Origin of the sequence: Chitinophaga sp. RAB17, from assembly GCF_052114225.1 — a bacterium.
Lineage (GTDB): Bacteria > Bacteroidota > Bacteroidia > Chitinophagales > Chitinophagaceae > Chitinophaga.
Genome location: NZ_JBFREI010000019.1, coordinates 57,672 through 101,866 on the forward strand (window position 1 = coordinate 57,672; position 44,195 = coordinate 101,866).

Annotated in this window: 36 protein-coding genes (1 of these 36 only partly in view); 17 read left to right on the forward strand and 19 right to left on the reverse strand. The window is 44.6% G+C overall.

What is annotated here, in order from left to right; all coding sequences use genetic code 11:
- The 5 genes from AB4Z08_RS33930 to AB4Z08_RS33950 form a co-directional block, all read right to left on the reverse strand.
- On the reverse strand, window positions 1-641 hold the 5' portion of the coding sequence (locus tag AB4Z08_RS33930; RefSeq protein WP_441578230.1) for a fumarate reductase/succinate dehydrogenase flavoprotein subunit. It extends 1,270 nt beyond the left edge of the window; the window shows 641 of its 1,911 coding nt (coding positions 1-641); it begins with the start codon at window positions 639-641; its stop codon lies beyond the left edge, outside the window.
- Window positions 642-647: 6 nt separating this feature from the next.
- On the reverse strand, window positions 648-1,316 hold the full coding sequence (locus tag AB4Z08_RS33935) for a succinate dehydrogenase cytochrome b subunit (RefSeq protein WP_441578231.1): 669 nt from the start codon (window positions 1,314-1,316) through the stop codon (window positions 648-650).
- Between the two features lie 22 nt (window positions 1,317-1,338).
- The gene (locus AB4Z08_RS33940) at window positions 1,339-2,769 is read right to left on the reverse strand and encodes an anion permease (protein WP_441578232.1); all 1,431 of its coding nucleotides are present in this window, start codon (window positions 2,767-2,769) and stop codon (window positions 1,339-1,341) included.
- Between the two features lie 14 nt (window positions 2,770-2,783).
- Window positions 2,784-3,959: a porin gene (locus AB4Z08_RS33945; protein ID WP_441578233.1), complete on the reverse strand. Its 1,176-nt coding sequence runs from the start codon at window positions 3,957-3,959 to the stop codon at window positions 2,784-2,786.
- A 162-nt stretch (window positions 3,960-4,121) separates the two neighbouring features.
- Entirely contained in the window at window positions 4,122-6,284 is a 2,163-nt protein-coding gene (locus tag AB4Z08_RS33950) for a S46 family peptidase (protein WP_441578234.1), read from the reverse strand.
- Window positions 6,285-6,489: 205 nt separating this feature from the next.
- Here AB4Z08_RS33950 and AB4Z08_RS33955 point away from each other — a divergent pair, with 205 nt between their 5' ends.
- From AB4Z08_RS33955 to recA, 5 genes are all read left to right on the forward strand, one after another.
- Window positions 6,490-6,927 (forward strand): hypothetical protein, encoded by a 438-nt coding sequence (locus AB4Z08_RS33955; protein ID WP_441578235.1) that lies wholly within the window; start codon window positions 6,490-6,492, stop codon window positions 6,925-6,927.
- A gap of 89 nt (window positions 6,928-7,016) precedes the next feature.
- Entirely contained in the window at window positions 7,017-7,616 is a 600-nt protein-coding gene (locus AB4Z08_RS33960) for a ribonuclease HII (protein WP_441578236.1), read from the forward strand.
- Between the two features lie 148 nt (window positions 7,617-7,764).
- Window positions 7,765-9,252 (forward strand): RNA polymerase factor sigma-54, encoded by a 1,488-nt coding sequence (gene rpoN, locus AB4Z08_RS33965; protein WP_441578237.1) that lies wholly within the window; start codon window positions 7,765-7,767, stop codon window positions 9,250-9,252.
- 11 nt (window positions 9,253-9,263) lie between these two features.
- A complete protein-coding gene (locus tag AB4Z08_RS33970) occupies window positions 9,264-9,959 on the forward strand; it encodes a hypothetical protein (protein ID WP_441578238.1) in 696 nt (231 codons plus the stop codon).
- A 590-nt stretch (window positions 9,960-10,549) separates the two neighbouring features.
- Window positions 10,550-11,560 (forward strand): recombinase RecA, encoded by a 1,011-nt coding sequence (gene recA / locus AB4Z08_RS33975; protein ID WP_441578239.1) that lies wholly within the window; start codon window positions 10,550-10,552, stop codon window positions 11,558-11,560.
- A 222-nt stretch (window positions 11,561-11,782) separates the two neighbouring features.
- Here recA and typA read toward each other — a convergent pair whose 3' ends face one another.
- The gene (gene typA / locus AB4Z08_RS33980; RefSeq protein WP_331965205.1) at window positions 11,783-13,591 is read right to left on the reverse strand and encodes a translational GTPase TypA; all 1,809 of its coding nucleotides are present in this window, start codon (window positions 13,589-13,591) and stop codon (window positions 11,783-11,785) included.
- Between the two features lie 261 nt (window positions 13,592-13,852).
- Here typA and AB4Z08_RS33985 point away from each other — a divergent pair, with 261 nt between their 5' ends.
- Window positions 13,853-14,854 carry an alpha/beta fold hydrolase gene (locus tag AB4Z08_RS33985; RefSeq protein ID WP_441578240.1) on the forward strand — a complete coding sequence of 334 codons (1,002 nt, stop codon included), beginning with the start codon at window positions 13,853-13,855 and terminating at the stop codon, window positions 14,852-14,854.
- Between the two features lie 2 nt (window positions 14,855-14,856).
- Here AB4Z08_RS33985 and AB4Z08_RS33990 read toward each other — a convergent pair whose 3' ends face one another.
- Both AB4Z08_RS33990 and AB4Z08_RS33995 read right to left on the reverse strand, forming a co-directional pair.
- The gene (locus AB4Z08_RS33990; RefSeq protein WP_441578241.1) at window positions 14,857-17,091 is read right to left on the reverse strand and encodes a patatin-like phospholipase family protein; all 2,235 of its coding nucleotides are present in this window, start codon (window positions 17,089-17,091) and stop codon (window positions 14,857-14,859) included.
- Window positions 17,092-17,267: 176 nt separating this feature from the next.
- On the reverse strand, window positions 17,268-18,314 hold the full coding sequence (locus AB4Z08_RS33995) for a COX15/CtaA family protein (RefSeq protein ID WP_441578242.1): 1,047 nt from the start codon (window positions 18,312-18,314) through the stop codon (window positions 17,268-17,270).
- Window positions 18,315-18,498: 184 nt separating this feature from the next.
- Here AB4Z08_RS33995 and AB4Z08_RS34000 point away from each other — a divergent pair, with 184 nt between their 5' ends.
- Window positions 18,499-18,957: a hypothetical protein gene (locus AB4Z08_RS34000; protein ID WP_441578243.1), complete on the forward strand. Its 459-nt coding sequence runs from the start codon at window positions 18,499-18,501 to the stop codon at window positions 18,955-18,957.
- 93 nt (window positions 18,958-19,050) lie between these two features.
- Here the strand turns inward: AB4Z08_RS34000 and AB4Z08_RS34005 are convergent, their stop codons facing one another.
- Window positions 19,051-22,035, reverse strand: coding sequence for a glycoside hydrolase family 3 N-terminal domain-containing protein (locus AB4Z08_RS34005; RefSeq protein ID WP_441578244.1), 2,985 nt, complete (start codon window positions 22,033-22,035; stop codon window positions 19,051-19,053).
- 281 nt (window positions 22,036-22,316) lie between these two features.
- Here AB4Z08_RS34005 and AB4Z08_RS34010 point away from each other — a divergent pair, with 281 nt between their 5' ends.
- The 5 genes from AB4Z08_RS34010 (at window position 22,317) to AB4Z08_RS34030 (ending at window position 26,363) form a co-directional block, all read left to right on the forward strand.
- Window positions 22,317-22,904, forward strand: coding sequence for an adenylate kinase (locus AB4Z08_RS34010; RefSeq protein WP_441578245.1), 588 nt, complete (start codon window positions 22,317-22,319; stop codon window positions 22,902-22,904).
- A 171-nt stretch (window positions 22,905-23,075) separates the two neighbouring features.
- The gene (obgE, locus tag AB4Z08_RS34015; RefSeq protein WP_441578246.1) at window positions 23,076-24,110 is read left to right on the forward strand and encodes a GTPase ObgE; all 1,035 of its coding nucleotides are present in this window, start codon (window positions 23,076-23,078) and stop codon (window positions 24,108-24,110) included.
- Window positions 24,111-24,175: 65 nt separating this feature from the next.
- Complete coding sequence (locus AB4Z08_RS34020; RefSeq protein ID WP_441578247.1) at window positions 24,176-24,883, forward strand: hypothetical protein; 708 nt, start codon at window positions 24,176-24,178, stop codon at window positions 24,881-24,883.
- A gap of 30 nt (window positions 24,884-24,913) precedes the next feature.
- The gene (locus AB4Z08_RS34025; RefSeq protein ID WP_441578248.1) at window positions 24,914-25,678 is read left to right on the forward strand and encodes a hypothetical protein; all 765 of its coding nucleotides are present in this window, start codon (window positions 24,914-24,916) and stop codon (window positions 25,676-25,678) included.
- A gap of 1 nt (window position 25,679) precedes the next feature.
- Entirely contained in the window at window positions 25,680-26,363 is a 684-nt protein-coding gene (locus tag AB4Z08_RS34030; RefSeq protein WP_441578249.1) for a DUF2306 domain-containing protein, read from the forward strand.
- 6 nt (window positions 26,364-26,369) lie between these two features.
- Here the strand turns inward: AB4Z08_RS34030 and AB4Z08_RS34035 are convergent, their stop codons facing one another.
- The 5 genes from AB4Z08_RS34035 to AB4Z08_RS34055 form a co-directional block, all read right to left on the reverse strand.
- Window positions 26,370-27,497, reverse strand: coding sequence for a TPR end-of-group domain-containing protein (locus tag AB4Z08_RS34035; RefSeq protein WP_441578250.1), 1,128 nt, complete (start codon window positions 27,495-27,497; stop codon window positions 26,370-26,372).
- A 143-nt stretch (window positions 27,498-27,640) separates the two neighbouring features.
- Window positions 27,641-28,183 carry an N-acetyltransferase gene (locus AB4Z08_RS34040; protein ID WP_441578251.1) on the reverse strand — a complete coding sequence of 181 codons (543 nt, stop codon included), beginning with the start codon at window positions 28,181-28,183 and terminating at the stop codon, window positions 27,641-27,643.
- Complete coding sequence (locus tag AB4Z08_RS34045; protein WP_441578252.1) at window positions 28,170-28,535, reverse strand: DUF7674 family protein; 366 nt, start codon at window positions 28,533-28,535, stop codon at window positions 28,170-28,172. The genes AB4Z08_RS34040 and AB4Z08_RS34045 overlap by 14 nt, the downstream gene beginning before the upstream one ends.
- 441 nt (window positions 28,536-28,976) lie before the next feature.
- Entirely contained in the window at window positions 28,977-30,251 is a 1,275-nt protein-coding gene (locus tag AB4Z08_RS34050; protein WP_441578253.1) for a PepSY-associated TM helix domain-containing protein, read from the reverse strand.
- A gap of 218 nt (window positions 30,252-30,469) precedes the next feature.
- Window positions 30,470-30,772 carry a YbaB/EbfC family nucleoid-associated protein gene (locus AB4Z08_RS34055; RefSeq protein ID WP_441578254.1) on the reverse strand — a complete coding sequence of 101 codons (303 nt, stop codon included), beginning with the start codon at window positions 30,770-30,772 and terminating at the stop codon, window positions 30,470-30,472.
- A gap of 171 nt (window positions 30,773-30,943) precedes the next feature.
- Here AB4Z08_RS34055 and AB4Z08_RS34060 point away from each other — a divergent pair, with 171 nt between their 5' ends.
- The 3 genes from AB4Z08_RS34060 to AB4Z08_RS34070 all read left to right on the forward strand — a co-directional run bounded on the left by AB4Z08_RS34060 (window position 30,944) and on the right by AB4Z08_RS34070 (window position 35,916).
- Window positions 30,944-32,179 (forward strand): NAD(P)/FAD-dependent oxidoreductase, encoded by a 1,236-nt coding sequence (locus tag AB4Z08_RS34060; protein ID WP_441578255.1) that lies wholly within the window; start codon window positions 30,944-30,946, stop codon window positions 32,177-32,179.
- 13 nt (window positions 32,180-32,192) lie between these two features.
- A complete protein-coding gene (locus AB4Z08_RS34065; RefSeq protein ID WP_441578256.1) occupies window positions 32,193-33,281 on the forward strand; it encodes a DUF2891 domain-containing protein in 1,089 nt (362 codons plus the stop codon).
- 76 nt (window positions 33,282-33,357) lie between these two features.
- Window positions 33,358-35,916 (forward strand): DUF3857 domain-containing protein, encoded by a 2,559-nt coding sequence (locus AB4Z08_RS34070; protein ID WP_441578257.1) that lies wholly within the window; start codon window positions 33,358-33,360, stop codon window positions 35,914-35,916.
- Here AB4Z08_RS34070 and AB4Z08_RS34075 read toward each other — a convergent pair.
- From AB4Z08_RS34075 to AB4Z08_RS34085, 3 genes are all read right to left on the reverse strand, one after another.
- The gene (locus tag AB4Z08_RS34075) at window positions 35,913-37,106 is read right to left on the reverse strand and encodes an FtsX-like permease family protein (protein ID WP_441578258.1); all 1,194 of its coding nucleotides are present in this window, start codon (window positions 37,104-37,106) and stop codon (window positions 35,913-35,915) included. The two genes, AB4Z08_RS34070 and AB4Z08_RS34075, sit on opposite strands and share 4 nt — an antisense overlap.
- Window positions 37,107-37,115: 9 nt before the next feature.
- Entirely contained in the window at window positions 37,116-37,766 is a 651-nt protein-coding gene (locus tag AB4Z08_RS34080; protein ID WP_441578259.1) for an ATP-binding cassette domain-containing protein, read from the reverse strand.
- A 117-nt stretch (window positions 37,767-37,883) separates the two neighbouring features.
- Entirely contained in the window at window positions 37,884-39,659 is a 1,776-nt protein-coding gene (locus AB4Z08_RS34085; RefSeq protein WP_441578260.1) for a hypothetical protein, read from the reverse strand.
- 225 nt (window positions 39,660-39,884) lie between these two features.
- Here AB4Z08_RS34085 and AB4Z08_RS34090 point away from each other — a divergent pair, with 225 nt between their 5' ends.
- On the forward strand, window positions 39,885-40,151 hold the full coding sequence (locus tag AB4Z08_RS34090) for a YciI family protein (RefSeq protein WP_441578261.1): 267 nt from the start codon (window positions 39,885-39,887) through the stop codon (window positions 40,149-40,151).
- A gap of 55 nt (window positions 40,152-40,206) precedes the next feature.
- Here the strand turns inward: AB4Z08_RS34090 and AB4Z08_RS34095 are convergent, their stop codons facing one another.
- On the reverse strand, window positions 40,207-41,223 hold the full coding sequence (locus tag AB4Z08_RS34095) for an SRPBCC family protein (RefSeq protein ID WP_441578262.1): 1,017 nt from the start codon (window positions 41,221-41,223) through the stop codon (window positions 40,207-40,209).
- Between the two features lie 87 nt (window positions 41,224-41,310).
- The gene (gene msrB, locus AB4Z08_RS34100; protein ID WP_441578263.1) at window positions 41,311-41,802 is read right to left on the reverse strand and encodes a peptide-methionine (R)-S-oxide reductase MsrB; all 492 of its coding nucleotides are present in this window, start codon (window positions 41,800-41,802) and stop codon (window positions 41,311-41,313) included.
- 324 nt (window positions 41,803-42,126) lie between these two features.
- Here msrB and mutL point away from each other — a divergent pair, with 324 nt between their 5' ends.
- Window positions 42,127-44,025, forward strand: coding sequence for a DNA mismatch repair endonuclease MutL (mutL, locus tag AB4Z08_RS34105; protein WP_441578264.1), 1,899 nt, complete (start codon window positions 42,127-42,129; stop codon window positions 44,023-44,025).
- Window positions 44,026-44,195 lie beyond the last annotated feature (170 nt).

Below are 44,195 nucleotides of genomic sequence, written 5' to 3' on the forward strand. Positions count from 1 at the left end.
TCCAGTTTACCGGTATCCATGTTGCGCACAATCACCCCTTTTGCCTTACCATCTATTACCACGAGATCCAGCATTTCATGGCGGGCAAACAGCTGCAAAGTGCCGGCGCCTACCTGTCGCATAAGCGCCTGGTAGGCCCCTAACAACAATTGTTGCCCCGTTTGTCCCCGTGCATAAAAAGTTCGGGATACCTGCACCCCTCCAAAAGAACGGTTATTCAGATAGCCTCCGTACTCGCGCCCGAAAGGCACGCCCTGCGCCACCGCCTGATCAATCAGGTTGGCACTGCACTCTGCCAGCCGGTATACATTGCTCTCACGGGCCCGAAAATCACCACCTTTAATGGTGTCATAAAACATGCGGTATACACTGTCACCATCATTTTTATAATTCTTACAGGCATTCACACCTCCCTGCGCGGCCACAGAATGCGCACGCCGGGGCGTATCCTGGAAGCAAAAACTTTTCACACTATATCCCATCTCCCCCAGCGAAGCAGCGATAGAACTGCCTGCCAACCCTGTTCCTATCACTATTACTTCCAGCTTCTTCCTGTTGGCCGGATTCACCAGCTTTGCATGTGCTTTGTAATGACTCCACTTTTCTTCCAGTGGTCCGTCCGGTATTCTTGCGTCCAGCATAACCAGCTATTTTAAGAAATGAACATACACGGGCATTGCCGCAAATCCTGCACTGATCACAATACTGTATACCCAACCAATTATTCTGACCCAACGCGCATAACGCGGATGATAAAGCCCCAACGTTCTGGCAGCACTGAAAAAGCCATGCAGCAGATGATAACACAGTGCTATCATACAAATCACATACAGCACCACATACCACAATTCACTGTATACACTCACCACCAGGATATACAAATCCTTATGCCCATTGGCATCCAGCGGGAGCTGACCATATTTATACACATACCAGAAATCCTTCAGATGGATCACCAGGAAAATAAAAATGATAGTACCCAGCAACCCCATATTACGGCTATACCACTTGCTCACCGCCCCTCTGCGGTCATAGTGATACTTTATCTTTCTTGCCCGATGGTTGGCAAGCGTAATAATGATCGCGTATACCACATGCCCGATAATACTGGCAAAGAGAATATAAGAAATGATCTGTATGATGATGTTACCGGAAAGTATGTGTGAATACAGATTAAACTGCGTATGCGCCCTTTCTGCCGGCAGAAATAACTGTAGGTTACCCAACAGGTGGATCACCAGGTAAAGACAGAGGAATAGCCCCGTAAATGCCATCCAGTTTTTCCTGGATAATGTTTGTTGCTTCCATTGACCCATAAAAATATTTTTAGCGATACGTTTACCAGATGCCCAACACCTTCCACCACACCCCACCAAGGCCCATCCAGATGATGATCAATGCGATACTTAACACAAACCCGCACTTCCACCAGTCTTTCAGATCTACATAAGTACTTCCAAAAAATACCGGTGCCGGCCCATGACCATAATGCGTGAGTGTGCCGAATATCCCACCACAGAAACCCAGCACCAGCGCCAGCAATGTGCCTGGTATGCCCACAGAAATCCCTACTCCCAGGAACGCCGAATACATGGCCGCCACATGCGCCGTAGCACTGGCAAAAATGTAATGACTATAAAAATACACCAGCACTATAATGGGAAAAGCGATCGTCCATTTCATTCCTCCTACCTGCTGCCTGATCAAATCACTGAACCAGGGAATAAACCCCAGCGTATTTAAGAAACTAGCCATCATTACCAGCGCAGAAAACCATACGATCGTATCCCAGGCGCCCTTTTCTGATTTCACATCTTCCCATGTCAGTACCTGTGATATAAGCAGGAATACCAGTCCTATTAACGCCGTAGTGGTAGCATCTATCCCAAACAAATCCCCCGTAATCCACAGGAATAAAAGAATGAAGAATGCCAGTAGCATCAGCCATTCGTTTCTCTGCACCGGTCCCATTTCCTTCAGCTTCTCAGATGCCATGGCAGGTGCATCCCCGGTGGATTTCAGCTCGGGCGGATATATCTTATACAGGATCCACGGCACTGCTATAATGGACACGATGGCTGGCACTATTGCAGCCGTAAACCATGACATCCATGAAATATCAATTCCCAGATTCTTCGCAAACTTCTGACACATTGGATTACTGGCGGTACCTGTTAAAAACATCGAAGATGTAATAAGGTTCATGTTATAACTGTTCAATGTGAGATACCCTCCCAGTTTGCGGTGTGTAGCAGGATCGTCTGGCATAGAACCAAAGTTCATGGCCATGGACTTCATAATAGGATAAATAATCCCTCCACCCCTGGCAGTATTGCTGGGCACCGCCGGCGCCAGCACCAAGTCGGCCAAACCAAGTCCATAAGCCAGCCCAAGTGAGCTGCGGCCAAACACCCGGATAAAAAGGTAGGCGATTCGTTTACCCAACCCCGTTTTAATAAACCCACGGGCTATGAAAAAAGAAATACCAATGAGCCATATTACTTTGTCGCCAAAACTGCTGAGCGCCAATGCAATGGATTTAGCCGGATCTCCCGGAGCCAGCACGCCGGTAAGTGCTACCAGCGTAATGGCGATCATCGACATCGTGCCCATACTGGCAGCTTTCATAATAATGCCGGCAATAGTAGCCAGGAAAATAGCCAGCAGATGCCAGGCCTCAGGCTTCACTCCTTCCGGAGCCGGAATAAACCAGATCAGCAGGCCAAAAGCCAGTGTAATTAACAGTTGTGGATACTTAATCTCTTTCATATAGATAGCCTTTATTAAAATCTACATTGTACCTGTGCAATCAATAGATTGCTGTTATGTGTTTTAGTCCCCGGAATATCTTTATTGTATTGATCGATCTGCATTCCTAACTGTATGCGGCCACCATAGTCTTTCAGGAAAGCAAGGCTCACCATAGGGATATAAGACTGGCGTACATTTCCCGTATGTTTCTCGTCTTCATTAAAATATTCATACCGCATAGAAAACTCTATGGAAGTTAGTTTGTGGTAATTAATTTTATATCGGAAATTGGGGAGTACATATATCCCATTCATGATATAATTACCTACCGATCCTTTGCGCAGACTGTCTGGTAAGGCATAATACAGCTGATGATTATTGCCCTGCTTGTATTCTGATTGCAGTTGCAGGTCCCATTTAGGCGCCAAAGGAATGACGCCGCTCACATCTATCCCCAATGCATAAACGCTTTGTTTTTTCACTGCACCGTAGCCACCGTTCAGTCCCATCGATAATTTGTTCATATCACCAAACTCCAGTCGGGCTGTGCCCAATTTGCCATTGTCATTATCTGATGCCTGGTTGCGGTTATTACCATTTACCACCGAGAGGGCATATTTCATGGGCACTTTACTGTCTTTATTAAAGGCGCCAAACATGGAAACGCCTATCTGGAAGCTCTGCCAGCCGTTGCTTCCAAAAGCATAATACTGATTGGAGAAATCCATGGATTGAATAATATCTACCGGATAGAGATCTTCCAAACCAAAGGAAGGTCTGAACTGGCCGATGGTGAAGTTGAGCGCATCATTCCAACGGTAAGAGACGTACGCATTTTCCAGCACCTTCCCTTTTGTATCGCCGGAAAACTCTGCGAGGTTTACCAGTACTGCGGCGGTGAAGCGGTCGCTCACCTGGGCTTTTGCCTGTAAACGTGCGCGTTTTATGCTAAAGCTATTCCGCACTACTTCTTCGGCATTTGGCTGATGTACACCATTTACATCCACATCTTTCATCAATGAGCCGGTATACCTGGCCTGGAAAACCCCACCAAAGGAAATCTTCTTAATAAAGCCAATCACCTTCTGTACAGAAGAGTCTCTCGCAGTGCTATCCTGCTTTGCAGGGGCAGATTGCCAGGCATAAGTGTTGCCGGTAATGCAACAGAGCAGTATTAAAGTGGCAAAGCGTAAAATTCGTTTATGCATGCACGGTTGTTATACCGGGATAACAACCCTATATTAAAAAAGGTTCAGCGTAAAGCAGAAGGCATAAAGCAAAAAGCTATTGTGCAGAAGACATCAGCGAATGATCTACGCTTTTATCTTCTGCACAATAGCTTTTTGCTTTATGCCTTCTGCTTTACGCTCTTATTTCACCAGTTTCAGCTCATTGATAATATTTTTCGCTCCACCCAGTTTTTCGATGCACCATAATACATAACGTACATCTACACAGATAGTACGATTGTATTCGGAGTCGAACTGAATTTTATGGCTCAGTGCTTCGTAGTTACCATCGAAAGCCAGGCCGATCAGTTCTCCGTTTGCATTGATAACAGGAGATCCGGAGTTCCCGCCGGTGATATCGTTGGTGGTAATGAAACCTACTACGATATCATTGCGTTTAGCATCTTTATACTGACCGAAGTCTTTTTTATTGTACAGGTCCACATAGTTTGCGGGCAGATCAAATTCATAATCGCCTGGTACATATTTCTCGATCACGCCTTTCATGGTAGTTACATAATCGTAATGTACCGCATCACGTGGAGAGTATGGTTTTACCTGGCCGTAAGACAGGCGCATCGTAAAGTTGGCGTCAGGATATCTGTTGGCGTTAGGCGTCATCTGCATTACACCTTTCAGGTAAGCGCGGCCCAGATCGGTATTCTTCGCATTAAACTGTGTGTATAATGGCAGATATTTACCTACATAGTTTTTGATAAACGTGCTGGCGTACGCAAATGCCGGATCATTCTGCAGGGTTACTGCATCAGGATTAGACACAAATGCTTTCCATTTAGCATCATCAAAAATGAAGGTGTTATTCATTAATGCAGCAGCCCAGGTGCGGTAGGTATTGTCTTCATCGAGGCTACCGTATTTTGCTTTCAGTCCATCATAAAAACCAACTGGCTGCTGATCTTTAGAGATGTCTGTGTAATACATATGACAGGTAGCTGCGAGAATTTTCTGATCGCTGGGTTTATTTTCGCCTTCCAGGAAAGCGGTGCGTGCTTTATCAGCTGCTTCTATTGCCTGTTTCACTGCGTCTTTAGGGGCGCCTGCTGTTACCAATGCTTTTTCCACGCCCATTAAGGAGGCGGCAAAAGCTGCTACCGGAGAGCCGAGGATGCCTTCGTTCAGGTAAACGCGTTGTTTGGCGTATGGTGTCCATGCTTTATATGCGGCTTCATAATCACGCAGAATACCGGAGAATTCTGGTTTATCCTGTGCCCATTTAGCAAAAGCAGCTTCCTGCTTTTGTTTGTCGGCCAGTACACCGTGTTTTTCCAGCTGTTTGGTTTCGCCGTCAAAGAATTTCCAGTAGTTGGCAATACCGGCATAAGAAGAAGCCAACTGCAGTTTTACCGCGGGGTCTTTCTTCATTTGCTCAAACATCGCTTTCAGTCTTACATCTCTCAGGTTAACCAGGAAGGGGTTTTCTACAGTTGTTTTCAGTTGAACACCGTAAGAAGTTTCATAACGGTTGGTACCACCAGGGTAACCAAAGATCATGGCATAATCATTTTCCTTTACACCTTTGAGTGATACCGGCAGGAAGTGCTTAGGTTTCAAGGGCACGTTGTCGGCAGCATATGGTGCTGGTTTGCCATCTTTACCGGTATAAACCCGGAAAATAGAGAAATCACCGGTATGACGGGGCCATTCCCAGTTATCTGTGTCACCGCCAAATTTACCCACGCTTTCAGGAGGAGCTCCTACCAGGCGGATATCTTTATAGCGCTCGTATACAAACATCAGGTATTGGTTGCCCTTGAACATCGGTACTACTTTCGCTTCGTAGCCGGTATTGGCAATGGCTTTAGCGATTACTTCGCCATATACCTGTTGCTCTTTCTTGGCTCTTTCAGCGCCGTCCAAACCTTTCAGGGCTTCTTCCACCTGTTTGGTCACGTCTTCCACTTTTACGAGGAATTGTACGGACAACTGGGAAGAAGTTATTTCCTCCTGTTTATTTTTTGCATAGAACCCGTTTTTCAGGTAGTTGTGTTCTACAGAGCTGGCGGAGGCAATAGCGCCATAGCCACAGTGGTGATTGGTAAAGATGAGTCCTTCGTTACTTACAATTTCTCCAGTGCAGCCACCACCGAAAATAACGATGGCATCTTTCAGGGAGGCCTTGTTGATACTGTACAACTGTTCTTTGGTCAGCTTCAATCCCTTCTTCACCATGTCGTTGTACGTTTGCTGCCCCAGTAAATAAGGTAGCCACATGCCCTCATCTGCTTTAGCCCATTTGATACTTACGCTAAGCAATAAGAGCAAAACCAGTAATTTTTTTCTCATATTAAGTCAGGTTTTGTTTTTAAGGACCTCAAACCTAGCTATTTTTTCGTTACCGGGCGCAGGTATAAGGATTAGTGGCGCCTTTATGTGATAATTATTTTTATGTGATTCCGGGGAAACAGGAAAACTGGAATATGTTTTGATAAGGGGGTACAGCCGGATGGCTATGCCAATATTTTACTAAATTGAAAAAAACTGTAGAAGCATGAAAAAAATATTTTTAATAATAGGCATTGCCGCGTTCTTCGCCTGCAATGAGAGCAACACTCAGCAGGAAAAAAAGGAAGATGTAAAAGATGATCTGCAGAAAGCCGGTGATGATTTAAAATCTGCCGCCAGCAATACAGGTGATTATTTATCCGAGCAAAAGAAACAGGCCGAAGATGCCATCCGCGAAAGAATTAAAGAAATAGACCAGACCACCACGGAGCTAAAGAAAGATGGAGATGAAAAAAGTGTGGCCGCCCGTAAAAAACTGGAAGCATTGAAGATGCAGATGAATAAAAAGCTGGAAGACGTAAAAAGCAGCAGCGCACAAACCTGGGACAGTACCCGGGCAGCCGCTGATCAGCTGATGAAAAAATCTGATAAAGAGTGGACAGACTTTAAACAGGATTTCAAAGATCTGTTTAAGAAGGATTAAGAGAATACTGCGGTATAGCTTCAAAATTCCACAATCCTTGTTCCTTGTACATTAATCTTGTAATTTTACCCGGCTTAATATATTAGGATTTGCTACTTTCTTATCATCAGGAATTATTAACAGAAGCCGGCTGCGATGAAGCCGGAAGAGGATGCCTGGCGGGTCCTGTGTTTGCGGCAGCAGTTATTCTGCCCAAGAAATTCAGGCACCCATTGCTGAATGATTCGAAACAGATGAAGGCAGCTGACCGGGATAAACTACGGATAGTGATAGAGAAAAAAGCAATTTGCTATGCCGTGGCGAGTGTGGATAATGTAGAAATAGACAAGATAAATATACTGAAGGCTTCTTTCAAGGCCATGCATCTGGCATTGGAAAAGCTACAGCAGCAACCGGAGTTCATACTGGTAGATGGTAACCGTTTTTACGCATACGGCAATACACCACACGCCTGTATTATACAGGGCGACGGTATATATGCTTCCATTGCAGCGGCTTCCATTCTGGCAAAAACCTATCGGGATGAATATATGCAGCAGTTACATGCTACTTATCCTCATTTCGGATGGAATGTGAATAAAGGTTACCCTACAAAGCAGCACCGTAATGCAATACGGGAGTTTGGCGATACGCCTTACCACCGGAAAACATTCCGACTGTTGCCGGAGCAATTGGAATTAGACCTGTAGAGCTATTAGGCATTAGCTTTTAGCTTTCAGCAAATGCAGCAAAGATCAACATACTACTATCTTCGCTGCATTTGCTAAAAGCTAAAAGCTAAAGGCTAACTGCTTAGTTAACCTTATACTTATTAATTTTGCCCTCTGGGGAACAATTATGTTAAAGCAGACACAACAGCAAAAATTATTACAGAAGCTTTCACCACAGCAAATTCAGCTCATGAAATTGCTGCAGGTACCTACTGTCAATCTGGAAGAGAGGATTAAAGAGGAACTGGAAGAGAATCCGGCATTGGAATACGGTGAAGAAGCCGGTGAAGATGAGTTCAAGGAACAGGAAGAATTTGAAACGCCTGCTGAAGAGGATGAATTTGAACCAGATGGTAGCGAAAACGAATACGATAACATAGATATTTCTGAATACGTAAGTGAGGGAGACGATGATGTGGCAGATTACAAGCTGCGGGATGATAACTATCCTGACCCTGATGAAAGCAATAAAACCATTCCTATCCGGGTGGAAACGTCCTTCCATGAGCACTTGTTAAGTCAGCTGGGCATGCTGGAACTGGACGACCACCAGAATGCCATTGCCGAACATATTATAGGTAGCATTGATGATGACGGATATCTGCGCAGGGAAATCAGCTCTATGGTAGATGACCTCTCCTTTTCCCAGAACATTGACACCACCGAGGAAGAAATTAATACCCTGATCAAAAAGATCCAGGACTTTGATCCTGCAGGAGTATGTGCTACTGACCTGAAAGAGTGTTTACTGTTGCAGTTAAAACGCAAAGTGCAGGATGATCCAGGCGTACATAACGCTTATCTGATCCTGGAGAATTACTTTGATGAATTTACCAAGAAACACTACGAGAAGATACAAAAGGCGCTGGGTCTTACAGACGAAGGCCTGAAAGAAGCCATTACACAGATTATCAAGCTAACGCCGAAACCGGGTGGCAACTTTGCCACACTCAATAAAGCAGAAAGCTATGTGCTACCTGACTTCTTTATATTGAATAATGCCGGCAAACTGGAACTGACGCTGAATTCACGCAATGCGCCAGATCTGCGTATTTCCGGTGGCTACCGGGAAATGCTGAAAGAATATGACCGTGGTGATAAAAAAGATAAGCGTCAGAAAGAAGCGGTATTATTTATCAAGCAAAAAATTGATGCGGCAAAATGGTTTATAGATGCCATTAAGCAACGGCAACATACTTTGCTGTCTACTATGGAATCTATCATGGATTATCAGCGCGAATTTTTCCTTACGGGAGATGAAACCACGATGAAGCCTATGATCCTGAAAGATATCGCGGATCGTACGCAACTCGATATTTCTACCGTAAGCCGTGTGGCAAACAGTAAATATGTACAAACCGAGTTTGGTACCTTTAAACTGAAGTTTTTCTTCTCTGAGTCACTGTCTACCGACAGTGGGGAAGAAGTATCTACCCGCGAGGTGAAGAAGATTTTATCGGATCTTATTGAGGCGGAGAATAAACGTAAGCCGCTGAGTGATGAAAATCTGACGAAGATGTTGCAGGACAAAGGATATAATATTGCCCGCCGAACGGTGGCCAAATACAGGGAACAGCTGAATATACCGGTAGCCCGTTTACGTAAAGAATTATAAGAAACCATACCATGCAAGAACAAGCTGTTTTAGACCGGAACGGAAATTTACATGCAGCGCCGGAGTTTTCACCTGTGATGAGATCACTGGCACAAATCATTTCCTATCTTACTCATCCGCTGTTCATTCCGCTGCTGGTAACGTTTTTGGTGCTACAATCTATTCCTGAATATATGGTAGCGTTTAAGTCATTAAGCAAGCGTTTTGCTTTTGATATGCTTTATTTCAGGGTAGCTATTATCAGTATAGGTTTTCCGGTGCTGACGATGTTGCTGGCTAAAGCGCTGAAATTTGTGTCCTCTATATATATGAAGACTCAGCGGGACCGGATCATTCCTTATGTGGCGATGATTACCTATTATTTCTGGGCTTTTTATACTTTTTTGCAGGAAGGCCGGGCGCCAAAGTTCTACACCGCCTTTTTTCTGGGCGTTTTCCTGAGTATTTCCATTTCTTTTATATCTAATAATTTTATCAAGACCAGCATGCATACAGTAGGCTGGGGAGGTGTGATTGGTTTTTTATTGTCATTGATGTGGGGTATGCATATGAATGTGTCTGTACCACTGCTGATCACTTTTTTTGTAGCCGGAATAGTGGCTACTGCCCGTATGGTGCTCGAAGCCCATACACCGCGTGAAATCTATATTGGTTTCCTGATTGGTATTGTTTCACAGCTGGCGTCCTGCTGGATATTAGTAAAATAAGTATAAATCACCATTCTATTCCCTCTTCCCTGCTGGTAATAGCCATACAGGGAACAGGGAGAACAGAATATAGAATGGCGATAAAAAACTTTTTGGGGTTTAACCTGGACCACTTCACCGTATCTTTTACACACATTGGATGCAAGGCCACAAGGCAGGCTAACAAACAACTTTAACAAACAGTAGGGGATTAACTTCAACAACTAAACTTGACAATACAAAAGTCAAACATTCTCTGATGATACTCAAGAGTATAACTACGCTTTTTAAAAATGCAGTAGAATTCTCCTTTTTGCAGATCTGCAATTTTTTTGAAGTGTTTGTTATTACGCACATTCAATGCGTAATGGGTTAGCATCTTTGTTATGCCATTAGGGGTTAACCCTTTTAAGATTTTGAGAATCAGGATGTAAGTAATAGAATGGAGTAAAAAACAACAGCCTGAAAGAGAATACTAGTTTATTTAGCATTTAAAAGAAATTGCTAAAAATTTTAGGAAAATAAAAAATTAGATCATAACTTAGCAATCCAATTAACATGCTTTCTAATTGTGATCAGCTATCTTTTAAATTTGTAAAAACATTAATGATATGTCTACAGCCAATGCAGAAAAACTGAAGGCCCTGCGCCTCACAATGGACAAGATTGAGAAAGATTTCGGTAAGGGATCTGTGATGATGATGGGAGAAAAAGCAGAAGCACCAATGGAGGTTATCTCTACCGGTTCTCTGGGTCTTGATATTGCGCTTGGAATTGGTGGTTTACCGAAAGGAAGAATTGTCGAGATATATGGACCTGAGTCTTCTGGTAAAACAACGATTGCCATACATACGATTGCCGAAGCACAGAAAAAAGGTGGCATATGTGCCATTATAGATGCGGAGCATGCTTTTGACAGCAGCTATGCAAAAAGACTGGGAGTTGACGTAGATTCCCTGTTAATATCACAACCAGATCATGGTGAACAGGCGCTGGAAATAGCAGATCGTCTGATTCTTTCCGGAGCAGTAGACGTAGTAGTAATTGACTCCGTTGCGGCCCTGGTACCAAAGAGTGAACTGGAAGGTGAAATGGGTGAAAGCAAAATGGGATTACAAGCCCGTTTGATGTCACAGGCACTGCGTAAATTAACAGCCACCATTTCAAAAACAAATTGTTGCTGCATATTCATTAACCAGTTACGTGAAAAGATAGGTGTTATGTTTGGTAATCCTGAAACGACCACCGGTGGTAATGCGTTGAAATTCTACGCATCAGTAAGACTGGATATACGCCGTATGAGTCAGATAAAAGATGGTGACGAAGCAATTGGTAACCGGGTGAAAGTGAAAGTGGTGAAGAATAAAGTAGCCCCTCCATTCCGCCAGGCAGAATTCGATATCATTTATGGTATGGGAGTTTCTAAAATGGGAGAGATCATTGACATGGGTGTTGAATATGGTGTTATTCAAAAAAGTGGTAGCTGGTTTAGCTATGACACCAATAAATTAGGTCAGGGCCGTGATGCTGTGAAACAACTGCTGAACGACAATCCTGAACTGGCAGCAGAAATTGAAGCGAAGATCAAAGTGAAGATTCAGGAAAAGCAGGATGCTGCTTAATGATGGTCGCTTTTTGAAAGTTGCTAAAGAATTGAATTAGATCTTACTATTTATAAGATATACATAGAAGTTAGTTTTAGTTTTAGTAAGCATTGGGTTAGTATGCACATCCCTGCCTTGTCCTGGGCGGGGATTTTTTTGACCCTTAACCCCGAAAAAGAAAACCCGCTCCGATTACCGGAGCGGGTTTTTCTTTTTTCACTAGTTATCTTACAAAAACAATTAAGCTTCCGCTTTCATGCTCTTAGCTGTTCTCTTACGTTCTTCTTCATCCAGGATAACCTTACGCATACGGATGAAGTTTGGTGTAACTTCAATACACTCATCATGCTGGATATACTCCATACATTCTTCCAGTGTCATCAGAATTTTAGGCGCAATGTTAGCCGCACCATCAGTTCCGCTCGCACGCATGTTGGTCAGTTTCTTTCCTTCGTTTGGATTCACCACCAGGTCACCTGGTTTGTTGGTTTCACCAATGATCATACCCTTGTACACTTCTTCTCCTGGATCAACGAAGAAAGATCCTCTATCCTGCAGCTTATCAAGAGAGTAACCAGTAGTAGTACCAGCTTCCTTCGCGATCAGCACACCGTTGTTACGGCCTGGGATAGCACCTTTCCATGCTTTGTAGTCGTTAAATCTGTGCGCCATTACAGCCTCACCTGCAGTTGCAGTAAGCATTTGTGTACGCAGACCAATCAAACCACGGGAAGGAATTTCAAATTCCAGGTGTTGCATTTCACCCTTGGTTTCCATGATCAGCATCTCACCTTTACGACGAGTTACCAGATCAATTACCTTGCTGGCAAAATCCTGCGGAACGTCTACCACCAGGGTTTCGTACGGTTCGCATTTTTTACCATCTACGTGTTTAACGATTACCTGTGGCTGACCAACAGTTAACTCATAACCTTCACGACGCATGGTTTCAATCAATACACCTAAGTGCAGGATACCACGACCATAAACCATGAAACTATCAGCACTGTCAGAATCCATTACACGCAGTGCCAGGTTCTTTTCAGTTTCTTTCATTAAGCGATCACGCAGGTGACGGGAAGTAACAAACTTACCATCTTTACCAAAGAACGGAGAGTTGTTAATACCAAACAGCATGTTCATGGTAGGTTCATCTACACTGATGATTGGTAATGCTTCTGGTTCTTCTGCATCAGCGATAGTATCACCAATGTTGAAACCTTCAATACCTACTACCGCGCAAATATCACCGGCGAATACTTTAGTTACTTTTCTTTTACCTAATGCTTCAAATATGTACAGTTCACGCACTTTCTGCTTTTTGCTGGTACCATCTGTCTGCATTAAAGTAATCCACTGACCTTCTTCGATGGAAGCACGTGCTACTTTACCTACAGCAATACGGCCAAGGAAAGAAGAGTAATCCAGGGAAGTGATCTGCATCTGCAGATTGCCTTCTGGAGTTTTAGGTTCCGGCACATACTGCAGGATACCATCCATCAGCGGGGAAATATCTTCACTCTGTTCTAATGAACTGTTGAACCAGCCATTCTTACCAGAGCCATAAAATGTCGGGAAGTTCAGTTGATCTTCTGTAGCGTCCAGATTAAAGAACAATTCAAACACAGCATCATGTACTTCATCAGGACGACAGTTAGCTTTATCTACCTTGTTGATAACAACAATAGGTTTCAGATTCAGCTGCAAAGCCTTCTGCAACACAAAACGTGTCTGCGGCATAGGTCCTTCAAAAGCATCCACCAGCAAGATAACACCATCAGCCATTTTCAATACTCTTTCCACTTCACCACCGAAGTCGGCGTGGCCTGGAGTATCGATCACATTGATTTTGGTCCCCTTGTATTCAATAGAAGCGTTCTTACTGAAGATGGTGATACCACGTTCTCTTTCAAGATCGTTACTATCCATGATCAGTTCTCCTGATTCCTGGTTAGCCCGGAATACATTAGCCTGATGAAGGATTTTGTCAACCAAAGTAGTTTTACCATGGTCTACGTGTGCAATAATTGCGATATTACGAATGTTCATATACTTAAGTCTTTAGCTATCAGCCATTAACAAAATTTACGCTAATAGCTACAAAAAGAAGGCGCAAAGGTACGAAAACCTAGCGAGAATGAAGGAAACACGTTTTAAATAAATGTAATCATTTAGTCACGCCGCAGATCTGTGTTGCAACACACTGACAACCATTGATTTACAATTAATTATAAGCAAATATGGTAACCAATTAGTTTTGTGGCGTTAATTTTGATTCCCCCACTGCGTTTAACGGCATAATCGACTTTTATGATGAAGAAATTATACCTGCTGGCTATAGCCTGTCTCCCACTCATTTATAACCCAATACAAGCACAACAAATACCAGCCCAGGATATCACCCTGTCACAATATAAATACCCTTTTCCCGTACATTTTCTAAAACTCCAGATACAGGGCCAACCCATACAGATGGCCTATATGGATGTACAACCATCCAGGCCCAACGGTAAAACCATTGTACTCCTTCACGGCAAAAACTTCTGCGGCGCCTATTGGGATACCACCGCTGCCGATCTCAGCAACAATGGCTACCGTGTGATTATACCCGATCAGGTCGGTTTCGGTAAGTCTTCCAAGCCCACGCACCTGCAATATTCCTTTCAGCAACTCGCTCAAAATACCAAAGCCCTGCTGGACACCCTCCACATCAGCAAAACCGCTATACTCGGACACTCCATGGGAGGCATGCTCGCCGCACGCTTCGCCCTGATGTATCCGGAAGCAACAGAGAAACTCATCCTGGAAAATCCTATTGGACTGGAAGACTGGAAAGTAAAAGTACCGTATCAGTCAATAGATAAATGGTACAAAGCAGAACTGCAACAGAACTACGAAAAAATCAAACAATATATGATGGACAGTTACTATGCCGGCAAATGGTCGCCCGCATACGATAAATGGGCCCAACTCCAGGCCAGCTGGACCAGCAACCCTGATTACTCCCTGGTAGCATGGAATTCAGCACTTACCTACGATATGATTTTTACACAACCTGTGTTATACGAATTCGAAAATATACAAGCTCCTACCCTCCTGATCATTGGGCAACGTGACCGAACCGCACTGGGCAAAGCCAATGTGTCGGAAGAAGTACGTAAAACCCTGGGGAACTATCCGGAATTGGGGAATAATGCAGCCAAAAAAATTCCCCATGCAACACTGGTGCCCATTCCAGGTGTAGGACATCTTCCCCACATTGAAGCGTATCCGCAATTCATAGCTCCCCTGCTGAAGTTTTTGCAGGAATAGACTTACTGCTCTTCCAACAACTTCACCACATATTCCAGGGCACTCTGGTTAGCAGGATTGTCCAGCGCATGGGCGATGTCCAGCTTTTCGCGGGAAGTCAGATGCCAGGATAAAGCGGCCGCCTTATCCTGCTTCTGCGGTACATACTGGAAAATAACCCGATGAAACTTGTCGGGGAAATACCCCTCCATATAGTTCAACAAATCATCCTGATCAAAATCCTGCATAGCGCTCCAGTGCTGTTGCATGGTAAATAGGGGCTCAAACAGCAAGTCACTGAGGTCTTTCGTTTTTTTGATGGGGGAAATATCGTTCTTACGTGTATCGCGGATCTGTATATACACCACCCCACTGGTGTTTTCGTTGATCCACTTATTAAAAGTATAGAGATAGCGCAAAGTGGTTTGTTGACCAAAATTATCACGAATGCCCGCATCCATTACATCTACAATAGGATTGCTGGGCAGAAACGCATTAGGTAATACATAAGGAAAAGTAGCACACATACGGATAGCGCTGGTTACCCGCAGATCCATAGCGTCCTGCGCAGCAAAATACTGTGCGAAATCTACCCCATCTATATCTCTTACCTGTCGCGTTGGATACAGGTACTGCGGGCTACACAAATAACTGATCGGCAGTGGTGAAATCATTAAGCGGCGCCCATCCGCGTTGATAGTGGCATTCCATATCAACATCGGAATTTCTGCATTTGTTTCCGGCTGTCGGTAATCCTTCAGGGTTTTATCCAATGCACTATCAGTGTGTTCATTCAACTGCATTTCAAAAGCATAACCTCTGTCTTTCGCATATTGGTTTTTACCGATGCTGAAACTCCTCCATGGCGTAATAAAATCATTTACGGCTAAGGCGGTGAAAACAGAATTAAGTAAATCCCTGGATACCTTCTCCGCATAAATTGGATTGGTAAGACGAATGGGCTTTCCCTGTTGCTGCTCATAATACAACTCCCGGAAGTAACTGGCGCCCAGCATGCCGCCGGAAGCACCTGTCATCAGCACAGTATGTTCCATTAAGCGGCCATGTAACAGGCTGTCCAGCCGCTGCATCACATTTACACTCCATGTAGCAGAACGGCTACCTCCTCCACTGAAGTTCATGACAATTAGTGGAGGCTTTTTATTGGCGGGAAATTTCTTTCTCCACTTATCTAAAATCTCGATGGTTTGCTTCTTATCTGCTTCATATTTTTCCCTGGTAAAAAACTGTTGCAATGCAGATACACTATATTCCGGGCGCTCTTTCTTTTGCCGGTAGTTAAGGCCATAGGCTTTGTTACGGTTATCTACCCAGTTATGCTCTACCATCCAGTTGAGGCCAAACAGCATCACCAGCAAAATAGGAATAGACCAGGTTTGCAACATATAAGAATAGGCACCCGCCACCCCAATGAGAAATGCAAAGAAGATCAGTACACTACCACCGGCGGGAATGCGGAATACATCATAATCCATCATATAAGCCAGTATCATCAGGAAAATCAGGGAACACCCTACGGTGATCATGGCGGCAAAATGATGTTGCTTGAGGATACTATCGAGGTAGTGCTTATTGTAGTGATCTACATTTCTGGCCCTTCGTATGCGCCAGGGGGTAGAAAAGTAGTTATGCACCGGTAGCGCATTTTCATCAGGCTCCTGTGTGGGCTTCATGATCATGCGCAAAAAGTTGCGGGGATTTCCGAAACGTTTTTCCAGGCGGCGACCGATATTTTTATCTGCATTAAAAAAATAAAAGAAGCAGAAAAAGAAAATAAACAATACCCCACAAATAAAACCTTCTCCCAGCAATAGGATATCGGGAATAGAGCTCAGTTCTTCATAACGTTGGTATTCCCATCCACGGTAAAGCATGCTGAGAATAAATACCATGGGAATAATCGCATTATTCAGGCAATACCTGAAAAACGGCTGGGAAGTAGTGGCCAGAAATTTAAACCGGCCGGTATGCAATATGAAAGTAGTGATTTGCCAGCTCATGATAAACATACCTGTGGCCAATCCTAATATAGTAGTACTGTAGAAATTTACTTTGCCCAGATATTCCGGGGCGAGGTACAATGCATCTCCGCCAAACACCTTGGCAAAACCGCCGTTGATGGTGCTAAACAGTATCACCCAAAAAATAAGTAACACCTGGTACTTCCTGAAATGCAGGAGCAGTAGCTGTATAGGGAAAGAATAGTAAGTTTTTATCAGTAATAACTTCACCTTCATCAGACGATTATTACAAATAAACCTACGGAAAATTTACGGAATAATAGATTTTAAAGCGTAAAGCAGAAGGCAAAAAGCAAAAAGCTATTAAGGCGAATGAGCTAAACAGGTTATTAACCTTTCGCTTTAATCATTCGCCTTAATAGCTTTTTGCTTTTTGCCTTCTGCTTCCTGCTTTATTTAGTGGTTCCTCTGCTGAGGAAAAGTGTCCATATCAGCGAAAGCAACAACAGCATACCCACGCCCTGGTGCAGTATACCATAGCTGATAGGTATTTTAACCTGGCTGTTTAACAAGGTAAGTACACCCAGCAATACCTGTAATAAAACCAGCAACAACGGCAAATAGCGGATAGTATGCAGTTGACTGTTAGTCGGTGTTTGAGCTGACTTCCACCACCAGATAGCAATCAGGAGGGTGATCAGATACGCCAGGCCGCGATGTATAAACTGAATGGTAATCGGATTATGTGCAATATCTGCCGCAAAGCCTCCTTGAGAAAACATGCCATCGGGTATCCACGCTCCGTTGATGTCCGGCCAGGTACTCGCCACCAGTGCCGTATGCAGTCCTGCCATGAAAGCGCCGTATACCAGTTGTATCACCAATAATACCAATAACCAGATATTCAGCTTCTTTAAAGCAGGCACCTCCAATATTTCCACCGGGCGGACACTGAGTTTCAGCGCAAACCAGAACACATAGGCCAGCAGCACCAATGCGGAAATAAAATGGATAGCGAGACGAATATGGTTTACATACAAGTTTTCTTCGTTCAGGCCGCTCATTACCATCACCCATCCTATCAATCCCTGCAAACCACCCAGCACGAATAATATGATCATGGGATTGATCATACTCTTATTGATCTTCTTCTTAATAATGAAATAAATGAAAGGCACAATAAATACCAGCCCCATTAACCGGGCCCAGTCGCGATGCAGCCATTCCCAGAAGAAAATGAACTTAAAGTCAGATAAAGTAAAGTGATTATTGACGTATTGATATTGTGCTATTTTTTTATAGCCCTCAAAAGCGCGTTCCCATGCAGCTTCATTCATAGGCGGAAATGCGCCTAGCAACGGCTGCCATTCGGTGATGGATAAACCGGACCCGGTCAAACGGGTAATTCCGCCCAGCAATACCTGCACGATCAACATGCCCACACCAATATATAACCAGATGGCTACCGGGCGATTATTCTTTATTGTAACTGCTTCCATAAACGGTGCAAAAATAGGGAATGAATGGCGAACAAGTCCCCTAAATACTCACATTATTTTAACAAAGGCGTAATGTTCTGTTAATCCACAGATCGGAGCTTTGCATCGAAAATATAAGGCACCATTGTATTAGCTAATACCGCCCTCATTAAAAAAAGAAGAACACATTTAAAAAAATAAAGTCATGAAACACTTACGTTTTGTTTTTTTAGCACCCAAAGCAGCATTGTTATTACTTGTTACTATTTTGTTTCCAATTTTGCACGCAGCAGCACAGTCTAAAGCATTTGCTTATAATGTAGCCAGACATACTGCGAACGAGAAACCAGGAAACGTTGCACCGGTTGAATCTTTCAATGTTCACATTATACAGGTACAAAAAGATCAACTGTTATTTCAACTTTCTGTGGACAATCCAGGCAACGAAAAGTTAACACTTTACATAAAAGACAATTTCAATAACACACTGCACCGCGAAATACTGCCGGCAACCCTTCGTTTTGAAGCACGTTACAACCTCGCCTCCCTGGAAGACGGCGACTACGTTTTCGAAATCAGAAGCGGAAAAAACAAACTGGCGGAAAAAGCAATTGCTATAAAAACACAGACACTCATTAACAGGAACGTTTCTGTTATCGAGTAATCGAAAGGCTTAAAGTAAAAAGCTATTAAAGCAAAATGACCAGAGCGGGATTAAATCCTTTGCTCTGGTCATTTTGCTTTAATAGCTTTTGGCTTATTTCCGAACCGACTCATATACCGCTTCAAACATTTTTTCGCGGGTATGCAATGTGGTTAATTTCGTATTAGCGCCACCGTTAGGATACACCCGGTTACTAAGGAATATAAATACAATCCCTGAAGCAGGATCGGCCCATACACAGGTACCAGTGTAACCGGTATGCCCAAATGTAGCAGCAGAAGCACTTTTAGCCGGATACGGTTCCCGGCGGCTGGCATTATCCTTTTCCGGTTTGTCGAAGCCCAAACCACGACGACTAATAGTACTGTTATATGCAGTAAACAATTGTACCGTTTCCGGCTTTATATATTGTACCCCATTAAAAGAACCTTTATTCAGCAACATCTGCATAATAACACCCAGGTCATTGGCATCGGAAAATAATCCGGCGTGTCCGGCTACTCCGCCAAACATGGCGGCGCCTGGGTCGTGTACATCGCCTCTCAGCTGCTGCATCCGGAAAGAATATTCGTGCTCTGTAGGTACAATCTCCGATAAAGCAAAACGCTCTCTCGGCAAAAAACCGGTGGTAGCCAATCCCATAGGGGTATAAAATGTTTCCCGCACATAGTCATTCAGCTTTTTACCGGTTAACTGCTCCACAATTTTTCCCAGGAAAATATAATCACAGTCGCTGTACACATACCCCTGTCGAGGCGACAGCTTACTATCCAGGATCTTTTTCCAAAGTGTATCTACATAGCTGTTTTCCATGTACATCTGATCTGCTACACGGATACCATGTGCCGGATCTGGTGCCGTATGATACAGGATTGTGTCAGGGTAACCGCTGGGATATAATGTCTCTTTATAAAAAGGAATAAAAGGCACCAGCCCGGCCTGGTGCAATAAAATATCGCGGATGCGTAATCCTGCTTTGTCGGTACCCAGCACCAGGGGCAGATATACACCCAGTGTAGCATCAAGATTTAATTTTCCTTCATCGTACAAACGCATGACAGCCAGTGTAGTAGCGCATATTTTGGTAACGGAGGCCAGATCATAGATAGATTGCGGGGAAACCGGCTCTGCTTTGTTATACTCATAATGACCGAAGCAGCGGTTATATACTACCTTTCCATCTTTCATGGCCAGCACCTGCGCACCAGGAGCGGCTGCGCGGGCAATCATATCATTGGCAAAACCATCAATCTTTACCAATGTCTGTTCATCCATACCGACATCTTTGGCTGTTGCCACCGGCAAAATGGTAAACTGATTGACCTTATAGGTGACGCCTGTACCTGAAGGTAGCCCAGGGCATACCGTTACCGGCAGTTTGCCGGAAGGACCCAGTTTACCAAACAGGAGATCTGCCACTGCTTTTTGTGTGGTGCTATCATCTTCATAGGCGGCGATGATAGCTGGAGCATCGCAGAAATACTGGATGGCATAAGGATTACCAAATGCGATAGTCACGGACGGCATTTCTGACTGCAGTTGTCGGATGATAAGTCGCTCCGCCATAGTGAGTCCGAAATTATTAGCCGGACGGCGGCTATAGTCATGCAGACTGATAATAACAGCCTTATAGTCACGCTGGATACGGGATACGATAGGTGCAATCTGATCTACCGACTGCCGGGAAGTAAAAATAAATGCATCCGTACCGGGTTTATATTCCTTCACGGTTTGCAGGAAAGTATTGCTGGCATCGGCTCCTATCGCAATAACGGCCAGCTTTTGCTGGGTCATGGCGGGAGAAAACGGCACCAGTTTCTTATCGTTGCGTACCAGGGTGATGGCGCTTTCCGCAATGCGTTTGCGCAGGGCATCTGTATTCGCATTGAGGTCTGCTGCCAGGTTGTTGGTGTCAATATGTTGTGGCTTCCATAATCCCAGGTTGTATTTGGCGCGTAATACTTTTTTTACGCGGGCATCTACTTCTTCCTGGTCTATTTTGCCCGCTTTAATGGCTTTTTTGATGGCGTCTACACTGCCGGCGGCGGTAGAGGGTAATATCATCAGGTCATTGCCCGCAAGGAGCGACTGTAAGGATTCCTGTCCTTTGGTGTAGAATTTTGCGATGCCTTTCATTTCGAGTGCATCGGTTATAATCAGTCCATTATAGCCCAGTTCATTTTTCAGCAGTTTTGTAACGGCATTGTAAGAAATGGAGGTGGGTGTATTTGGTTTTTTATCGATAGATGGGATATAAAGATGGGCAATCATGATAGATCCCACTCCTGCAGCGATGGCTTCGCGGAAAGGATATAGCTCCAGTGAATCCAGCTGTTCCCTTGTTTTATTAATAGTAGGTAAATCGAGATGTGAATCCACATTGGTGTCGCCATGACCTGGAAAGTGTTTGGCGCAGGCCATTATGCCGGCATCCTGCATTCCTCTGATGGTGGCTACCCCCATGCGGGCTACCTGGTATTTGTTTTCGCCGAAGGAGCGGTCATTGATCACCGGGTTGGAAGGATTGTTATTCACGTCCATGTCTGGGGCAAAGTCTATGTGGATACCTATGCGGCGGCATTGTTCGCCCATAATTTTTCCGGCATCGTAAGCCAGGGCGGTATCCTGTACAGCACCTATCATCATATTACGGGGCAGGGAAATCACACTATCCAGGCGCATACCCAGCCCCCATTCCCCGTCTATAGCCACCAGTAATGGTACTTTAGAGATAGATTGGTAGTAGTTGGTAAGGTTGGCCTGTCTTACCGGACCTCCCTGGAAAAATATGACGCCGCCTACTTTATTATCCTGAATGTCTTTTATAACTGCGTTCACATGGTCGGGGCCCAGGTTAGAGTGGGCTCTTATCATGATCAGTTGTGCGATGCGTTCATCTGGGGTGAGTGACTGAAATACGCTGTCTGCCCATTGCGAGGCTTTGTCCTGCTGCGGTGCCGCAGTTTGTGCGGTGGTTTTCTTTTGTTTCTTTTTATCCTTAAATACCAAGGGCGCAGAAATGGCGCTCCCGGTCATCATCAAGCCGGTTAGTCCTGCAACCAATAATTGTTTCCTCATATCATAAACTTACAAATATTCATTCGTAAATCCAGAGCTGGCACACTGAATATCAAAGAATTACTAATAATAATCATATGATTTTGTTAGATAGAAAGTATTTCATTAAATTAGGATAGCCTGTTGAAGATAATTTAGGTATTCTGGTTAAAAATTAAATTATGTTTACTATTTTGTCAGAATATTTACATTTAGTTCAATCAATCGTAATTTTAATTACCAATACATTCATCTGTTTCATATATTTGCAGCCTTGCGAGTAAAGTAGATTTTAATTAAACATGGTCAATCTCATTTTATTTGGCCCTCCCGGTAGCGGCAAGGGTACACAAAGTGCTAATATTATCCAGAAGTACGGACTTATTCATCTGTCTACCGGCGATTTGCTTCGCAGTGAGATTGGAGATAAAACGCCACTGGGTCTTGAGGCCAAGAAATTCATGGATCAGGGTACTTTGGTACCTGATGAAGTGGTGATTGGCATGATTAGTTCCAAGCTGGAAGCTAATCCTGAAGCGCGTGGTTTCATTTTCGATGGTTTCCCCCGTACCACTGCGCAGGCAGAGGCGCTGGATAAGCTGTTGTCTTTGAAAAAAACGGCAATTTCAGTAGTGCTGTCTCTGGAAGTACCAGAAGATGCGCTGATCAAGCGTTTACTGAACCGGGGTTTAACCTCCGGCCGTAGCGATGATGCTTCTGAAGAAGTAGTAAAGGCACGTATAGTAGAATATCATAACAAAACCGCTCCTGTGGCTGATCACTATGCCAAATTCGGCAAATTCAAGAAAGTGAAAGGTGATGGTACAGAAGGGGAAGTCTTCGAACTGTTGTCCAAAGAACTGGACGAACTGGTAGGAGAAAGAGTATAGTTGTAAGCGGAATACCGCTATCACAAAGACTTTTAACATCTTATTATACAACGCAAAGATTGTAAGTAGACAGCTCTTGGCACAGGATGGTGCTAATTAGCTTAAACTTCACGATCTTTGCGTTTTGTTTTTCTGTTGTTATGGAAGCAACAGACTTAAAATCCGAGAATAGTGGAAAAAGCGAATTTCGTAGATTATATCCGTGTATTTTGTAAATCCGGGAAAGGTGGCGCAGGTAGTTTGCACTTTATGCGAACCAAATTTAATGCGCAGGCCGGCCCTGATGGCGGCGATGGCGGCAGAGGCGGACATGTTATTTTAAGAGGAAATTCACAGCTGTGGACCCTCCTGCATCTCCGCTGGCACAAAAATCTGCTGGCAGAAGACGGCGAAAACGGTAGCGGCGACAACTGTACCGGCCGTTTTGGTAAGGATATTATCATTGAAGTACCGCTGGGTACACAAGCGAAAGATGAAGAAACCGGCCGCGTAGAAGCTGAAATTCTGCACGATGGACAGGAAGTTATCTGGATTCCAGGTGGACAAGGTGGTAAAGGCAATGCTTATTTTAAGTCTGCTACCAACCAAACACCGGAATATGCACAACCAGGTATGCCGGGTACCGAAGGCTGGAAAGTAGTAGAATTGAAGGTACTGGCAGATGTGGGCCTTGTAGGCTTTCCGAATGCCGGAAAATCAACCTTGCTGTCTACTATTACCGCCGCCAAACCTAAAGTGGCTGATTACGCCTTTACTACACTGACCCCTCAGTTGGGCATGGTGGAATATCGCGACAGCAAATCATTCTGTATAGCGGATTTGCCGGGTATCATTGAAGGTGCCCACGAAGGAAAAGGTTTAGGACACCGATTTTTACGACATATTGAAAGAAACGCCGTATTATTATTCCTTATTCCAGCAGATAGTGCAGATCACCGCAAAGACTTTGAGGTACTGGTAAATGAGCTGGAACAATATAACCCCGAATTACTGGATAAACAGTTTCTGCTGGCCATCAGTAAAAGCGATATGCTGGATGATGAGCTGAAAGCCGCTATATCAGCGGAGCTACCGGAAGATGTACCGCATGTGTTTATCTCCTCTGTTACAAACCAGGGCCTCAGTGAATTGAAGGATATTTTGTGGGAAGCCCTTAACAGAAAAATAGATACACCTGACACGGCCAACAAAGTAGACGCAGAGTAACTGTTTCCGGATTTACGGGGAAAACTATTTCTGACGCCAATGTTCGTTACAGTATCCCGTATACCATGAAAACATCCTTTTTCCTGGCAGCAACCCTGTTGGTGCTGCCGGCCTGCCAACACTCCGCCAAGCCTGAAAAGGCAAGACCGGTCCAGATTGACACCATGCAACTGATAGCTCCGCCGGCAACATCAGTGAAAGTAGCTTCCAATGAAGTATATGTAGTGAGTCGCGATTCTACTACGTATATCCGTTTCGGTGATAGCTACTTTTCACTGGACTGGATTAAACCGGATGCAAAGCGCAACGACTACGAACTGCATCCGGATACACTTTTCTTCCTGCTGGATCACTCACATAGCATCGAAGGACAAATGCTGGCCGTTACCACCGGAGAAACCGAAAAAGTAAAAGTATCCCAGTGCTATGAAACCAGCGCCATTATTGAGCAGGAACCTTTGCTCAACTGGAAACATTATCGCTCCCCCTGGGAATTACTCAGCGCCGAAGCCAGCAACTTCTTCATTTGTAAAAAATATTCGGCAGCAGAAAAAACCAGGTTCCCCCCTACCGATATCTCTCATTTACAACAGTATATTAAACAACATGGCACCCCTGCTCAGTACGCACTCGTGGCCCAGCTGGATAATTTTCCGGTACCACCGGTTCGTGTAGCCATCAGCCGTTACTATATCCGGTTGGATGGACTCACTAAAAAACTTGCCTGCAAAATCAATAAGCTACTCATTATTGAGGTATCGTTTAAAGGCTGATAAAAAATTATATTTACAAAAAAATACCCTGTGAAATTATTAACCAGTTCTCTTCTGGCCGCCATGCTATTGTTTTTTGCCTGCAAACCCGCAGCAGACAAGCGCAGCGACCAACCCGCAAACGACGACAGTCTTGCGCTCTCAAAACTTCAAGGCACTTATATGGGCGACTTCGGTGGCGCCCCGATTTATGTTACCCTGAACTACGCTAACGGCAAACAAGTGGCCGGTTATAATGTGCATAAAGGATTACGCCGTAACCTGCGCGGAGAAATGAAGAAAGACAATGACACCTGGATCATTACCCTCAGCGAACCCGGAGACCATCCCTTCGATGGCAAATTTGATCTTACCTTCGATCATCTGTTTGCCAAAGGAAAAGGCACCTGGACACCACTCAGCAACACGACCCTGAAAGAAAAATCTTTTGTATTTGAAAAAAGTGCCGACAAAGAAACAGAGAGTTATAATATGCACGGAAAGACTTTCAGTGACTTCCTGATAGCCACAAACGATAGCAAAAGCGACCTTCAGTTTAGTATAGATGGCAGTTGTTTACTCCAGCTCTACGAAAAGCTGAATGACTCTACCTTTGCGGATCAGATGATCAAAATCAAAGGCACTTACCAAAAGTCTGACGATAGCTCCCTTATTATTTCCTGGGAAAAGAATACGCATTTTAAAGAACGTACCAATACCGCGAAAATGCTGTCAAATGGTGATACAGACGGCGACGGCAAGACCTATTATTACGGTGTAAGAATTGACACCTTAGATTTTGTAGAAGGGCCATAATATGCGGATACTGAAGAATATAGGATGGATACTAACAGCAACGGCTATACTCTATGGAGCATGGCTGATGCTGTTACTCACCATTCCTTATGCAGCGTTTGAAAAGTATACCGACTTCCTCATTACCAAACAAAGAGTATATCCAATCCGCCACTGGCGCGTGAGCTTTTACATTCACATCTTCGTTAGTATTACCGTACTGATCACCGGATTACTCCAATTCAGTAAATACCTGCTGGATAAATATCCCCGGCTACATCGCAACAGTGGAAAAATTTATGCGCTGGTAGTGATTACCCTCAGCGGCCCCACCGGGCTTATTATGGGCCTTTATGCCAATGGTGGTATATATGCCCGCATCAGTTTTGTATTATTATCGCTACTCTGGATCGGTTTTACCATCATGGGCTGGAGAACGGCTATGCAAGGCCGCTGGCCGGAACATATTACCTGGATGCTTCGTAGCTACGCACTCACCTTGTCTGCACTTACCCTACGGCTCTACGCTTTAATACTGGGTTTGATGCACCTGCCATTACGACCGGCTACGGCGTATATCACTATTTCCTGGTTAAGCTGGACGTTGAATTTATTGTTAGCAGAACTGTTATTGAGGCGGGTATTGATAAAGAGAATGGGGATAACTACTGCGGCATCCCCTGATGGAGACACCGCAGCGATATAAATTTGATTAGTGGCTCAGCGCCAATTGCTGTGTTTTAGGTCTAAAATGACCATCGGCTGTAATCGCGAAAGCCGTTTTCTTAATTTCTGTTCTGGATTTCTCCGGATTATTGATATACCCGGTTTCTGCAGGATCTTTCTCGTATTCAATTTTATACTCCGTTACATCAAACTCACTATTACCCGCAATGTTCAGGGAGCGGTAAGGATCTTCAATTATCTTTTTCCCGGACACCAGCATTTTATCGATGATTTTACCACCTGTATCATAACTGACCATCAAATAATAAGCGGGTGAATCTGTGATATTCTCCTCTCCTTCCGATACTTCATCGCTCACCGCATATATCAGGGTTTTAAATGCGTCTGTTTTCTTCACCAGCCCTACATAATAAAAGGAGCTGCCCACATCTCTTGAAAACTTTGAATCCCTCATTTCAGCTACATACATTTCAAAATCATAGGAAATGAAATTCTTGCCCAGGTTCCTTTGGTACGCGGTATCAATGGTTAAAGGGATGGGTAATGGCTTGAACTGATTGGCAAAAAGATTCCACTCCAGTTTTTCCGTATCGCCGGCGCCACTAAAGGCCTCCATTACTTCTGATTTAAAGCTGTAGTTTTCCCTGAAATATGCCAGGTCCGGATCCGACATAATGTTTTTCATGTTATTATACCCAAACTCAATGGCAGCCGTCAGGTTGTAACGGGTAGAATCAACATTTTGGGAGATGGAATAGGCACAGGCTTTATTATACAACAGTTTCGACAACGGCTTATAGTCCAGCAATTCCGCCATATCATAAGCACGAATAGCGTCCTTTACGTTACGGGTATCCAGCAAGGCGTTGCCCAGTTCGTAATAGCTTTTAGCCTGTGGTTGCAGTAATATAGACTTTGTAAATTTATCAATACTGCCTTTGGCATTTTTCTTATTCCGGTATATATCTATGCCTTTCAGAAATTCTTTTTCTGCAGCATTATTTTTACCGGACGCGTTGCCTGCTACCCACTTTACAGAGTCGGCATTATAAATACTGGATAAGCTGAGTTTTGCTGATTGACTGTCTTTATTCCCTGTTAAATGGCAGGAGGCTAACAGCGCAGAAAAAGCAAACAAAGGTACTAAGCGCATAAGGATAGGATTTGGGCGATAAAGATAGTGAAGAAAAACGGCGTTTTATCATCTTTACACAGGAAAACCGGCAATGCAAAGGCATCGCCGGTTTAACGTTATTGGCTGTAATTTTCACCGTAAAGGGTTCTCCTGTTTCGCGTTTATTGCGGATGAAACAGCATGGCAGTACACAAACAACTCTTGTGATTTTTGCCTGTCAGGATAGGATAGTTCACGCAACTTTTACAACCCTCCCAAAAGAGCGGGTCATTTGTAATCTGATCGTACGTCACCGGTTCGAAACCCAGTCTGGTGTTTAACTTCATGACTGCCAAACCGGTGGTGATACTAAATATTTTTGCAGTAGGATACTGCTCTCTGCTTAACTCGAATATTTTACTTTTAATGGCGGCAGCTACTTTCAGTCCACGAAAGGCCGGTGCTACAATTAATCCGCTGTTGGATACGAAGTGGCCTTCTTCCCATGACTGTATGTAGGAAAATCCTGCCCAGATACCGTCTGCCGTAAAGGCGATTACCGCTTTCCCTTCCAGGATCTTTTTCCTGATAGCGGCTGGATCTCTTTTGGCGATACCTGTACCCCTTGCTTTGGCAGATGCTTCCATCTCCGCCACTATGGGTAGTGCAAAATCAACGTCCATGGCCGTAGCCAGTCTGACGACAATTTCTTCATCTGTTTCCATTACCTGTAAGTTGATGTTGTATGTAAAGAGGATATAATGAATCTGGAATAAGAGAATACATCCGGATTCTGCTCACGGCGTCTGCCAGTGGAATGCTGCAGAGTACCGGTAAAAAAACACGGGTGATCGCTTCTCTCACCACGGCATTGCCCCGCTCATATAATTTACCTGCCAGCTGCAAACATTTGCCTGCTACCTGGAAGTTTTGCTCCCTCAGCTGCCTGTCAGTGTATTCACTCAGGCAACTAACGGTATCGTATATATGAAATATAGCGGGAAACTGGTGTAATGCTTTTCTTAATGCCGGTATTGTGTCTTCAATACAGGCCGGTACTTCATATTGATTAATCATGGGTCATCGTTTTACACTTTGTGTAATATTTCAGCAAGAATAGAAATCGTAATAACGCCGATAGCTATATAGTACATCGCTTTATGATTAGGCACCGGCGGCTTTGGATAGGCTCGCATTGTTGTTACATTTCTTAGTATATGCCAAATGCTATTCCATATTCCGCGCAAGGAATGTTAAAACTTAGTATGGGTAAGGGTTTGCAAAGAAAATGTTAAAGCCCGGCCCTGGAAAAAACAGGAAAAAGCCTTCCGTTTCTGAAGGGTATTTTCAGAAATGGAAAGTCAGGAGTGATAGCCAAACCAGTTCAGCAGGATAAACCGTTGGTGGCTATCATTAGCGGCAGCCTTACTGCGCTTCATTTCCGCTCGTTCGCCCAATAAAAAAGAGGTTATCTCAACAGTTGAGATAACCTCTTTCTTCTATCAGGAAGTCGTTTTTTTATGCTACGGGTGATGCCACGTTTTCCCGGGAAATGGCCGGGGATTTTATTTTCTTTTTCTTCTTCCGGGTTCTGTTGATCCACATAATAGTACCCGTAGTTGGAAATATGACACCCAGCAGGGCCACGAACAGGGCTAATATTTTAGAGGGCATACCAAAAATAGCACCTGTATGCAGGGGCTTAATAGTACCCCGAATCTTTTGTCCGAGGTTTCTTTGCGCAAATGTTTGTGACTGCAGCACCTTGCCGCTGAACTGGTCCAGGTAATAAGTGGTAGTAGCTGCCTCCTGGAATGCGCTGGCAGGGAGCAGTGTTACCATAAAAGAAGCGGTACTGTCCTTCGGCGCCGAAAGGGTATAGAAAATGGCATCAGGCACGCTTTGTCTGACTGTAGCCAATGCGGTTTCATAAGAAATGTGTTTACTTTCCGACACTACTGCTGGCGCAGATACCGGCGCCGCCATGGGCTTGGGAGAAGTACCCAGCATGGCATACAGTCCGTTGCTGAACCACTCATATGACCAGGTTAAACCGGTAAAAGCCGATACAAAGAGGAATATAGCCGCATAAAAGCCCAGCACTACGTGCAGATCATGGTTGAGGCGTTTCCACCCTCCGTCCCACTTCACTTTTATACGTTGCTTAAAAATATTACGTGTTTTCGGCCACCATAATATAATACCGGTAATCAGAATAAATACAAATATCAGGGTACTGGCGCCAGTAATAACTTTACCGGTAGGACCTGCCAACAGCCAACGGTGCAGGGAAAATATCTGGTAATAAAATGTTTGCTGATAACTGTATAACTCCACCACTTTTCCGGTGTAAGGGTTTACAAAAGCGGTGCGGCCACCTTTTTCCTTTTTAGGAGCGCCTTTTTCAGGGCCTGCTGGTTTGTCCTTCTTTTCTGATCGGGACACTGCTTTCACATCTCCTTGGGCATTTTCTTTGGCCTCCGCTCTTCCTTTCCCTTCTTTCTTTCCGCCTTTTTTGCCTTCTTCCAGCAGTACCTGCAGGGTCCGGGTAGGATCTGCAAATACCTGTATACGGGAAATGCCAGCGCCTGGCACCTGTTGTTTTACCATTTCAGCCACCTTGTCCAGTGGTAGGCGTTCTCCGGACGGCTGAATATAATAACGGCCCGGGTTAAATGCTTCTGTTAACTCTTTCTCAAATACCAGTAATGCGCCGGTTAGGCAGCTGATAGTGATTACCAGGCCTGCAGCAAGGCCGAGGTATAAGTGAATGCGTCTAAAAAAAACTTTCATATTCAAACTGGTCGTAGCCTCAAAGAAACTACACGCGCGGGGTATTATACGAGCGAAAAGGGAAAAAGATTTATCTAATGCGGAATTTTTTGGGGTAGAGGAGGTTGGTATCCGGTGGACGTTCTATTGGCAAGGCATCGAAAATACACGCTGGTGGCCATTCTTTCATAAAAAAGGTGCAAAGGAAACCTTCCTTTGCACCCTATTCACGAAATATATTACATCAGGCCTCCCAGCATACCGCCGGCAGCGTTCTTCATTTCTGCTTCCCAGGAGTTTTCAGCATCTTTCAGCGCACGGTTCAATGCGGTGAGCAGTAAATCTTCCATTTCTTCCTTGTTTTCCGGTGTAAAAAGATGCGCCGCAATATCAATACTTTTTACCTGACGGTTACCGTCTACGGTTACCTTCACGGCACCATCTCCGGCCTCTCCGGATAAAGTTACTGTAGCCAAACGCTCTTTGCCTTCCTGCATTTTTTGCTTGATCTGCGTCAGCTTTCCAAATAAATCACCAAACATGTTTCGTGTGTTTTAAGAACGGCAAATATAATATTTTCCGCCTTCGGCAGAAGAAATTGTCTGGTTTACCGGGAAACCAGCATACCGGAAAAGCATTATTAATATTTAACATACAGAACAGCGCAAGGAACAATTACGTATCTTACTGGCAGGTAACAGTATTATCAAATAATGGAGACAAAAGTTTGTATTATAGGCGCAGGACCAGGAGGCGCTACCGCTGCCCTTCAACTCGCGCAGCTTGGCATTGAATGCATCGTTGTAGATAAAGCCGTATTTCCCAGAGACAAAGTATGTGGAGACGGACTAAGTGGCAAGGTATTAACACTGCTGGAACGCATCGACAAAGGCATCGGAGAACGTTTACAACAAGCCATGTTCAAAATGGACAGCTGGGGCGTCACCTTTGTAGCGCCTAACCGTATCGGTATGGACATCCCCTACCGCCCGAATTATCAGGAAGACATGGGCAATCCACGCGGATTTGTGTGCAAACGCATTGACTTCGATAATTTCCTGGTAGAAGAACTGAAGCGCCGCTCCGAAATTCGTTTATTCGAAGGGGTTAGCATTGATAAATATGAACTGAAAGCAGATGGCTACCATCTGTCCAGCAAAGACGGCTCTTTCCAGGTAAAAGCGGATATCGTTATTGTAGCCAACGGCGCCCATTCCGGCTTCACAAAAGATGTAGCCGGCATTAAAATGGAACCGGAACATTATGTAGCCGGTATCCGTGCCTATTATAAAGGCATCACCGGTTTGCACCAGGACAATTTCATAGAGCTGCACTTCCTGAAAAATATGCTCCCCGGCTATCTGTGGATATTCCCCCTCCCCAATGGAGAAGCCAATGTGGGCGTAGGTATGCTCAGTAATTCCGCCCGTAATAAGAAGGTAAACCTGAAACAACTCATGCTGGATACTCTCGCCACAGATCCTACCATGAAAGATCGCTTTGCCAACGCAGAGCTGGTAGGTCCTATCGATGGTTATGGTCTCCCGCTGGGTAGCAAAAAAAGAAAATTACATGGCGAACGCTATATGCTCGTCGGAGATGCCGGCTACCTCATAGATCCTTTTACAGGAGAAGGTATCGGCAACGCCCTTTATTCTGGCAGAATAGCCGCCCAGCAGGCCGCTGCTGCTATTGCCGCCAACGATTATTCCGACCAGTTCTTTAATGCATACGATGAAAACGTATACCGCATCCTGGGACCGGAACTACAGGTAAGCACCAAGCTGCAGAAACTGATCAAATACCCATGGCTGTTTAATATGCTCATGAAAATGGGATCCCGTAACAAACAACTGAAGGATCTGATGTCCTGTATGTTCCATGAAGTAGATCTGCGTAAGAAACTGGGCCAACCCATGTTCTATGTAAAATTGTTATTTAACAGATAAAGCATTTCCTGCTGTGAAATTTTTAAGCCAATTATCCATCATCGTATTCACCTCACTTACCATGAGTGCACAAATACATCCGGCGGCAGCCACCCGTTTAACACCTGAAATCGCCAATAAACTGGCGGAGCTGCCACTGAAATGCCTGGACCTGGAATTTCCTTATAAAACAGGAATTGTATTTACCGATAGCTCACTGCTTACCGCTCCTAAAAATTATCATCCGGCCTTTTTTGGTTGCTTCGACTGGCATAGCAGCGTGCATGGCCACTGGATGCTCGTACGCCTCCTGAAATCCTACCCGGACCTGGCCAAAGCCAGTACCATCAGAAGTAAACTGGCCGCACATCTATCTGCCGAAAACATAAAAATTGAACAACAACTGTTCAGCAGCGCCGACAATAAAAGCTTTGAACGTATCTATGGCTGGAGCTGGCTCCTGCAACTGCAAAATGAATTGCTCACCTGGAACGATCCTTTGGGCAAAGAAATGAGCGGACATCTGCAGCCACTGGCCACCCAGTTTTCTACTGCTTACATTCAGTTTTTGGATAAAATCATGTACCCTATCCGGGTGGGTGAACATACCAATCTCGCATTCGGATTATGCCTGGCCTGGGATTACGCCATTACCGCAAAAGATGCGGCCCTTCAGAAAGCCATACACGATGCCGCTATGCGCTTTTATGCGGCCGACAAAAATGCACCCGTTACCTGGGAACCAGGTGGATACGATTTCCTGTCGCCCAGCCTGGAAGAAGCAGACCTCATGCGCCGTGTAATGCCCGAAGCCGACTACCGGAAATGGCTATACGCGTTTCTGCCCGGCTTGTTCGAAAACAAGATAAGTATTCTGCAGGTAGCACAGGTGAAAGACCGCACAGACGGCAAACTCGTTCACCTGGATGGCCTCAACCTCAGTCGCACCTGGTGCCTGGAAGCCATCGCAGAGCATGGCGGCAAAAATAAAGCAGCCATTCAACAACTGGCACATCAGCACATGGAAGCCGGACTGCAACAGGTTTTCAGCGGCAACTATGCCGGAGAACACTGGCTGGCCTCTTTTGCTGTTTATATGCTAACTATCGGAAAACAACCGTAATTTCATCACCGTAATTTATTGTCCCTACATAAAGCTATAGTTTAGTTTGTCCGCAAGGAATATCAACCACGCTGTTATGCGCCCTACTATAACCCTCGCCTTGAAATCTGTATTGTCAATACTATTGATGGTATCGTCTTTCATCGCAGCCGCTCAGAAAGTGAACACCAGCCCTACTCCGGCATGGCTGGTACCTTATACCCCGGACCTTACTAAAAAACCCAATGCTAAAAATATCAGCGATGGATATTATCTGCTGCTGCTGGAAGAACAAAGACAGGTAGAGCTGAAAAGTAATTACCAACACTTTATCCGTCAGATTATTTCAGAAGCGGGCATTCAAAATGGATCGGAGATCTCGGTAGACTACGATCCACAATACGAAAAACTCTCCTTTCATAAGATAGTGATTCACCGGGATGGAAAAGAAATAAACCTGTTGCCAGGTGCTGCATTCAAACTGCTGCAAAAAGAACAGGACCTCTCCAGGTTCATCTATAGTGGCACTTATACCGCTTATCTTATCCTCGAAGATGTGAGAAAAGGAGATCAGATTGAATACGCCTATTCTATCACGGGCGACAATCCCATCTTCAATGGGAAACTCGATAGCCGTATTTATTTTGTGGCCTATGAACCCATTGTTAACTATTACAAAAACCTGATCGTAAGCCCGCAAAGGCCCATCCGGTTTAAATTATATAATAACGCATCTGCTCCCATTCAAAAAAACTGGAATGGACTACAAGTATATGAATGGAATAGTGTAGAGGTAAGGGAAGCAGACAACAGTAACTACGTTCCATCCTGGTACAATCCATTTACCCGTGTACAGGTAAGTGAATACACCTCATGGAAGGAAGTGGCCGACTGGGCCAGGAAAATAAATACCGTGCCCGCCCCAGGCCCGGCATTGACACATAAAATTGCTGCCTTCAAAAAAGCAGCCAATGGCGATAAAAATGCCTATCTGTTGCAGGCGTTGCGATTTGTACAGGATGATATCCGGTATATGGGCATTGAAATGGGAGAATATTCACATCGTCCCAACGTGCCTGACAGGGTACTGACACAGCGTTTCGGTGACTGTAAAGACAAAGCCCTGCTGCTCTGTACCATCCTGCGCGCCAACGATATTGCTGCCAGCATGGCTTATGTGAATACGGATGGCAAAGGCGTGGTAAGTGAAATGCTCCCCTCCCCAAATGCCTTTAACCATGCCATTGTACATGTAGTTCTTGATAAGAAGGTGTATTGGCTGGATGGTACCATGTCCTACCAGCGGGGCAATCTGGCCGATTTCTGTGAACCGGACTACCAACGCGCACTGGTTATTACTGATACCACTACGCAGCTCACTTCTATCGTTCCAGTCACCCGCGGACGTATTGTTGTTCATGAAACCTTTACCCTGCCTGACAATGAAAATAAAGATGGCAGCCTGGAAGTAATGACAGCCTATCACCGGGATGAGGCGGATGCACAACGTGCAGATCTCGCCGGTACCAGCATGAAGGATAAAGAAAAGTCGTATCTCAGCTATTATAAAAAATTATATGGAGATGTGACCATCAGGGATTCTATCACCACCCAGGATTCAAGTACCGTCAATACTATACGCATCAGGGAAAGCTACCTGATACACCGCATGTGGAAAAGAGATAGTCTTACCAATAAGTTGCAGTTCTCCACCAGCGCACAGTCTTTCTATGATATACTGTCGTATGTGTCTGACGAACAGCGGAAACTACCGGTCAGCCTTCGTTATCCGTATGACCTGGACTATAAAATCATTATGCATACGCCCATTGAATGGTCGCTGGATCAAACACCGGTGCACATTCAGAATGAATATTATGCCTTTGATTATACCGCTTCAAAAAGTGGTGCCCTGATAACACTGTCTTACCAGTTTAAATCCTTCAGTGATCATGTACCAGTAAAGTTCATGTCACAGTACGTAAAAGACCTGAAGAGGATGAATGAAGTCACTTCGCTGGATCTTAGCTGGAAACCGGATAATCCCCCCGTGTATCGTCCCGCAATACCCGGTAACTGGCTGGCCATTGCATTGGCCGTATTATTCACCGCCGCATTTGCGTACCTGGCAAGCGTTTACTACAAACGGTCTGTATGGCCGGTAAGAGATGCGCCGGAATCCATGCCTATCGGCGGAGGGCTTGCATTGCTGGCTATAGGACTGGTGTTTAGCCCTTTGGGAGAATTTGTAGGTGTTTGTAAAATGGCGGTATTCGATTATAGCTTCTGGGTAACTGCTTCCACCCGAAAAGACCTGGGAAACGTAACCCTGGTACAGCTTTTCCTGATTATGGAAATGGTGGTAAATGTGTTTCTGCTTACTTACAGTGTATTGCTGGCCGTATTATTTTTTAACAGAAGAGACACTTTTCCATTTGCACTCGCCACCTATTATTTTATCTCTACTATTTTTATTTATGCAGATAATTCCATCAACAACTACTACTTCAACACCCATCAGCCAGACAGTATTTTCAGCTTAAACAGCATTCTCTGGCCACTATTACGCATGGCTATCTGGGTGCCCTATCTACTAACTTCAGAAAGAGCAAAAACCACTTTTGTAATGCCGTACCAGGCAGAAAGAGAGCATTAAATATTATTGACGTATTTCCGTACTGTGGCCAGGTTCACGATGTATACCAGTCCAAGCACCAGCGCAATGCCCGCAAACACAGGTACGCCCGGCCAACGGCTGACCTCCATCTGATGAGTAGCCAGTTCCGCAGCTGCCCAGTATTGCAAACCCGCTACCAGCAAAAGCGACAGGATACCTATAACAATATATAAAGGCACAAATTGCTTCAGCAGATATCGCTGTAGTTGTTTCGGCGCCGTGCCCAATATTACCAGCAACTGAATTTCCCGCTTGCAGGAGGCAATGACCAGCTGGATAAACATGCTGAATACCAGCAGCGCAAAGAACAACAATATCAGTCCGAAGAACCCTACTACAGATACAATGGTTTGCACAATCATCCTGGTTTTACTGAACTTCAGCTTATCCTGATTGGTGGTGTAGCCGTTGTCTTCCAGAAACTTTACCAGTGCAGGATTAGACGGATCTGGTGTTTTAATGATTACCCTGGAAGTGCCAACATTAGTAGCCATTCCATATTTTTCATTGGCCCACGACATAAAGGAGGCTGGCACCAGGAAGGAGGAGATGCGATCGGAAAAACCCACTATATGGCCCATGAACTGATCAGCAACCTGGTTATTGGAAATGCTTACCTGTAAGGGCAGCGCCTTCACCGTTTCCTGGGAAATCTGTGGCAGGTCCTGGCTTAAGGAAAAACCAAAATTATAGAGGTTCAGAAAGTCGTTGGGTAAGATAATCGGAATGGTGCGGTCGCCGTTGCTCCATTTCCAGTCTTCGTTTTTCACATCTAAAAAGCTATCCGGCACTGCTTCAAAAAACATATCAGTTGCAAAGTGCAGATCACCCGGGGCTTGTATGACTACTTTGTACTGGCTGGAGGTAACTAACCCAAAGGCCTGTACGAAAGGTTGTTTTTTTATATTGACAATTTCTTCGGGGGTAAAAATGCTTTTGGCAGATTGTCCCATCATCGCGTTGGTGATGGTTTTGTTGATCACCAGGAAATCGGCTGTTTCATTCTGGTTTTTGGTGCTGTAAAGCAGTTGGCTGAAGTTGGTATGAGCCTGGATAGCAATCAGGATCAGCAGCATCGCGATGCCCAGTCCAACCGCTGCCATCAGAAAGCGGGTTTTACCTACACCGGTTTGAATGATCTTCTTAAGTAAGTCGAAAAAAGGACGCATGAAACAACATTAAAGATGGAAATGCACATCATAAGTGAAGTGCTGGTCATTATCCAGGTCTGTTAAAATGAACCCGGCATTGCGGGCTTTACATTCATCGGCAATCAGTGCAGCAGCGCGCTGTGTATTTTCTTCATCCAGGTGGCTGAAGGGTTCGTCCATCAGCAGCCATTGAAAAGGTTGTACCAGTGCCCTGATAATGGCAATCCGCTGCCGCTCGCCATAGGAAAGGGTTTTACCACTCTGCTCCAGTATATGCGATACATTGAGTCGTGCTGCCATTTCCTCGATCTTTTCGGCCGGATAGTATGGTTTGGGCTGCATTACTCTTTTTAAAGTAACATTTTCACGGGCGGTGAGTTGTTCAAACAGGCGAAGGTCCTGGAATATGACGCTCACCTCCTGCTGCCGCATCAGTGCAATCTCGTTTTTACTGTATGCCTGCCAGGGCTGTCCGTTTACCTGTACTTTTCCGGTATAGTCATAACGGATATGATACAGGTAGTGGATCAGGGTAGTTTTGCCGGTGCCTGATGGCGCTTTTATTTTTACAAAACTGCCTGGTTTAAAAGTCACGTCCTGGTTCCAGATGTCCGATGACCGTTGCCGGAGCTTATCCTGCAAGGGTATGGGCATGAGCTGATTGAGCTGAATCTGCATAGTGGCATTTACTGTTAACGAAAGCGAATATAAATGATAAATTTCACGCAGAGGTGCAAAGAAAACAAGGGCGCAGAGGAATATCCCCTGCGCCCTTGTGTATAAGTAGGATCTGAATTAATGAGCTGTTACAGTAGTATCTACTGGTGCAGCAAAGAGGCTGTCTTCATAAGCCTTTTCCTTTGCTTTCTTTGCCTGCATTACTTTCGCTGCTTCTGTACCAAAATTAACCAGTTGCACAAGGCTGTTCTGATCTTTATTTTTAAAGGTCAGTACCGCTTCTGCATGCTGTACATCACCGCCCTCGCTTTTGCTTACTACGGTAAAGTCTTTGAACAGTTCTTTTACTTTCTTGGATACATTTTTTTCATCTGCATCCATTTTTTCTTCCGGAATAATGGCGGTCACCTTTTCAAGGTTTATATAGCCACCCAGCATGCTTCCTTTTACTTTGCTTTCAATGCCTTCCGGTAATTTGATGCTGCCTTTGCCGGCCAGGTATTGCTGTAACAATACGCTGTCGGAACCTACCGTTACAAATTTCTCTGTGATGGAGAATGGAGGCATGGTAGCAGCAGCCATTGGGTTTACAGTTACGTAGTGGTCACCTTCGCGGGCAAACACTTCCTTCAGCATAGGAGAAGTCATTACTTTATTGAAAGCATCCTTATTTCCAACTTTCAGGCTGAAGATCCATTTAGCAGAAGGGTTTTCAGTGAATTCGCCAGGGAAGTATTCTGATTCTTTCTTGGTGATTGCAAAATCAGAAGCAACATATACCAGCTGACCTTCAAAAGCATTCAGGATATCGTCCATAGTTAAGCCGGATTTACCGGTAATAGCCATGTTTACGATACCGTCCATGCCAGTAGCTTTAATAATTTCGCCGATCATGCGGAAGTCGAAAGCATAGGAAACGAAACCGGTCACGTTTTCTGAAGGATATTTCTTCAGCATGTCCATATCGATTTCTTTTTTGCCGTATTTCTTATAGATAGCGGCAATTTCTTTACCCATGTAAGTATTCCCGTTAAACAGAATTTTACCGTTCTCAAAGTCAACGGTACCGGTGTAATAAGTGCCTTCCATCAGTTTCTTCACATTGGCAGGGATCATAGTAAACTGGCCGCTGTTATAGATAGCTTCCGGGTTTACAAAGATACCTGCGTCTGCATCTTCTTTCAGCAATTTGGCAAAAGGCTCTATAGAACCGGCAGATTCTTCTTTTTTCAGGTGGAAGAGGTGATCTACTTCTGCTACCCATGTTTTTATTTCTGCATCGTCATCAGTAGTTCTCAGGGCTGCTGGTGCAGCTACAGCGCTATCAGCAGCTTCTTCCGGAGCATCCGGCGTTGGGATAGTATTACCTGGAGCGTACTGCTGCAGGCTATTAGGGTCTACAGCACTTACGTAGATCACGGTAGATTTATTCCAGCCGATCACTGCATGTTGCTTGGACTCCCAGATATATTTAAAATCATTTTGTGTTTTCAGGGAGAAGTTAGCTACCGTCTTTTTGAGATAGGCCTCAAATTTGTCGGCATCTTTCAAACTGGCAGTAGCAGCCACATAGGATTTGTGGTCGGCGGGCTGTCCCTGGAAAACGAAGGATGCAAAGAAATGGCTTTGCAGGTCGATACCGGAATTTTCGGCATCTTTCCAGGCTTTCATCATTTCATTGGCGGTGTCTTTGCTTTGTGCTGCATCAAACAGTTTATCCATGGTAATACCATTGGTCACCAGTTTGGTAGTCAGTTGTTTGGCATTCAGGTCTATTACCAGGCCAGCCGTTTTTGGAATATACCGGCTCTCATCAGGGGTTTTAGAGCAGGAGGACAGAATAACGGCTGCGGCTACAGCAGTTAACAACACTTTGGAAATTGTTCTTTTCATAAAAGCTATAAAAATTAAAGAAAATGATTCGGAGCAACACTCATCAACAATACATTCCCACTATCGTGGTATTTCATTCGTGCAAAAGTACGTATATTTTTGTAGCGCATATGTCTGATTTTTCCCTGCAACATACAATAATTCAATACTGATTAAGTTTATACCTTTGCTACTAACTATGAAACTATTACTAAATACCATAGAAAAACCATTATGTTCCTGATTATGTTACAATACATACGGCCCGTTGCGGCTGTAGAACACTTCATGGAGGCGCATACCGCCTTCCTGCAGAAGCACTACGAAAGTGGTCAATTCATCTTATCGGGTCGAAGAAAGCCCAAATCCGGTGCTGTTATTCTTTGTAACGTTTCGAGCCGCAGGGAGGTAGAAGAGATCATGAGTGAAGATCCACTGGAAAAATACCAGCTGGCGCTTTACGAGATCATTGAATTTGAGCCAACAATGTATGCCAACACGCTGAAGAAATAGTCTTTCCGCCTTGTAATGCCTTGCCAACCGCTTATGCTTCTTTATTTCCGGATCATCACTTCATAAAGTAAATGACCTTCGTCAGCCATTTGCTACTGTCCTTTTCTTTGCCCGGATCTGTTACATACATCTCTATTGTGGGTGGGATTATTTTCCTTCCTTTATCTGTAATAAATTTTTGAATGGCCACATGTGCGTTGGCTATTTTGCTGTAAGGGCCATAATAGTCCGCATATGCAGCCTGTGCTGCCGGCAGTGTAATGATTTCATAGCCGCTGGCTGCTTTGCTGCCTTCCGGAACCGGTATAGCCGCCGCCATATCTGTTTGCTGTAGTTTCCGGTCCCAGGTAAAAAAGATGCCGCAGGGTACGCCTGGCTGCAATTTGGCTGCTGTGGCCGCATTATAGATCGTTTCCAGGTTTTTACGATAATAGTCGGTAATCCTGCTCATCTGAATGGTTTTTCGTACAGCCGCATACGTGGTTGCAGGATAATTCATTTCCTTTACCATTACATCAATACCGTTAGGGGTACCCGGTCCTTTCACCTCTGCTTCCGCCATACTCTTCAGATTACTGAGGCCATGGTGAAAATCCTTCTCCAGTGCGCCTTTCATAAAAAGTGACATCACATTTTGCGGGCGTTTGTAGCGGGTATCAAATCCCCAGGTAACTTTGGTTTTGCCGGCAGCCTCCGATAAATTAAAAAACACATCCGATTCAGATGCGAAAGGAGTAATGAATGTAAGTTTCTGGGTAACAGACTTATAGGTATCCATGGATAGATGCTGTAACCTCCCCTCCCCGATTTTACTGCCTTTCCAGGAATCGGTAGCTCCAATAGTACCATCATCACCGGTAACAGTAAACCTGGCGGTGGAATCCATCTGTTTCCAGCTATTCCACTCATTAAATTTTTCGAATCTGACAATGTCATTCCATACGATAGACGCGGGAGCATTGATTTCTACGGTGCGCTCCACATGCATTGTGGTGGGCGCGAAAAAGATCAACACGAGTGCTATGAACAGGATGATTCCTATGATCCAGGCGAGTGTTTTAAGTACTTTCATGACTGTCGGGGGTTGATGATAATAAAAATACATCTTTTTATTGTTCAACCGACAGATCACGTTGGCAATCAGATAGAAGAATGTTGGCTACTCGTACTCTTTATCGTTGGCTTTGTCCTGTTGATACTGCTCGTCTGCTTCCTGTGCTTTTTCGAAGTCAAGGATAACAGAGTTAATGCAATAACGAAGTCCTGTTGGGGGTGGTCCATCATCGAAAACATGTCCGAGGTGCGATTTGCAGCGACCACATAAAACCTCTGTCCGATGCATGCCATGTGAATTGTCCGGCGCGTAAATGACACTGGTTTTGGTAAGTGGCTGAAAAAAGCTGGGCCATCCGCAACTGCTTTCGAATTTGGCATCCGAAACAAATAAAGGATTGCCACAGGCTGCACAGTAGTAACTACCATGTTCTTTGCTGTTCCAATATTTTCCGGTAAACGCCCACTCTGTTCCCTTTTCCCTGGCAATGTTAAAAACATCCTTTGGTAGTACTTCCTTCCATTCCTCGTCTGTAAGATTTACTTTACTGGCATCTGTACGGGAGTAAATTCCTCCCTTCTTTTTTCCATCTTCCATTGATTTCTTTTTTTCGCCGTTTTACGGGTAAGTACGGTTGGTCACCCTGATAGAGATCTTCAAAATTATTCGATTCCATAGGTACATATGTAAAGTTTTGATTCGTTAACTTCTCATTAACACTATCATTGTGATTCAGTCAGTCTGTTGCTTCCTTAATTTTTTCTCTATTTAAATTACGTATGAACAAGCATAATGGATTGTTATTTCCTGCAAATCAAGGGCCTATTTCACAAAACAGTTAGTTTTTTGTTTAAAACTGTCTGATAATCACCGATGAGCAACTGCATTTAAATTGTTAACTTTACAGCAAAAGGCTAGTAAGTGGCGGATATCATCAATTTATTACCAGACAATATAGCGAACCAGATAGCTGCAGGAGAAGTGATACAAAGACCGGCATCGGCGGTAAAGGAATTACTGGAAAATGCAGTGGATGCAGGCGCTACCGAGATTCAGCTGATCATAAAAGATGCAGGCAAGGAGTTAGTGCAGGTAATTGATAATGGCGGCGGTATGAGCGAAACGGATGCCCGGATGTGCTTTGAACGCCATGCTACCTCAAAAATACAATCCATAGACGATCTTTTCCAGATCACGACCATGGGATTCAGGGGTGAAGCCCTGGCCTCCATTGCAGCCGTGGCCCAGGTTGAACTCAAAACCCGTAAAAAAGGCGCCGATGTTGGCTCCTACGTGGAAATCGATAATAGCTTCGTAAAAAAGCAGGAACCCTGCCAAACAGCAGAAGGTACCAGCATTGCGATGAAAAACCTGTTCTTCAATGTGCCCGCCCGCAGAAACTTCCTGAAAAGCAATGCGGCAGAAATGAGGCATATCGTAGACGAGTTCATTCGCGTGGCCATGTCTTTCCCCCAACTGCAGTTTTCACTCACCAGCAATAATCAACAGCTGTTCCACCTGGACAAAGGATCGCTTAAACAGCGTATCGTGGCCATCCTGGGACAACATTATAACGCCCGTCTTGTTAGCGTAAAGGAAACTACCGACTACATGAATGTGTACGGATTTGTAGGAAAACCCGAAACTGCCAAGAAAACAAGAGGCGATCAGTTCTTTTTCGTCAATAACCGCTTTATCAAAAGCTCCTACCTGAACCATGCTGTCATGAATGCGTTTGCGGATATTATCCCGGCAGACGGATTCCCCCTGTATGTACTGTTTATTGACGTAAACCCTGAACACGTCGACATCAACGTACATCCTACCAAACAGGAAATCAAGTTCGATGACGAAAAGCTGATGTATGCCTTTGTACAATCCGCTGTGAAACACTCACTGGCCCAGTTCAGCATCACCGCGACCCTGGACTTTGACCTGGATCCCAGTATCCAGGCCCTGGACGCAGTAAGCAAACCATTTACCGCACAGCAACAGAACGAGTCTACCCTGAGCCCCCTGTATAAATCCTTTACACAGGCGAACCAGGCACACATGATCGATAAAAGCAGCAACAGCAGCAACCTGAAGCACTGGAAAGACTTATACGAAACCAACAGTAACGACAGCTACACCACCAGCACCTATACTGCCGAACAGGAGCCTGAAACACGCCCTGCTGTTACTTACGAAAGTCAACCCCACGCTACCGCTTCCGTTATTGATGAACGCTGGCAGGATACCGCCACTGATCAGAAAGTGCCGGTACAGATCCAACAACAATACATTTTGTCCCAGATAAAATCTGGCTTCATATTAATAGATCAACAGGCAGCACATGAAAGGATCCTGTATGAACGCTACCAGCGCGCCTTACTCGAAACTCCCATGGCTACCCAGCAAAGCCTCTTCCCTCAAACCCTGCAACTGCCTCCCGCAGATGCAGCCCTGGTAAGCGAAATGCTGGGAGATCTCCAGACCCTGGGCTACGACCTGGAACCATTTGGTAATAATACCTTCATTGTTCGCGGTACTCCTGCAGACATCCAGAATGGTAACAACCAGGCTACCATCGAAAACCTGCTGGAACAATTCAAAAATTTCAGCCATGAGCTGAAAGTAAATACCCGCGAGCAGTTGATCCGCTCTATGGCACGTAACAACGCCATCCCTGCCGGTAAAATACTGGCTGCCCGCGAAATGCAGAACATTATCGATGAACTGTTTGCCTGCAGCATGCCCAATGTGGCGCCAGGCGGCAAATTCACCTTCATATCATTCAAACTCACTGATCTGGCCCGCATGTTTGAACGCGGGAACTAGACCCGAGGTTTTGTCTTAGAGCAGGATTATACTGATTTTGATGATTTTGTTTTAAGATTTTATAAGATAAAAAGAGATTAGCGAAGGTGACCATGTAAGATGATCACCTTCGCTAATCTCTTTTTATCTTATAAAATCTTAAAACAAAATCATCAAAATCAGTATAATCC

Excerpts from the sequence above, each read along its gene's own strand:
- AB4Z08_RS33935 (WP_441578231.1), bottom strand. The coding sequence starts at position 1,316 with ATGGGTCAATGGAAGCAACAAACATTATCCAGGAAAAACTGGATGGCA.
- AB4Z08_RS33940 (WP_441578232.1), bottom strand. The coding sequence starts at position 2,769 with ATGAAAGAGATTAAGTATCCACAACTGTTAATTACACTGGCTTTTGGC.
- AB4Z08_RS33945 (WP_441578233.1), bottom strand. The coding sequence starts at position 3,959 with ATGCATAAACGAATTTTACGCTTTGCCACTTTAATACTGCTCTGTTGC.
- AB4Z08_RS33950 (WP_441578234.1), bottom strand. The coding sequence starts at position 6,284 with ATGAGAAAAAAATTACTGGTTTTGCTCTTATTGCTTAGCGTAAGTATC.
- AB4Z08_RS33955 (WP_441578235.1), top strand. The coding sequence starts at position 6,490 with ATGAAAAAAATATTTTTAATAATAGGCATTGCCGCGTTCTTCGCCTGC.
- rpoN (WP_441578237.1), top strand. The coding sequence starts at position 7,765 with ATGTTAAAGCAGACACAACAGCAAAAATTATTACAGAAGCTTTCACCA.
- AB4Z08_RS33970 (WP_441578238.1), top strand. The coding sequence starts at position 9,264 with ATGCAAGAACAAGCTGTTTTAGACCGGAACGGAAATTTACATGCAGCG.
- recA (WP_441578239.1), top strand. The coding sequence starts at position 10,550 with ATGTCTACAGCCAATGCAGAAAAACTGAAGGCCCTGCGCCTCACAATG.
- typA (WP_331965205.1), bottom strand. The coding sequence starts at position 13,591 with ATGAACATTCGTAATATCGCAATTATTGCACACGTAGACCATGGTAAA.
- AB4Z08_RS33985 (WP_441578240.1), top strand. The coding sequence starts at position 13,853 with ATGATGAAGAAATTATACCTGCTGGCTATAGCCTGTCTCCCACTCATT.
- AB4Z08_RS33990 (WP_441578241.1), bottom strand. The coding sequence starts at position 17,091 with ATGAAGGTGAAGTTATTACTGATAAAAACTTACTATTCTTTCCCTATA.
- AB4Z08_RS33995 (WP_441578242.1), bottom strand. The coding sequence starts at position 18,314 with ATGGAAGCAGTTACAATAAAGAATAATCGCCCGGTAGCCATCTGGTTA.
- AB4Z08_RS34000 (WP_441578243.1), top strand. The coding sequence starts at position 18,499 with ATGAAACACTTACGTTTTGTTTTTTTAGCACCCAAAGCAGCATTGTTA.
- AB4Z08_RS34005 (WP_441578244.1), bottom strand. The coding sequence starts at position 22,035 with ATGAGGAAACAATTATTGGTTGCAGGACTAACCGGCTTGATGATGACC.
- AB4Z08_RS34010 (WP_441578245.1), top strand. The coding sequence starts at position 22,317 with ATGGTCAATCTCATTTTATTTGGCCCTCCCGGTAGCGGCAAGGGTACA.
- AB4Z08_RS34020 (WP_441578247.1), top strand. The coding sequence starts at position 24,176 with ATGAAAACATCCTTTTTCCTGGCAGCAACCCTGTTGGTGCTGCCGGCC.
- AB4Z08_RS34030 (WP_441578249.1), top strand. The coding sequence starts at position 25,680 with ATGCGGATACTGAAGAATATAGGATGGATACTAACAGCAACGGCTATA.
- AB4Z08_RS34035 (WP_441578250.1), bottom strand. The coding sequence starts at position 27,497 with ATGCGCTTAGTACCTTTGTTTGCTTTTTCTGCGCTGTTAGCCTCCTGC.
- AB4Z08_RS34040 (WP_441578251.1), bottom strand. The coding sequence starts at position 28,183 with ATGGAAACAGATGAAGAAATTGTCGTCAGACTGGCTACGGCCATGGAC.
- AB4Z08_RS34045 (WP_441578252.1), bottom strand. The coding sequence starts at position 28,535 with ATGATTAATCAATATGAAGTACCGGCCTGTATTGAAGACACAATACCG.
- AB4Z08_RS34050 (WP_441578253.1), bottom strand. The coding sequence starts at position 30,251 with ATGAAAGTTTTTTTTAGACGCATTCACTTATACCTCGGCCTTGCTGCA.
- AB4Z08_RS34055 (WP_441578254.1), bottom strand. The coding sequence starts at position 30,772 with ATGTTTGGTGATTTATTTGGAAAGCTGACGCAGATCAAGCAAAAAATG.
- AB4Z08_RS34060 (WP_441578255.1), top strand. The coding sequence starts at position 30,944 with ATGGAGACAAAAGTTTGTATTATAGGCGCAGGACCAGGAGGCGCTACC.
- AB4Z08_RS34070 (WP_441578257.1), top strand. The coding sequence starts at position 33,358 with ATGCGCCCTACTATAACCCTCGCCTTGAAATCTGTATTGTCAATACTA.
- AB4Z08_RS34075 (WP_441578258.1), bottom strand. The coding sequence starts at position 37,106 with ATGCGTCCTTTTTTCGACTTACTTAAGAAGATCATTCAAACCGGTGTA.
- AB4Z08_RS34080 (WP_441578259.1), bottom strand. The coding sequence starts at position 37,766 with ATGCAGATTCAGCTCAATCAGCTCATGCCCATACCCTTGCAGGATAAG.
- AB4Z08_RS34085 (WP_441578260.1), bottom strand. The coding sequence starts at position 39,659 with ATGAAAAGAACAATTTCCAAAGTGTTGTTAACTGCTGTAGCCGCAGCC.
- AB4Z08_RS34090 (WP_441578261.1), top strand. The coding sequence starts at position 39,885 with ATGTTACAATACATACGGCCCGTTGCGGCTGTAGAACACTTCATGGAG.
- AB4Z08_RS34095 (WP_441578262.1), bottom strand. The coding sequence starts at position 41,223 with ATGAAAGTACTTAAAACACTCGCCTGGATCATAGGAATCATCCTGTTC.
- msrB (WP_441578263.1), bottom strand. The coding sequence starts at position 41,802 with ATGGAAGATGGAAAAAAGAAGGGAGGAATTTACTCCCGTACAGATGCC.